Raw genomic sequence first — 51,476 nt, 5'->3', positions numbered from 1 at the left:
CGGGGTATAGCGCAGTCCGGTAGCGCGCCTGCTTTGGGAGCAGGATGTCAGGAGTTCGAATCCCCTTACCCCGACCATATTGAAAATCCTCGTATCGAAAGATACGGGGATTTTTTTTGCCTGCAATAAAGTGGACTGACTTAAGTCATCGTACGACCTGCCGATAACCCAGCGACAGGGGCGTGGCCCCACCTCAGGCCAACAATAAAAAAGGCAGCCTTTATGGTTCTTCGTCAGTTGAATATCGCCCCGCGTGCCGCGTTGGGTTTTGCCTTGATCGCCGTGCTGGTGGCGTTGCTCGGGGTGTTTGCGTTGGGGCAGATGTCGAGCATCCGTGACAGTGAAGTCGCCGTGGAAACCCAATGGCTGCCCAGCATCCGCGGTGGTGATGAAATTCGCGAGTGGATGTTGCGTATCCGCACGATTTCCCTGCGCATGGCCTTGGACCAGGACCCGAAGAATATCCCGGTGTACCGCGGACAAATGGATACCCGCGACAAAGAACTCAGCGAAAAAATCGCGGCTTACGAAAAGCTCGTCGTCACGCCTGAAGGCAAGGCGCTCTATGACCAGTTCAAGCAAACCTTCGCCGCTTACCGCACGGGCATCGCCCAATCCTTCACCTTGGCAGAGCAGGGCCGTCGGGACGAGCTGATCAAGCTGTTGCTGGTGGATATGAAGACCGTGGTGGATGGATCCGGCAAGCAGCTTAACGATTTGGCGGAGTTGTTCTCCAAGCAAGTGTCCATCGAGAGCCAGAAATCCCAGGAGCACTACGCCAATTCCCGGATGATCGTCAGCCTGTTCGTGGTACTCGCGGCCCTGGCCACGGTCGTGCTGGCCATGCTGCTCACCCGCAGTATCGTCAAGCCCTTGGGCGAGGCGCTGAATGCCGCTGAGAACGTGGCCCGAGGCGACTTGACCCGACCGATCGAGACCCATGGCAACGACGAAGTGAGCCGCTTGCTCAAGGCGCTGGCGACTATGCAGCAGAACCTGCGGGAGACCCTGCAGGGCATCAGCGGCTCGGCTGCACAGCTGGCCACCGCCGCTGATGAGCTGAACGCCGTCACGCTCGACAGCACCCACAGCCTGCAACAACAGAATAACGAAATTGAACAAGCGGCCACGGCGGTCACTGAAATGACCACGGCCGTGGAAGAGGTCGCGCGCAATGCGGTTTCCACCTCCGATGCCACGCGTCAGTCCAGTGAGTCGGCGTCCCTGGGGCAGCAGCGGGTCAGCGACACGGTCGATGCCATCGGCGCCCTTGCCAGCGATGTGCAGGTGACGGGTGGGCTGGTGCAATCGTTGGCCAGCCAATCGCAGGATATCGGCAAGGTGCTGGACGTGATCCGCGCCATCGCCGAGCAGACCAACCTGCTGGCCCTGAACGCGGCCATCGAGGCGGCCCGGGCCGGCGAAAGCGGACGTGGGTTTGCGGTGGTGGCGGACGAAGTCCGGGCGCTGGCTTATCGCACGCAGCAATCGACCCAGGAAATCGAACAAATGGTCCAGGGCATGCGCAGCGGTGCCACCCAGGCACTCGATTCCATGCAGGCCAGTTCCTCTCGCGCCGCCAGCACCCTGGCCATGGCGGAGCGGGCGGGGGACGCGCTGCAGACCATCACGGCCTCGGTCAATGAAATCCACGAACGCAACCTGGTCATCGCCAGCGCCGCCGAAGAACAGGCGCAAGTGGCCCGCGAGGTGGATCGCAACCTGGTGAACATTCGTGATTTGTCAGTGCGCTCGGCTTCCGGCGCGGGCCAGACCAGTGCCTCCAGCCATGAGTTGTCGCAACTGGCCAATTCGCTGCGCACGATGGTGCAACGGTTTCAGGTTTGACAGGCGGAAGGTCACGGCGCTCGGTTACTCTTTAGAGGGAGGGCGACTGCACCGCCGTCTTCGCGAGCAAGCCCGCTCCCACAGGAGACCAAGTACCTCATGAGTATGGGATCGACTGTGGGAGCGGGCTTGCTCGCGAAGGCTATGGAACAGGCGACACAGCGCTAAAGTTCATCGTCACCTTAAGCAGCTCATGCTGTGCTTTTTATCTTCAGTGCAACTTGAGCCTAGGCTCGGTCCCGCGCCCGATCTTGCTGCCCAGCATCAGCATGGCCGTGCGGAACAGGCCGTACAGCGCCATCTGGTGCATGCGGTACAGCGAGACGTAGAACATCCGCGCCAGCCAGCCTTCGAGCATTACGCTGCCGGTCAGATTGCCCATCAGGTTGCCCACCGCCGAGAACCGCGACAGTGAAATCAACGAGCCGTAATCGGTGTACTTGTATTCGGGCAGGGTCTTGCCTTCGATTCGCAGCTTCAGGGATTTGGCCAGCAACGAGGCCTGCTGATGCGCGGCCTGGGCACGGGGCGGAACATTGCGATCGCTGCCGGGTTGCGGGCAGGCGGCGCAATCGCCGAAGGCGAAGATGTTCTCGTCGCGGGTGGTCTGCAGCGTCGGCAGCACTTGCAGCTGGTTGATCCGGTTGGTCTCCAGCCCGTCGATGTCCTTGAGGAAGTCAGGAGCGCGAATCCCGGCGGCCCAGACTTTCAGACTCGCGTCGATCACCTGGCCGTCCGCGGTAATCAGGCTGTCGGCGGTCACCTGGCTGACGGAAGCGTTGGTCATGACGTTGACCCCGAGCTTCTCCAGAGTCTTGTGCACCGGTCCGCCGATACGCTCCGGCAGCGCTGGCAAGACCCGTGGACCCGCCTCGATCAGGGTGATGTGCATGTTCTCCGGTTTGATCCGGTCCAGGCCATAGGCGTGCAGTTCGTGAGCGGCATTGTGCAACTCGGCCGCCAGTTCGACACCGGTCGCACCGGCGCCGACGATGGCGACGCTGATGCGCTCGACAATATCGGTCTGTCCGGCGTGGGCACGCAGATAGTGGTGGAGCAATTGCTGATGGAAGCGCTCGGCCTGCTTGCGGGTGTCGAGGAACAGGCAGTGCTGCGCCGCACCTTCGGTTCCGAAGTCATTGGTGGTGCTGCCGACGGCGATCACCAGGCTGTCGTAACCCAATTCCCGAGCCGGCAACAGCTCGACGCCCGCCTCGTCATAGGTGGCGGCCAGCTGGATTCTCTTGCGCTCCCGGTCCAGGCCGCTCATGCGCCCGAGCTGGAACTCGAAATGGTTCCATTTTGCCTGAGCGACGTAGTTGAGTTCATCTTCGGAAGAGTTCAGGGAACCGGCAGCCACCTCATGCAGCAGGGGTTTCCAGATGTGGGTCAGGTTCGCGTCGACCAGCATCACACTGGCCGTGCCACGCTTGCCCAGCGTCTTACCCAGACGGGTAGCCAACTCCAGGCCGCCGGCGCCGCCGCCAACGATGACAATACGATGAGTCATGGGGATATCTCGCAAGGCTAAAGGAATTCGGTGCCGTTACCCGAGCGAGCGCCAAGCGGCTCATAGCGTCAGGTAACTGATCAGTCGGCTCAACAGGCCCAGGCCGATGGTCACGGCCAGTACCACCACCAGGAGCATCCACGGCCGGAAAGGCCGGCGCTCGACTCGGTGCTGGGACAGTTGCAGGTACTCTTCGACATGCTTCTGGTCATCTGGGTTCAGGCGGCTGGTCATAAAGGCCTCGTCAGGTAGACGTTGCGGAAGGTGAAGACGTTACAGCGTCCGGCTAGCCGGCATTGAAAGCTGCGTAGCCGCTCGCCGGCACAGGTTCGACGCTCAGGCTGTCGTCCAGGCGAATGATTCCACTTTTTAACACCCGGGCGGTGATTCCGCCATGGCCGCGTACGGCCTGGAACGTACCTTCGCCGAGGTTTCGCTCCAATCGGGCACAGGGCTGGCACCAGCCGGTGGTTTCAAAGATGGCTTGGCCGATGCGAAAGCGCCGGCCCTTGAGGCTGAACAGATTGATGCCGCTGACCACAATATTGCGTCGCAACTCCTGTGGCAGCACCGGCTGGCCCTCGGGGCGGCCCATCAGCGACCCGATCACGGCCAGGTGCTCCCATTGGATCAGCGTCACTTGTCGCGCATTGCGCACACCGGGACGGGCATGATCGCCGGTCAGTCCGGCTTCCAGGCGGGCCTCCACAGCGTCCAGTTCGATCATTGGCGCGTGACCTTGGGGGCGCACGCCAATCCAGCGTACGCGACCCTGCTGCGGCACGGCGGCGATCAGTTCCTGTAATGGGCTCACAGGCTGATCCCGACATCGAACACGATGCTGCGCCCCAGATTGCCTCGCAAAAAGTCCGGCGCGTCGGGATGGGCGAACAGCACCCGGGCAAACGTCGGTCCCACCAGCGACAGCGAGCGCCAGCCCTGGCGCAGGTATTCGGTCGGCGGTGGGAAGTGACTGTTGAGGTCCAACACTTCGCGCTTGAGGCTGGCGAAGGCGATGATGTCCAGGTCGCCCAGGTCCATGCCGCGTTCGGTGTAGTTGTGGGCTTTCTTGCGCAGGGTCGGGGCCAGGCGCATCAGGAATTCATTGGCCGGGATCCGCCGGGGCTTGGCCTCGCGACGCACCAGTTGGCTCAGGGAAAAGGCGCTGCGGCGACGTTGCAGTTCATCGCGCCATTCGTCATTGAGGCGGCGACCCTCGTCGAGCACGAAAAACACCTCGAAATTGGCATCCCGAAACAGCACGTCCGGCGGCTCTCCGGCGGGGGCGAATTCGTCGGCCCGGTAGGGCACGTTCAGCCCTTGCAGCAGACGCTGGCAGACCCAACGCTCACGCTCCCATTTGCGGGCATTGGAGAGAAAGGCGTTGGCTTGCTCGGCCGCGATGGTCAGCAGGCGTAAATAATCGGAATCATCCATGAGCCCAAGCTTAGCGTTCAATTGCGACAAGCTGAAAGCGTTGCGTGGATTAATGGGCGTTATGGGGGAGGTGTAGACTGCTGGTTTGAAGTAATCCCTGTTTGAGACAAGGGCAAGCGAAAGGAGTAGTCCATGATCGGTGCTGAACTGCTATCGCCGCACACCCTGGCGGTCGGTTGGCTGGTTTATGTGCCGGTGTTGGCTTGGGCCGTGGCGCGGGCACCGTGGGTCGAGTTGTTCACGGATAGCCGTCGCCAGCATCTGCTGTTCGGCACGGTGCTGGCGTTGTTCGTGCTGTGGCTGGTGCGACGGGATTTCGACACGGGTGTCTCGTATCATTTCATCGGCATGACCGCCGTGACGTTGCTGCTGGACTGGCCGCTGGCAATCCTGGGTGGTTTCTGTGCCCAGCTTGCGCTGGTGCTGCTGGGGCGTCAGGACATGGAGGCTGTCGGGGTCAACGGTGTGCTGCTGATTCTGCTGCCGGTAATGATCACCGAATGTAGCGCGATCCTGGTGGAACGCGCACAGCCGCGCAATCTGTTCGTGTACATCTTCTGTTCGGGGTTTCTCGCCGCTGCGTTTTCGGCGTTGGCGTGCCTACTTTTGGGGCTTGGCCTGCTGTGGTACGACGGTATATTCGCCATGCCTTACTGGCTGGAGGATTTCATCGGTTACCTCTGGTTGATCATTTTTCCCGAAGCTTTCATCAACGGCATGGTGATCAGTGCGTTGGTGGTGTTCAGCCCCGAATGGCTGGAAACCTTCAACCGCACGCGCTACCTGTCGGCACCGTGGAACGATGATGACAAGCCTTGATTCACGTCAAGGCTGCCCCACCACACGCGCTGCATGCTCTGGAAAACTTCCAGGAGTACAACCATGAGTGTTTATGAGTGGGCCAGACAAGAGATCAGGCGTAGCCACGATGCCGCAATGGAGATCGGTTTCGACCCGGGCTTGAGCCTGCGTGCCTTGCTCAGTGCGATCGTGCAGCAGAGCAAGACAGTGCGCAGCGCTGAAGACCTGGCCGACGAGTTGAGTTTCCTGGCGGAAAACCTCGACGACGAACAGGACTACGGTTTCATGCGGCCTTAGTGATGTGAGCGAGGCTCGAAATCTTCGCTGAACAGCTCATCCTCGGCGTCGGGACTGACCGGGATCTTGTGTTCTTCCGACGCCCAGGCGCCGAGGTCGATCAGTTTGCAGCGATCAGAACAGAACGGCCGGAATGTGCTCTGCGGGCTCCATTCCACAGGGGCGCCGCAGGTTGGGCAATCAACGGTTGGGGCTTGGCTCATGAGTGGCCTCCACGCAAAGTAAGGTAAAAGTGATGCAGGCGCTCGACCTCGCTGTGCAGCCAGGCGAGGTCGCGATCATTGACCACCACGTCGTCGGCATGGCTCAGGCGATCCTGGCGGCTGGACTGGGCCTTGAGGATCGCCTGGACCTGCTGTTCGCTGGTCTGGTCGCGCTGCAACGTACGTTCGATCTGCAGTTGTTCCGGCGCATCGATCACCAGGATCCGCTGCGTCATAGCGTACTGCCCTGACTCGATCAGCAGCGGCGACACCAGGATCGCGTAGGACGATTGTGCCTGAGCCAGGTGATGGGCGATTTCCTCGGCGATCAGCGGATGCAGCAGTGCTTCGAGCCAGCGGCGTTCATCGGCATGCTCGAAAATCAGCTTGCGCAGCGCCGCCCGGTCCAGGGCGCCGTCGGCCTGCAATACGCCAGGGCCGAAGTGCTCGGCGATTTTCGCCAGCGCCGGGCGCCCGGGTTCGACCACCCAGCGTGCCGCATGATCGGCGTCGATGACGTGCACACCCAGATCGATGAAATGCTGGGCCGCCGCGCTCTTGCCGCTGCCGATGCCACCGGTCAGGCCGAGAATCCAGGGTTTTTCCAGAGGGGTATTCATTAGAAACCGACAGACTGCCAATAGAAGTCGGTTATTTGACCACCCCAGAGCAAGGCAATCCAGCCGGCAATGGCCAGATAAGGTCCGAAGGGGATCTGCGTCGACCCGGGCGCATCACGCAAGCGCAGCACAATGACCCCGATAACGGCGCCCACCAGCGACGACAACAGCAGCGTCAGCGGCAGGACCTGCCAGCCCCCCCAGGCGCCCAGCATCGCCAGCAGCTTGAAATCCCCGTAGCCCATGCCTTCCTTGCCGGTGATCAGCTTGAACACCCAGAACACCGACCACAGCGCCAGGTAGCCGGCCACCGCGCCCCACATCGCCTGGTCCAGGGAAACGAACAGCCCGAAGCTGTTGACGATCAAGCCCAGCCACAACAACGGCAACACCAGGGTATCGGGCAGCAGTTGATGCTCGGCATCGATCAGGCTCATGCCCAGCAGGCCCCAGGTCAACACCATCACCATCGCGGCGTGCCAGCCAAAGCCGAAATGCCAGGCGACGAACGCCGACAATGCGCCGCAGGCCACTTCGGTCAGGGGGTAACGCTTGCCGATGGGCGCGGCGCAGCTCGAACAGCGGCCCCGCAGCATCAGGTAGCTCAACAGCGGAATGTTCTCCCAGGCGCGGATGCGATGGCCGCAGTGCGGGCATTGGGAATGGGGCAGCATGAGGTTGTAGACCGGGCCCGGGGTCTCGGCCGGCAGGCCCAGCAGATCGTGGGCTTGCAGGCGCCATTCGCGGTTGAGCATCTTCGGCAGGCGCCACACCAGCACGTTGAGGAAGCTGCCGATGATCAGGCCGAGCAATGCCGCCACAAGCACGAAAGCCACGGGGTACAGCACGAAAAATTCGCTCAGGGGCATGTCAGATCGCAGAGCCGAGTTGAAAGATGGGCAGGTACATGGCAACCACCAGGCCACCCACGACGACCCCCAGGACCACCATGATGAAGGGTTCCATCAGGCTGGTGAGGTTGTCCACCAGATTGTCCACTTCGGCCTCATAAAAACTCGCCACTTTGTCGAGCATGTCGTCCAGCGCGCCGGATTCCTCGCCGATGGCGGTCATCTGGATGGCCAGGTTCGGGAAGATCCCTGACGCGCGCATGGAAAAATTCAACTGCATGCCGGTGGAAACGTCCTGGCGGATGCGCTGCACGGCGCGCTTGAATACCACGTTGCCGGTGGCACCCGATACTGAATCCAGGGCTTCGACCAGCGGCACGCCGGCGGCGAATGTCGTCGAGAGCGTGCGGGCGTAGCGGGCCACAGCGGACTTGTACATCAAGGAGCCTATCAGCGGTAGTTTGAGTAGCCATTTATCGCGCCAGTCACGAAAGCGCTCGGAACGCCTGAGGGCGTATTTCACGCCAAAAAATGTCCCCACAAACCCGCCAAGCACCACCCACCACCATTCCTGCAAGAATTCCGACAGGCCGATGACCATTACCGTGAAGGCCGGTAGCTGTGCGCCGAACCCTGAAAAGACCGATTCGAACTGCGGCACCACCTTGACCAGCAGGATGCCGGTGACCACCGCAGCGACGAGTATCACCGCCGTCGGGTAGGTCATGGCTTTCTTGATCTTGGCCTTGAGCGCTTCGCTCTTTTCCTTGTAGGTCGCGACCCGGTCCAGCAGCGTATCCAGGGCACCGGCCTGTTCACCGGCATCCACCAGATTGCAGTACAAATCGTCGAAGTACTGCGGGCATTTGCGCAGCGAGGCGGCGAAGCTGTTGCCGGCGGCGACTTCCTGCTTCACCTGGTCCACCAGCTTGCGCATGTTGGCGTTGTCGAAGCCTTCGCCGATGATGTCGAACGCCTGCAACAGCGGCACGCCAGCCTTGAGCATCGTCGCCATCTGGCGGGTGAAGAGGGCGATATCCAGGGGCTTGATGCGCTTGCCCTTGCTGAATATCGAGGTGGATTTCTTGCGCACCTTCTCCGGGTTTATACCTTGTTTGCGCAGCTGTGCCTTGACCAGGGCTGGGCTCTGTCCCGTCAGCTCGCCGGTCATTTTCGCGCCTTTACGGTCTTTGCCTTCCCACGTATAGACGTCGGTTTTTACTGCCTTGACCGCCATGCTCAATCCTTGGTGACCCGGTTGATTTCCTCGAGGCTGGTGACGCCCTGCATCACTTTGAGCAGCCCCGATGTGCGCAGGTCATTGAAGCCGTCCTTGCGCATTTGCAGATCGATTTCCAGCGAGTTGCCCTCGGCCATGATCAACCGTTGCAGCTCGGGCGTGTTCTTGACCACTTCGTAGACCCCCACGCGCCCTTTGTAACCGTGGTTGCACTGTTGGCAACCGACCGGCTCATAGATCGTGAATGTGCCGATGCGTTCCCGGGGGAAACCTTCCTTGAGCAGGGTTTCCTCGGGAATCTCGATGGCTTTCTTGCAGTGGGTGCAGAGCTTGCGCGCCAGCCGCTGGGCGATGATCAGGTGCACGGCGGTGGCGATGTTGAACCCCGGAATGCCCATGTTCTGCAAGCGGATCAGGGTTTCGGCGGCGCTGTTGGTGTGCAGTGTGGAGAGCACCAGGTGCCCGGTCTGGGCGGCCTTGATGGCGATTTCGGCGGTTTCCAGGTCGCGGATCTCGCCGACCATGATCACGTCCGGGTCCTGGCGCAGGAATGAGCGCAGGGCCTGGGCGAAGTCCAGCCCCTGGCGCGGGTTCACGTTCACCTGGTTGATGCCTTCCATGTTGATCTCCACCGGGTCTTCGGCGGTGGAAATATTGATGTCCACGGTATTGAGGATATTCAGCCCGGTGTACAGCGACACGGTCTTGCCCGAGCCGGTCGGGCCGGTGACCAGGATCAGCCCTTGTGGTTGCTTGAGGGCGGCCATGTACAGGTCTTTCTGGTCCGGCTCGTAGCCCAGGGCATCGATGCCCATCTGCGCACTGGAGGGGTCGAGGATCCGGATCACCACTTTTTCGCCCCAGAGCGTCGGCAGGGTGTTGACCCGGAAGTCGATGGACTTGGTTTTCGACAGGCGCATTTTCAGCCGGCCGTCCTGGGGTTTGCGCCGTTCGGAAATATCGAGGCTGGCCATGACCTTCAGGCGGGCGGCGATACGGGTCGCCAGTTGGATCGGCGGCCGGGCCACTTCCCGCAGCATGCCGTCGGTGCGCACCCGCACCCGGTAGATTTTTTCGTAAGGCTCGAAGTGCAGGTCGGAAGAGCCGCCCTTGATCGCATCCAGCAGCATCTTGTTGACGAAACGCACCACGGGCGCGTCGTCGGTGTCCTGGCCGCCGATGGAGTCCTGCTTGGAATCGTCGATCGATTCGATGTCCAGACCGTCCAGGTCGACATCGCCCATGCCTTCCAGGCCCGTGCTACTGGATTCGAAAAACTTTTCGATGGCGTCGCTGAGCTTGTCGTCCTCCACCAGGATGGCTTCGGTGGTCAGGCCGGTACTGAATTGAATGTCATTGATGGCTTGGTGATTGGTGGGGTCGGAGATGCCCACGAACAACTTGTTGCCGCGCCGCCACAGCGGCAGCACGTGATGTTGGCGCACCAGTTTTTCGCTGACCAGGCCCGTGGGCTGGGTGTCCTTGTCCAGGCTGTTGAGGTCCAGCAGGGCGACGCCGAAATGCTCCGAGGCGATCTCCGCGACCTGGCGGCTCTGGACCAGTTTGTTCTGCACCAGGTAGCTGACCAGGGGGATGCGACTGCGTTGGGCCTGTTGATACGCCTGTTGCGCACTTTGCTCGGTGAGCAGTTCAGCCAGCACCAATTGCTTGGTCAGGCCGCTGAGGGCGATGTCATTCATGGGGATTCCGGCGGCAGACAGTTCATGACTTATAGCCTAGTCAAGCATCGACGCCAAACCAGCGAGCCTGGGTGACAAAAAACGTCAGATAGTGCGGTTGTTGCGGTAGGACGTCGCCGTTGTGCGAGTTCAACCCCTTTATTGATGGCGCTTCAGGGTTGGCATGTGCCCTGCAATGGCCATTTCAGGTCATGAGATTTCGACTCATGCATGGGAGATGTCTATGAATAAGCAAAAGGGCTTTACGCTGATCGAGCTGCTGATCGTCGTGGCGATCATTGGCATTCTGGCGACCTTTGCGTTGCCGCAATATTCCAGGTACCAAGCGCGAGCCAAGGCCACGGCCGGGTTGGCCGAAATCACTGCCTTCAAGGTGCCGTACGAGGACAATATGAATCGAGGAGTTGACCCTACGATCGCCAACATGGGCATTACCTCACCTACCAGTAACTGCACAATCTCTATTACAGGCACGGCGGCGGCCGGAGCCGGCACGATTGCATGTGCTCTCCTGAATTCGCCAGCTCTCGTCCAGGGGAGGACGATTACACTCTCGCGTTCGGCTGCAGGTGTCTGGACCTGTGCTTCTACTGCTGCCCAGGAGTTCTTGCCGACTGGCTGTACCGGTGCTGCGAATCCATAACCCATCCCGGTTGACTCGGCCCCGCTTAAACACCGGGGCTTTTTTATGCGCGTTGGAAATGTTCGGCAATTCAGGTGCTTAGCAGCTGAGCGAAACCCGCAACTTGCATGTAGAAAGTCACGAGGTCATGCATTTTGCATGATTTCAAAAATTACCGCTTCGCTTAACCTATTGATTTATAACTAGTTTATAAATGTTTCAAAACTGGCACAGCCTTCGCACTACTCCTGATAACCCTGCCGGGATGCACCTCCGGCAGTTTTTGAGAAAAACAGGAGTTACTCGTATGAAGAAGTTCGCTATCACTGCCGCTGCTGCTACCGCACTGACCCTGACCATGGCTAGCGCATTCGCCGAGACCACTCAAGCAACTCAGGCTCCTATGATGCTGGCCGCAGGCGAGGTGACAGAGGCCAAGGAAGCCACCTCCGATACCTGGATCACCACTAAAGTCAAAGCTGACCTGGTCACCGAAAAAGGCATTCCAGGCACCGACATCAAAGTCGAAACCAACAAAGGCGTTGTGTCCCTGTCGTCCACTGTCGCCGTGACTGACGCCCAGAAAGACACCGCTGTGGCAATCGCGAAGAAAATCAAAGGCGTCAAGGCTGTATCGGCTGACGGCCTGAAAGCCGAGTAAGGCTAAGACTTCTCGCCTGGACTGGGAGAGGGCGCGGCAAGCGGGCTGAGTCATACGCTTGCCGTTGCTTTGGAGTTCATGCGAAGGCCACAGGGACGTGGCCATTACAGGCCCCCGGCATTCGTGTCGGGGGCCTGTTCTATTGTGGGATACAAAGGTACCAGCGACGGTATAGGAGGAACGCCTTAGAAACCGAGTCGCCTGTTTCGCGAGCAAGCCCGCTCCCACATTTGATCGCATTCTTCTTGAACGAACTCGGTCTACTGTGGGAGCGGGCTTGCTCGCGAAGACGCCGGCACGATCAATACAAAAGCCGTTTTTTGTGCAGGGGCCGCTCAGCGCCCCCGCTTGCTGGTAATCTGCACCAGCCGATTCCCCTCGAAACGCAGGTACTGATACATGCCGCTGTTGGGCCCGTAGGTCCATTCTTCCACCGGGTATTCTTCCCGGCGATTGGCACTGCGTTTATAGCCCAGGTCATCCCGCGCCACAGGCTGCCCGCACTTTTGCAGCACTTCGCTGGAGCGATCTCCAACGCTGATCAACTGGCTCCCGCACCGCAGCGTATCGGCCGCCGACGCTTGGCCGGCGGCGAGCAATAGACCCAGGCTGAGCCCGTACACACACTTCATGTCATTCAGCATCCAGGTGTAGAGGAGTGATTACGCGACCGTCGCTTTCGGCCTGGCCGAGGCTGGCGTCGATGAAATACACGCGGTCGTCGGCCAATTGGCCTTTGTCCACCAGGAAGTCCTTGATGCTGCTGGCCCGTTCCTGTCCCAGTTGACGCAATAGCACGTCGCTGCCGCTCCAGAACTTGATCACGCTTTCGCGCAGTTTCTCGATGCGCGCCTTTTTATCCAGCTGCGTCCATTCGGCAGGCGGCTGAGTCTTGAGGCGCGTGCGGTAGATGCCTTCGAGCAGGGGGGGCTTTTCATCCTCGGGGACCTGTATCAGCGAGGCCTGGGCCGGTACTTTGTCGCCCCGACGTTGCAGCATCTTGTAGTAGTTGTACTGGTATTCGCGTTCCAGACGCTGGGCGGCGAGCAATGGACCGTCGCTGCCTTCGGCGGCGGTGCCTTCAATCTCCAGGCGCAGCTCCGGCCGTTTGGCCAGGGCTTCGGAGAGTTTGAGCAGCGTGCTTTCGTTGTCCTTGCTCAGGTCGCTGGAGCCCGGCGCAAACGCCACGCTGCCGAGGTCTTCCGAGCCGCCCCCGGCCACCAGCCCGCCGATGAGCTTGAATGGCGCCTGGGCCGCGCGGACCACCAGGTTGCGCAGGGTCTGCCAGACGATCGGCATGACGCTGAACTGCGGATCGTTGAGGTTGCCACTGACCGGCAGTTCGATGGAAATCTTGCCCTCGGAGTCCTTGAGCAAGGCGATGGCCAGCTTCAACGGCAGGCTCACGGCGTCCGGGCTGTCGACTTTTTCCCCCAACTGCAATTGTTCGACCACCACCTTGTTCTCCGCCTGGAGCTGGCCCTTGGTGATTCGGTAATGCAGGTCGAGATTGAGCCGGCCCTTGCGGATGCGATAGCCGGCGAACTTGCCGGAGTAGGGCGTCAGGGTCGTCAGCTCGACTCGTTTGAAACTGGTGGCGATGTCGAGGCTGGCCATCGGATCGAAGGGGTTGACCGCGCCCTTGATGGTAACCGGCGCGTAACGGTCGACCTTGCCCTTGACGTCTACGCTGGCCGGTTGGGCCTGGCGGCTGTCGATGGTGCCGATTTCGCCGTTGAGCTGCTGCACAGCCGTGGCGAAATTGGGCGTCAGGCTGAAGTCGGCGAAGTTGGCCGAACCGTCGTTGATGGCGATGCCGCCGATGTGGATGCCCAGCGGTTTTTCCTGGGCCTTCGGTTTTGCCGCGGTGCTCTTTGTACCGCTGTCGGCCGGTTGCGGGATCAGCAGGTCATCGACGTTGGTGGTGCGGTCGTCGTTGATCATGAAGCGCGCGTAAGGCTGGAACAGGTTGACCTTGTCGATGGACAGGCTGTCACCGTGCTGATAATTGAGGCCTTCGAGCACCAGACGCTGCCACTTGAGGAAGTCGCGGGTCTTGAGGGTGTCGAGGGTGTGCAACTGCTCGACCTGGGCGCGGCCGGTGACGGCGAATGCCAGCGGCTCGGTGCTCTTGAGGTCGACCGCCAGGTCACTGCCGAGCATCCCGGAGCGCAGCTCCAGGCGAATGAACGGGTTGATGTAGGACTGGGCGACGCGCAGATCGATGTCCTGGGTCTTGACCTTGAGCCTGGCGCTGATCGGGTTCAGGTTGACCTCGCCGTCGGCCAGGATCTTGCCCTGTTTGCCCAGCCCGGTGTCCAGCTTGAGAGTAAAGGGCGAGCCGTTGAGGGTGTCGTAGTTCTGCAGGTCGAGGTTGAGCGGGCCGACCTCCAGGGCCACGGCCGGCTGTGCCTGGCGGTCGGCCAGGTGCACCTGGTAGTTGCGCAGTTGCACGTCCTTCAACAGCACTTGCCACGGTTTGCTGGGCGGTGCCGGTTCAGGTTTTGGCGAGTCGGCCGCCGCTGGGGCGGATGCCGGTTCCGCCTTGACCTGCGGTTTGGCTGGCTGGCTGGCGAAGAGCTTCTGCCAGTCCAGTAGCCCGTCCGCCTCGCGAGCGGCCCAGGTTTCCAGCTTCTGGCTGCGGATCTTGCCGACCACCACTTGCTGCTTGGCCAGGTCCACCGTGGTTTCGCTCACGTCCAGGCGTTCGAGTTTCACCAGTGGACGGCCATCGGGGGCCTTGATGGCCAAGGGCGCGACGCTGACCGCGACGTTGTTGAGCAGCAGTTCGGTGCCCTTGGCCAGGTTGAGCTTGTAGTCGGTGCTGAGGTTCAGGACACCGTTCTCCAGCACTAGCGGTACGGCGTCGCGCACATAGGGCCACCAGGCTTTCATCTGGCCGCCAGTGACTTTGAGCGTGCCTTGGGAGGCAATCGGTGTGAGGCTGAAATTACCGGTCCAGTCGATCTGTCCGCCTTCGGGGCCGGCGGCCACCAGGGTCATGTCGGCATTGTCGTCGGGCAGGGTGCTGAGGTTCTTCAACTCGAAATCGAGGGTGTCGTAGAGAAACTCGATGGGCTCGCTAGGACGCAGGTCCTGGAAATGCACGTAACCGCCGGCCAACTTGATTCGATCAACCCGCAGGGGAAACGGCTTGGCCTCGGGATCGGCGGGCGTCGGTTCGCTGGCGGGCAGCTTGAACAGGCCCAGCAGGTTCAACTGACCGTCCTTGGCAAATACCACTTCGGTCTTGGGCTTGTCCATCTCGATGTCGACCAGGTGCAGGGCGCCGGACCACAAGCTGTCGAGTTGCAAATTGGCGTACAGCCGTTCGAAGCCGACCTGCTCCTTGCCTGGCTCGCCGATATTCAGGCCCCAGAGGGTGACTTCAAGGCTGAAAGGATTGAGTTCCATACGCTGGATCTGCGCCGGCACTGTCGCATGGGCGGCCAATTGCTGGTTGGCGATACGCAAGGCGATGCCTGGCAAGATCAGAAAACCCAACAGGCTGTAGAGGGCCAGTGCGGTCAACAGGGCGCCGAAAGCGCGAATCAATCCTTTGGGCATGTGCGGCTTCATCTAGTGTGAATTCGGAGTGCCTTGGAGTATGGCATGCGTTTACGGTTCCGAAGCCACTGTGATTTAAGAGATTTGTCCGTTTTTTGCGTGAGAATTCTGAGCCAGGCCTAGAGCTGGAGGACCAGAGTCTTGAGTGGCGGTTGCTGGTCCAGGGAGGGGAAATCGCTGCCGGGCGTCAGCACGCTCCACTCGCGCACCGGGCGACCGGCTTTTTCCGCGCAACGCAACACCTGATCGCGCCAGTCGTCCATGGACACTTTTGCCAGGTTGTTGCAGCAGATCAGCACGCCATTTTCGGCGGTGGTGAGCAATGCCGGCTTCAGCAGGCTTTGGTAGTCGCGCAACAGGTCGACGGTGCCGAACGCACTTTTGGCCCAGGCCGGTGGATCGAGCAGCACCAGGTCGTACTGGCGTTGTTCCAGGCGCACGTAGCCGGGCAGTTTTTGCCCGCGACGCTGGCTGATGGGCAGGCCGGCCAGTTGACGAATCGCTGGGAAGTAATCCGACTGCACGAACGCCATCGGCGGCAAATCGGGGTTGAGCAGGCCGTTTTCACGACCCACCGCCAGGTTGCCTTCGGCGAAGTCCAGGTTGCACACCTCCCGCGCGCCACCGGCCGCTGCGCTCAGGCCGACGCCGCAGGTATAGGCGAACAGGTTCAACACGCTTTTGCCGCGGCTGTGGGCCTTGACCCAGCCCCGGGCGTTGCGCAGGTCGAGAAACAGCAGTGGATCCTGCCCGGCATGGCGGCCGCGAACGCGATAATTCAAGCCCCATTCATGCCCGACCAGGTCTTGCAGGGCGGCCTCGTCAGCCTGATAAACCGTGTCCTGGCGGTCGACGCGCGAATTGCCCCGGGCGCGGTCGTTGTAGACCAACAGGGTTTCCAGGCCCAGCCGTTCGTTGACGGTGCCGTGCAGTTGCAGCAGGTCGTCCCGCTCCAGCGACTGATGGAAGCTCTGCACCAGCAGTTGCGGGCCGTAGCGGTCGATGGTCAGGCCAGGCGCGCCTTCCTGGCTGCCGTGGAACAGGCGATAGCAGTCGGTGCCTTGCTGATGCAGTTGGCCGAGCAGCTCCTGACGCTGGTCGAGGGCGGCGCGCAGCGCCTGATTCAAGGAAGACATGCCGGGCGCGCCTTAGAGAAATGAGGCGCGGGAGTTTAGCAGTTATGCAAACCCAGGTTGGGGGATTGCATACGGATCTGAAGCCGGGCACCGATCTGTGGCGAGGGAGCTTGCTCCCGCTGGGCTGCGCAGCGGCCCTATCATTTTTGGGAGCGCTACGCACTCCAGCGGGAGCAAGCTCCCTCGCCACAAAGGCACGGTGCTTCTGGGAAGCCAAGTCGTCAGGCTCAGCGATTCAGGCGCTTGTCGATCAGCCCCTCCACCACGCTCGGATCGGCCAGGGTCGAGGTGTCGCCGAGGCTGTCGAGTTCGTTGCAGGCGATCTTGCGCAGGATGCGCCGCATGATCTTGCCCGAACGGGTCTTGGGCAGCGCTGGCGCCCACTGGATCAGTTCCGGCTTGGCGAAGCTGCCGATTTCCTTGCTGACGTGGGCCAGCAATTCCTTCTTCAGCTCGTCATTGGCCTCCACACCGTTCATCGGCGTGACAAAGGCATAGATGCCCTGGCCCTTGAGGTCGTGGGGATAGCCGACAACGGCCGCTTCGGCGATGTTGTCGTGCAGCACCAGGGCGCTCTCCACCTCGGCGGTGCCGATGCGATGCCCGGAGACGTTGATTACATCGTCGATGCGCCCGGTGATCCAGTAATCGCCGTCTTCGTCGCGGCGCGCGCCGTCGCCGGTGAAGTAATAGCCGGGATAGGGCTTGAAGTACGTGTCTACCATGCGTTGGTGGTCGCCATAGACACTGCGAATCTGCCCTGGCCAGCTGGATTTGATCGCCAGTACACCGCTGCCGGCGCCGCTGATTTCCTTGCCCACCTCATCCAGCAAGACCGGTTGTACACCGAACATCGGTCGGGTGGCGCAGCCCGGTTTGAGCCGTGGGGCGCTGACCAACGGGCTGAGCATGATGCCGCCGGTTTCGGTCTGCCACCAGGTATCGACAATCGGGCAGCGCTGTTCGCCTACCACGTTGAAATACCATTCCCACGCCTCCGGGTTGATCGGCTCACCAACGCTGCCGAGCAATCGCAGGCTTTTTCGGGACGTTTCCTGCAACGGTCCGGCCCCTTCGCGCATCAACGCGCGCAGGGCGGTCGGTGCGGTGTAGAAGATGTTGACCTGATGCTTGTCGATCACCTGCCAGAAGCGCGAACTGCTGGGGTGGCTCGGCACGCCCTCGAAGATCAGCGTGGTGGCGCCGTTGGCCAGCGGGCCGTAGACGATGTAGCTATGGCCGGTGACCCAACCGACGTCGGCGGTACACCAGAACACTTCGTTGTCGCGGTAGTCCAGCACGTACTTGAACGTCATCGCCGCTTGTAGCAGGTAACCGCCCGTGGTGTGCAGCACGCCCTTGGGTTTGCCGGTACTGCCGGAGGTGTAGAGGATGAACAGCGGGTCTTCGGCGTCCATCGGTTCGGGTGGACAGTCGTCGCTCATGTCGTGCATGGCCTGGTGATACCAGAGATCACGGCCTTCAACCCAGCCCACCTCGCCCTGGGTGCGCTCGACCACCAGCACGGTGCTGACGTTCGGGCAGCTTTCCAGGGCCTTGTCGACGTTGCGCTTGAGCGGTATGAAGCGCCCGCCACGCACGCCTTCGTCAGCCGTGATCACGGTGCGGCAATCGGCATCGAGAATCCTGTCGCGCAGGGAGTCCGGCGAGAAGCCGCCGAACACCACCGAATGCACCGCGCCGATGCGGGTGCAGGCGAGCATGGCGTAGGCGGCCTCGGGAATCATCGGCATGTAGATGCAGACCCGGTCGCCTTTCTTCACGCCGCGGCTTTTCAGCACGTTAGCCAGGCGGCACACATGGTTGTGCAGTTTCTTGTAGGTGATTTGCGCCGATTCGGCGGGGTTGTCGCCTTCCCAGATGAGCGCGACCTGTTCGCCACGAGTGTCCAGGTGACGGTCGATGCAATTGGCGCTGACGTTCAGCTTGCCGCCGGCGAACCAGGTCGCGTCGCCGTTCTTGAGGTCATAGCGCTGGACGGTTTGCCAGGGCGTCATCCAGTCGAGAAAGCGTGTGGCCTGCTCGGCCCAGAAGGCGCTGGGGTGTTCGATGGATTCCTTGTAGAGCCGCTTGTACTCGTCCTGACTCAGTTGCGCAGCCCGGCGGACGGCATCGGCTTGGGGGTACTGGCTGATATCGAACATGACGGTTCCTTATTCTTGTTTTTGCGACAAGTCATAAAGATGCGCCCTGCGAATATCGAGTTCAAGTTGTACATGGAGTCATTGTGGGAGCGGGCTTGCTCGCGAAAGCGGTGTGTCAGACACATTAATGGTAACTGACACACCGTCTTCGCGAGCAAGCTCGCTCCCACAAGGGCAGTGCAACCCCAAGATCAGCCGCGGTGACGCCCGCGGAAGTAGTTGATCAAGCCCTGGGTCGAGGCGTCTTCGGCCGGGTTTTCTTCGCTGCCCACCAGGCGGTTGTAGACGCCCTTGCCCAGTTCCTTGCCCAGTTCCACGCCCCATTGGTCGAAGGCGTTGATGCCCCAGACCACGCTCTGCACGAACACTTTGTGTTCATACAACGCCACCAGTGCGCCGAGGCGCCGTGGGCTGATGCGTTCGACCACCAGGGTGTTGCTCGGACGGTTGCCCGGAATCACCTTGTGGGAGGCCAGTTTCTGCACCTCTTCTTCGCTGGCGCCCTTGTCCCGCAGCTCGGCTTCGGCCTCGGCGCGGGTCTTGCCCAGCATCAGCGCCTGGCTCTGGGACAGGCAGTTGGCGTACAGCCACTGGTGATGGTCGGAAACCGGGTTGAAGCTGACGATCGGCACGATGAAGTCGGCCGGGATCAACTGGGTGCCCTGGTGCAGCAACTGGTGGTAGGCGTGCTGGCCGTTGCAACCGACGCCGCCCCAGATCACCGGGCCCGTGTCGGTCGACACCGGGGTCCCGTCCTGGCGCACGCTCTTGCCGTTGGATTCCATGTCCAATTGCTGCAAATGCTTGGTGATGTTACGCAGGTAGTGGTCGTACGGCAGGATCGCATGGCTCTGCGCACCCCAGAAGTTGCCGTACCACACGCCCAGCAGCGCCAGCAGCACCGGCATGTTCTGCTCGAACGGGGCGCTCTGGAAGTGCTGGTCCATGGAATAGGCGCCGGAGAGCAATTCCTTGAAGTTCGACATGCCGATGGCCAGGGCGATCGGCAGGCCGATGGCCGACCACAGCGAGTAACGCCCGCCCACCCAGTCCCACATCGGGAAGATGTTCTCTTCACGGATGCCGAAGGCCACGGCGGCGGCGTTGTTGCTCGACACGGCGATGAAGTGGCGATACAGCTCGGCTTCGGAACCACCCTGGGCCAGGTACCAGGCGCGAGCGGCCTGGGCGTTCTTCAAGGTTTCGAGGGTGTTGAAGGATTTCGACGAGACGATGAACAGCGTGGTCTCGGCGCGCAGCTTCATGGTCAGTTCGTGGAACTCGCTGCCGTCGATGTTCGCCAGGTAGTGACAGCGAACGCCTTTTTGCGCGTAGGACAACAGCGCTTCGGAGACCAGTTCCGGGCCGAGGAAAGAACCACCGATGCCGATGTTCACCACGTCGGTGATCGGCTTCTCGGTGTAGCCGCGCCACAGGCCGTCGTGAATGCGGCCGACCAGGTCAGTGATCTGGTTCAGCACTTTATGCACGTCTGGCATCACGTTGACGCCGTTGACCAGCAATTTGTCGCCCACCGGCCGACGCAGGGCGGTGTGCAGGGCCGGGCGGTTTTCCGAGGCGTTGACGATTTCGCCCTCGAACAGCGACTTGATCGCGCCCTTGAGGTCGACTTCGTTGGCCAGGCCCACCAGCAGGTCGCGGGTCTGGGCGTTGATCAGGTTTTTCGAGTAGTCGAGAAACAGGCCGCAGCTCGACAGGGTGAATTGAGTGAAACGCTGCGGATCGGCATTGAACGCTTCGCGCATGCTGAAATCCTGCATGGCTTTGCGGTGGTCATTCAGCGCTTGCCAGGCTGGCAGAGCGGTCACGTCATGAGGGGTTCGGTAATACGCCATCGCTGCGGGTTTCCTTTTTACTTGAACGACCTTTTGTACACTAAAAATTCCGGCGCGGCTCGAGGTGGGCATCCGGACACTGCATCGACATGATCGCCAGACGCAGGGCGACTACAGTAAACCTCGCGTTGCAATCTGTCTTGACTTTGTCTGACCGGCTCCCGGTACTTTTTTATACAACGGGGGCGGGAAAGGTCCGACAGACGGAGCGCAGATGACTCTCTGTGGGAGCGAGCTTGCTCGCGATGGCGTCAGGTCAGCCGAAATCGATGTCGACTGATGCATCGCTATCGCGAGCAAGCCCGCTCCCACAGGTTTTTGTGATGTTTCAGGCGGGGGTGTCGAGGTCCAGATGCAGGTTGTCGATCAGGCGCGTGGTGCCGAGGAAGGCGGCCACCAGGATCACCAGGTCGCGGTCCTCGCTCGACGCCGGGCGCAGGGTCTTGGCGTGACGGATTTCCAGGTAATCGGGCCGCAGGCCGGCAGCTTCCAGTTGCTTGAGCTGTTCGCCGATCAGCGCCGGGAAATCCCGCTGGCCCTGCTTGATTGACTCGGCGATCTGGCTCAGGACGCGATAGACCACGGGCGCGACGGCACGCTGATCCGGACTGAGGAAGCCGTTGCGTGACGACAACGCCAGGCCATCCTCGGCGCGCACGGTCGGCTCGCCGATGATCTGGATAGGCATGTTCAAGTCATGGACCAGGGCGCGGATTACCGCCAGTTGCTGAAAGTCTTTCTGGCCAAACACCGCGATGTCAGGCTGGACCATGTTGAACAGCTTGCTGACCACCGTCGCTACGCCCTCGAAATGCCCTGGACGGCTGGCGCCGCACAAGCCTTCGGACAGTTGCGGGACGCTGACCCGGGTCTGTCCGGCCATGCCGTCGGGGTACATTTCTTCGACGCTGGGGGCAAATAGCAGATGGCAGCCGGCCTGGAGCAGTTTTTCCTGGTCGGCCGCCAGGGTGCGGGGGTATTTGTCCAGGTCTTCGCCGGCGCCGAATTGCAGCGGATTGACGAAAATGCTCGCCACCACGAAGTCGGCCCGCTGTGCGGCCTTGGTGACCAGCGCCACATGACCGCTGTGCAGGTTGCCCATGGTCGGCACGAAGGCGATGCGTTTGCCTTCGCCGCGGGCGCGAGCCACGGCAGCGCGCAGTTCGCGTACGGTTTTGACGGTGTTCATGCGGAAAATCCGTGTTCGGCGCCCGGAAAAGTCGCGGCCTTGACTTCAGCGACGTAGGTACTCAAGGCGCCCTGAATGGAGGTTTGCCCGGCCATGAAGTTCTTCACGAACTTGGGCACGCGACCGGTGATCGACAGTCCGAGCATGTCGTGCAACACCAGCACCTGGCCATCGGTGGCGTTGCCGGCGCCGATCCCAATCACCGGGATCTTCACCGCCTGGGTGATTTCTTCAGCCAGTTCGCTGGGTACGCATTCGAGCAGCAGCATCGCCGCGCCCGCCTGCTCCAGCGCAATCGCATCGGCGCGCATCTGCCGCGCCTGGTTCTCATTGCGGCCCTGGACCTTGTAGCCACCGAGGATATTTACCGCTTGGGGGGTCAGGCCCAAGTGCGCGCACACCGGAATGCCCCGCTCGGCCAGCAGCCGAATCGAATCGGCCAGCCACAACGCGCCTTCGACCTTGACCATGTGGGCACCGGCCTGCATCAGCATGGCGCTGTTGGTCATGGTTTGTTCAAGGGTGGCGTAGGCCATGAACGGCAGGTCGGCGAGGATCAGCGCATCGGTGTTACCGCGCTTGACGGCGGCCACATGGTAGGCCATCTCGGCGGTGGTCACCGGCAGCGTGCTGTCGTGACCTTGCAGCACCATGCCGAGGGAATCGCCCACCAGCAGCACTTCGACACCGGCCTCATTGCAGGCATGGGCGAAGGTTGCGTCATAGCAGGTCAGCATGGTGATTTTTTCACCTTTTTGCTTGAGACCTTGCAGCGTGGTCAGGGTAATAGCTGGCATGAAAAAGTCCTCATTAGGCGCTCGTGAATGACTGCGAGTAACGCGCATGATTCGTTATCTATACAGGCGCACCTTCTATGCGTGGTGCTTGTAAGGCCTGGATTGCGCCCTTTAGTGCCGCGTTGGCGGCAGCGGGACGCCTATAGTCGTGAGGAGCAATCGGGAAGTCAATTGGATGTGTTACCGGCGGGTGTTACCGGGGTTACTGATGCGTTTCAGCGTGGAGGCGTGTTTCGGATATGACTGCCGGGTCCCGAAACCTGTGGGAGTGAGCTTGCTCGCGATGGCGGTGTGTCAGTCACCCAGGATGCTGGATGTGCCGACGCTATCGCGAGCAAGCTCGCTCCCACAGGGGATGTCTTCGTCAGTGGGAGGACAGGCGTTCCAGGCCGACGAATGGGCACGCGGCAAGCAGGTCCTTGAGCAAGCGTCCGTCGGCCAGGCGCAGGTCGGCGGGGGCCAGTTCGGCCAGTGGGTACAGGACAAAGGCCCGGGCCTGCATGTGGTAGTGGGGAACCTTGAGGCGGGGCTCGTCGATCAGGCGATCGCCGAACAGCAGGATGTCCAGATCCAGGGTGCGCGGCCCCCAGCGTTCGAGGCGTTCGCGACCCTGTCCGGTTTCGATGGCTTGCAGCGCATCGAGCAGGTCCAGTGGTGCCAGGTGGCTGTCCAGCGCCGTCACTGCATTGGTGTAGCGCGGCTGGCCGGGTAGCAGGGAGTCGCTTTGATAGAATGCCGAGACCCCCACCAGTCGGGTATCGGGCAATTGCGCCAGCGCCTGGACGGCACTGCGCAATTGTTCGGCGGGTTCGGCCAGGTTGCTGCCCATGCCGATGTAGATGCGTTCCATCGATTACTCGCCCGATGCGCTCGGTACACCGGCACGCTTGCGCTTGGCACCGCTGCTGCGGCGGCGCTTGCGTGGGCCGCTGGCGCCGTCATCCTTGCCGCTGAGCTCTCGAATCATATCGCGGCGCTCGCTGTCGTTGGCGTCCTGGTAATCGGTCCACCATTCGCCCAGGCCATCGGTCTGCTCGCCCGCGCTTTCACGCAACAGCAGGAAGTCGTAGCCGGCGCGGAAACGCGGGTTGTCCAACAACAAGTCGGCACGTTTGCCGCTGCGCCGTGGCAGGCGCTCCTGCATGTCCCAGATCTCGCGGATCGGCATCGTGAAGCGTTTTGGAATGGCGATGCGCTGGCACTGTTCGGCGATCAGCTCGTGGGCGGCTTCCTGCATCGCCGGGATCGGCGGCATGCCACGCTCTTGCAGGCGCAGCACCCGGGCCGGCAGGGCAGGCCAGAGCAAGGCGGCGAACAGGAACGCCGGCGTCACCGGTTTGTTCTGCTTGATGCGCAGGTCGGTGTTGATCAGCGCTTCGCTGATCAAGGTGTGGGTGTAGGTTGGGTTGTGCTCCAGGGCCTCGGCGCTGGCGGGGAACAGCGGATCGAACAGCTGCAGGTCCACCAGCATCTCGAAGGTGTCTGCCGCGTTGCCTGACAGGAACAGTTTGAGCACTTCCTCGAACAGGCGCGCCGAGGGAATTTCCCGCAGCATGGGCGCCAGTTCGCGAATCGGCACGGCGCTGTGCTTTTCGATGCCGAAATCCAGCTTGGCGGCGAAACGCACGGCCCGCAGCATCCGCACCGGGTCTTCTTGGTAGCGCTGCTTCGGATCGCCGATCAGGCGGATCAGACGATTGCGAATATCGTGTACGCCGTTGGCGTAATCGAGGATGCGTTCGCTGACCGGATCGTAGTACAGGGCGTTGATGGTGAAGTCGCGGCGTTGTGCGTCTTCTTCCAACGTGCCGTAGACGTTATCGCGCAAGATGCGTCCGCTCTCGTTGCGGGAAGACTGGTTGCTGTCTTCCTCTTCATCGTTTTGCGGATGATTGGCGCGGAAGGTGGCCACTTCGATGATCTCGCGGCCGAAGTGGATATGAACCAGCTTGAAGCGCCGGCCAATGATCCGCGCATTGCGAAACTCTGCCCGTATCTGTTCCGGCGTGGCGCTGGTGGCGACGTCGAAATCCTTGGGAGTGATGTTGAGCAGCATGTCGCGCACGCAGCCACCGACCAGGTAAGCCTGGTAGCCGGCGTTCTGCAAACGTTCGACGATGTTCACCGCATAACGGCTGAACTGGGCCTTTTGCAGCGAATGCTGGCCGCTGTTGAGCACTTCAGGCGTGCTGCGAATGTGTTGCGTACGACGCAAGGGAGAACGGAATGACTGGAACAGCTTCTTCAGCATGGGATGCACTGTTTGAAGGAATATTCGGCCAAAAACGAAGAATGACCGCATGATGGGCGGGGATTCTAGCATTTAGTCGAGGGATGGTGTAGGACGCAGCAGTTTTGAGCTGCAAGCTGCAAGCGACAAGCTTTGTAGGCTTCAGGGAGGGGGAACTTCAGAAACCACAAGGGGAGCCGAAGCTCCCCCAGAATTAGTTGCGTGCTCTGTTTTTATTATTGGTTTCGGGCTTCTTGTTTTTGTTGAGTGCCCGCGCCACGAGGTTTTCCCTTCGTGGCCCTCCCAATCGGGAGCCAAGAGCAAACGGATTGCTTTGGTCGCTGTGTCGCAGTGATCAATCGATCCAACCAGTTCAGGCACCTGTCTTGAGACAGTTTTTATTGTTCTCGGCCTGGTTGTGGGGCAAGCCCCAAATACAACGCCTCTCCAAAAGAATCAGTTAGCTGCGCCTCTCGCCGTCTTGTTTTTATTGTGCGTGAGTCGATTCGTCTTATTTTTATTGTCTTGTGCATTGCTTGTTATTGTTCTTGTACCAAAGCTATAGCAGGGTGCGTGCCAACTTTTGCGAAACCCAGAGAAACCGGGGGTTCTATGGTTATAGCCATTTTTCCGAGGCGAAAAAAAGCCGGGGTTTCGTTACCGTAAACCCCGGCTTCTGTTACGTGAAAAAGACTTGGGTAACAGTTTTTTCACATCCCCTGTGTACGCAGCGGGTTTCCCTTGTGGGAGCGGGCTTGCTCGCGAATGCGGTGTGTCAGTTGAATTTACGCTACCTGACACGCCGCATTCGCGAGCAAGCCCGCTCCCACACTTCCTCAGCTTTCGCTGGTCGCCCCGGTCTTGCGCCGTGGAATCCCCAGGCGCTGGCGCCGTTCCCACAGGCACTTGCGGCTGACGCCCAGCTTGCGTGCCAGTTCGGTCTCGGTCATGTGGTCCTGGTGCTCGAGGACGAAATGCTGGAAGTAGTCTTCCAGGGAGAGGTCTTCGGTGGGTTCGTGGCTGGTGTTGTTGGCAGCGCCGCCCTGTTGCGGGGCCAGGCCGATGAATTCTTCGTCGTCCAGATCGCTCAGTTCGATGTCGATGCCCAGCAGGTCGGCAGAGATTTCCGGGCTCTCGCACAGGATCACCGCTCGCTCGACCGCGTTTTCCAGCTCCCGGACGTTACCCGGCCAAGCGTAATGACGAATGGCCTGTTCGGCGTCCGGGGCGAACTTGAGGTCGGTGCGGTTGACCCGCGCGCTCTGGCGGGCCAAAAACGCCTGGGCGATTTCATTGACGTCCGCGCCACGCTCGCGCAGGGCAGGGAGCTTCAAGGCGATCACGTGCAAGCGGTAATACAAGTCTTCGCGAAACTGGCCGATTTTCGCCAGGCTCTTGAGATCACGGTGGGTGGCCGCGATTAGGCGGACATCGACCTTTTGCGATTGCACCGAGCCGACCCGGCGGATTTCGCCTTCCTGAAGCACCCGCAGCAACCGTGCCTGGGCCTCCAGTGGCAGCTCGCCGATTTCATCGAGGAACAACGTGCCGCCGTCCGCCGCTTCCACCAGCCCGGCCCGCCCGGCGCTGGCGCCAGTGAACGCACCTTTCTCGTGACCGAACAGTTCGGACTCGATCAGGCTCTCCGGAATCGCCGCGCAGTTCACCGAGATCATCGGTGCCTTGGCTCGGCGCGACAGGTTGTGCAGGGCACGGGCCACCAGCTCCTTGCCGGTGCCGGACTCGCCCTGGACCAGGACATTGGAGTCGGTCGGCGCCACTTTGCGGATCTTGCTGTACAGGTCCTGCATGGGCGGGCAGGAGCCGATGATGCCGATTTCGCCATTATGGTTGCTGGTGCCGGCTTTCGCCGCGGCGCTGGCCTTGCCGACAGGTTCCGCCGGGTTGCTGGTCGCCGCCTGCCGGTCGCGCAGGATGCGGGCTACGGCCTGGAGCATCTCGTCGTGGTCGAACGGTTTGGCGATGTAGTCCACCGCGCCCATTTTCATGGAGTCGACCGCCGAGCGCAGGCTGGCGTAGCTGGTCATGATCAGCACCGGCGTGCCCTGGCCGAGCTTGATCAGCTCGGTACCCGGGGCGCCAGGCAGGCGCAGGTCGCTGACAATCAGGTCAAACGTGGGGATGCTGAAACGCTCTTGTGCTTCCTGCACTGAACCGGCTTCGCTGACCTGGTACTGGTTGCGTTCCAGCAGGCGGCGCAAGGCGGAGCGGATAATTGTTTCGTCTTCGACGATCAAAATGTGCGGCATTGATTCGATTCTCTCGACGGTCTCAGTTCACAGCGGACGTCGCTTCGACATGACGCGGTAAGGTCACCCGAATACGGGTGCCGCGTTGGCTCTGAACATCGGCCGGGCTGTCGATGGTGATTTGTCCATAATGCTCTTCAACGATGGAATAGACCAGTGCGAGGCCCAGACCGGTGCCTTCGCCAGGATCCTTGGTGGTGAAGAAAGGTTCGAACAATCGGTCCATGATGTTCTGTGGGATACCGCTGCCTTCGTCTTCGACGATCAGGTCGATCGTGTGTTCGAAGGCTTCGCTCTTGACCCGCACCGCGCTGCCGGCCGGTGAGGCGTCCCGCGCGTTGGAGAGCAGGTTGATCAACACCTGGGCGAGCCGCTGGGGGTCGCCATCGACCCAATGGTCCGGGTCGCACAGGTTGAAGAATTGCACCTCGAAATTGCGCCGGTTGAGGGCCAGCAGACCAATGGCATCCTGGGCCACTTCGGCCAGACAGACGGGCTCGTCATTGTGCTGGTGACCGCCGGCATGGGCGAAGCTCATCAGCGACTGGACAATGCGTGACACGCGCTTGGTCTGTTCGAGGATCTGGCCGCTGATTTCCGTCAACTCGCCGTCGTCCTCGCGCTCTTCGCGCAGGTTCTGCGCCAGGCAGGCGATGCCGGTGATCGGGTTGCCGATTTCGTGGGCCACCCCGGCGGCCAGCCGGCCAATGCTTGCCAGTCGTTCGGAGTGGACCAGCTTGTCTTCGAGCATCTGGGTGTCGGTCAGGTCTTCCACTAGCAGCACCAGGCCGCTGTTGCCCGGTGCCAACGGCTCGTCGATCGCCGCTTTGTGCAGGTTCAGCCAACGGGTCTGGCCGTCGAGGGCCAGGTGTTGTTTGTGCAGGTGCTCGTCAGGCAGGTCGATGAAGCCTTGCAGCAAGCCTTTCCATGGCTCGCCCAGGGTGCTCAGGCGTGAACCGACCACGCGCTGGGCGGCGATCCCGGTCAGTTCCTCCATGGCCTTGTTCCACATCAGGATCTCCTGGTCCTTGGCCAGGGAACACACGCCCATCGGCAGCTCCTGCAGGGTCTGGCGGTGGTAACGGCGCAAGGCGTCCAGTTCGGCAGCCAGGCCGGTGAGGCGCGAGTGGTAATCCTCGAGGCGGCTTTCGATGAAGTGGATGTCTTCGGTGACATAGTTCTCGCCGCCGGCCTTGTAGGGCAGGAACGTCTCCACCATGTCCTGGGCCACGCTGGGGCCCATCAGGCCGGACAGGTTGGCCTCGATCCGGTCCCGCAGGCGACGCAAGGCATACGGGCGGCGTTCATCGAAGGGCAGGTAAAGGTCGCGCAGGGCCTGTTCGACTTCCTTTTGCGCGGCTTTGGCGCCCAGGGGCTTGGCCAGTTGCGTGGCGAACTCCTGGGGCGAGGCGGCGTGCAGCTCGCGGCGTTGCGGACGACGAACATTGTCTACCGCACAGGCTTCGGCGGCGCTGGCCTCTTCGCTGCTGGCGTTGGTGAACAGTGAGATCAGGGTGAACATCAGCACGTTCGCTGCCAGGGAAGCGATGGCCGCCATATGCCAACTGGTGTCGTCGAGCACGTAGATCATGTTCAGCAGCGGAATATAGAAACCCTGCAAGTTACCCATCAGCGGCAGCAGCATTGCCACCAGCCATACCAGGATCCCCGCCAGCAGGCCGGCGATGAAGCCGCGGCGGTTGGCGGTTGGCCAATACAGCACCGACAACACGCCGGGCAGGAACTGCAAGGTGGCGACAAAGGCGACGATGCCCAGGTTGGCCAGGTCCTGCCCGTCGCCCAGCATCAGGTAGAAACCGTAGCCGGCCATGATGATCGCGACGATCAGCGCCCGTCGGGTCCATTTCAGCCAGCGGTAGATGTTGCCTTCGGCCGGTGGCTGGTAGAGCGGCAGCACCAGATGGTTGAGGGCCATCCCCGACAAGGCCAGCGTGGTGACGATGATCAAGCCGCTGGCCGCCGACAGGCCGCCGACGTAGGCCAGCAAGGCCAGGGCCTTGCTGTTGGCGGCGATGCCAATGCCCAGGGTGAAATATTCCGGGTTGGTGCTGGCGCCCAGCTTCAAGCCGGCCCAGAGAATCAGCGGCACCGCCAGGCTCATCAGCAGCAGGAACAGCGGCAGGCCCCAACTGGCGCTCACCAGCGAGCGCGGGTTGAGGTTTTCGGTAAAGGTCATGTGGTACATGTGCGGCATCACGATGGCCGAGGCGAAGAACACCAGCAACAGCGTGCGCCACGGGCCTTCCTGCAAGGGCGTGTGCAAGGCGGCGAGGGCGGTCTGGTTCTGCAGCAGCCACACTTCCAGCTGTTGCGGGCCGTCGAACACGCCATACAGGGCATAAAGACCGACGCCGCCGATGGCGATCAGCTTGATCACCGACTCGAAGGCGATCGCGAATACCAGACCTTCGTGTTTCTCCCGCGTGGCGATGTGCCGGGAACCGAAGAAAATCGTGAACAGGATGATCAGCACGCAGAAACTCAACGCTACTCGGTGCTGGACCGGCTCGCGGGTCAGGATGCTGATGGAGTCGGCCACGGCCTGCATTTGCAGGGCCAGCAACGGTAACACCCCGACCAGCATGAAGATCGTGGTCAGGGCGCCGGCCCAGGTGCTGCGAAAGCGAAAGGCGAACAGGTCGGCCAGGGAGGACAGTTGATAAGTGCGGGTGATTTTCAGGATCGGGTAGAGCAATACCGGCGCCAGCAGGAACGCGCCCGATACACCGAGGTAACTGGAGAGGAAACCATAGCCGTACTGATAGGCCAGCCCGACCGTGCCGTAGAACGCCCACGCGCTGGCATAGACACCCAGCGACAGGGTGTAGGTTAGCGGGTGGCGGATGATCGCCCGGGGAATCATGCCCCGTTCGCTGATCCAGGCCACGCCGAACAGCACCGCCAGGTAGGCGGCACTGATCAGGATCATCTGGGTCAGGCTAAAGCTCATCGGCATCTTTTTGGCTCTGCAGGATGAAGGTCACGACAATCAGGATCAGCCAGAGCAGATACGGCCGATACCAGGCACCCGTGGCATCGATCCACCAATCCATGATGGCCGGGGAGAACAAGTAAATCCCCACTACCAGGAGCAGGACCAAGCGATAGATATACATCCCGGCCTCTCTAATTTATGCGCGTGCCCGAAAACGTGCGGCGATGGTAACGGATGGGCGCCAAGCTGCAAGGGCCGTCAACGTATTTGCGCTTCGGGCAGGCTCAGTGTGCGCGGGATCTTGCCCGCGTCCCAGTGGCGAATGCCCCAGGCCAGCAGTTCCCGTGGGCTGGCGTCGACCAGTTCAAGGCCCGGTTGCTGGCCCAGCGCGCGCAACGCCCGTAGCAACAGTGGCGTGGCCTGGTCGGCCGCCAGTGGCGGTGAACGGTAGGATTTGCCGAGTTTGTGCCCGTCGGGCTGGGTGATCAACGGCACGTGCAGGTAACGCGGTTGTGGCAACCCGAGCAGTTCTTGCAGGTAGAGCTGGCGCGGCGTGGAATCCAGCAGGTCGGCGCCGCGCACGATATCGGTCACCCCTTGCCAGGCGTCGTCCAGGACCACGGCCAATTGATAGGCGTAGAGTCCGTCGCGGCGGCGGATCACGAAATCACCGACTTCACGGCCCAGGTGCTGGCGGAATTCGCCCTGGACCCGGTCGATGAAGTGGTACTCGAGCTCGGGGACGCGCAGGCGGATGGCGGCGTCCTTGGTGTCGTGCCCGGCATTGCGGCACAGGCCCGGATAAATGCCCCGGTACGCCTCCAGTTGCTTGCGCGAACAGGTGCAGGCATAGGCCAGGCCCTGGCTGAACAGCCGGTTGATGACTTGGTCGTAGGTGTCATGGCGCTCGCTTTGGCGAACCATTTCGCCGTCCCATTCAAACCCGTAGCTTTCCAGCGCCTTGAGAATCGCCGCTTGCGCGCCCGGTTCTTCCCGGGGCGGGTCGAGGTCTTCCATGCGCAGCAACCAGCGCCCGTCCACGGCCCGGGCATCCAGGTACGATGCCAGGGCGGCGACCAGCGAACCGAAATGCAGGTGGCCGCTGGGGGTGGGGGCGAAGCGTCCGATGTAGGCAGTCATAGGGCGAAGGTTACTGGGTCCGGGCGGTAGGCATGCAATCTCTTCAACAAAGCATATCCCCTTGTGGGAGCGAGCTTGCTCGCGATAGCGATCTGTCAGTCACATCACTGTTGGCTGACCCACCGCTATCGCGAGCAAGCTCGCTCCCACAGGGGCATCGAAGCTTGGGAAAATATCGGAAACAAAAAACGGAGCGTATGAACGCTCCGTTTCGATAACAGCCCCGGCGACTACTTGCCGACCTGTTTTTCCTTGATTTCCGCCAGGGTCTTGCAGTCGATGCACAGGTCGGCGGTCGGTCGGGCTTCCAGGCGACGAATGCCGATCTCGATGCCGCAGGACTCGCACCAACCGTATTCTTCGTCTTCGATCAGTTGCAGGGTCTTGTCGATTTTCTTGATGAGCTTGCGCTCACGGTCACGGGCGCGCAGTTCGAGGCTGAACTCTTCTTCCTGACTGGCACGGTCGGCCGGGTCGGGGAAGTTGGCCGCTTCGTCTTTCATGTGATCCACGGTGCGGTCGACTTCCTGCATCAAGTCCTGTTTCCACTTGTTCAGGATCTTGGTGAAGTGCGCGCGCATGGGGGCGCCCATATACTCTTCGCCAGCTTGCGGGACGTAAGGCTCAAACCCGCTGAGCGACTGATTTTGATTTTGCTTTGCTTGGGTGGGCATGAATGGACCGCCTCTACTCTTGTAATCCACTACGCAGGATTGCTCCATCACCGACACCTGCCGGCCCTGCGGCTGCAAGCGGGCGAACTTACCAGATCAAATCGGGCCGCGCTACTCCCGGTTGTCGAGCCTGCGGCGGCCGGGGTCTGTAAAACGTGGCCGGGTTCGCTTCGGTGGGGATGTAAACCTGCTCAATGCTTGATTCTAGTCAAGCCTGGGCCAATCGCGGGAGTCATTTCCGGCAATTCGAGGGCTCAGACCGCTTTGGCCTCGCGCGCGTTCCCGCAGTTGTTCCCGAGTTGGGTAGAATCGGTTCTTTTTCCCCTGAAGGAAGGCCAATGGCTCAGCCCTACAGTGCGCGCAGCCGCGCCATCGAACCTTTCCATGTGATGGCGCTGTTGGCTCGCGCCAACGAACTGCAAGCCGCCGGGCATGACGTCATCCACTTGGAGATCGGCGAGCCGGACTTCACCACCGCCGAACCGATCATCCAGGCCGGCCAGGCCGCGCTGGCGGCGGGCAAGACCCGTTACACCGCGGCCCGTGGCATTCCCGAGTTGCGCGAGGCTATCTCGGATTTCTATGGGCAGCGCTACGGGGTAGACATCGACCCTCGACGCATCATGATCACGCCGGGCGGCTCCGGCGCGTTGCTGCTGACCAGCGCCTTGCTGGTGGACCCGGGCAAGCATTGGCTGTTGGCCGACCCCGGCTATCCGTGCAATCGTCATTTCCTGCGCCTGGTGGAAGGCGCAGCGCAATTGGTGCCCGTGGGGCCGGATGTGCGCTATCAATTGACGCCGGACCTGGTGAACCGTCATTGGGACCAGGACAGCGTCGGTGCGTTGGTGGCCTCGCCAGCCAACCCGACCGGGACGATTCTCACCCGGGACGAGCTGGCAGGCTTGTCCAAGGCCATCAAGGGCCACAACGGCCATCTGGTGGTGGACGAGATCTATCACGGCCTGACCTATGGCACCGACGCCGCCAGTGTGCTGGAAGTCGACGACGACGCTTTTGTCCTTAATAGTTTTTCCAAGTATTTCGGCATGACCGGCTGGCGGCTGGGCTGGTTGGTGGCCCCTTCGGCGGCCATCGGCGAGCTGGAAAAACTTGCGCAGAACCTCTACATCAGTGCGCCAAGCATGGCCCAGTACGCCGCCCTGGCCTGTTTCGAGCCCGCCACCATCGAAATCTTCGAGCAGCGGCGGGCCGAGTTCGCGCTGCGTCGCGACTTTCTGCTGCCGGCCTTGCGGGAATTGGGCTTCGGTATCGCGGTGGAGCCGCAAGGGGCGTTTTACCTCTATGCCGATATCAGCACCTTCGGCGGCGATGCCTTTGCGTTCTGCCAGCATTTCCTGGAAACCGAACATGTGGCCTTCACCCCGGGTCTGGATTTCGGCCGTCATCAGGCCAGCCACCATGTGCGGTTCGCCTACACACAGAGCTTGCCGCGGCTACAGGAAGCGGTGGCACGAATCGAACGTGGACTGCAGAGCTGGCAAGGCTGATGCGTTTTTCCCCTGCGTTGGAAGAAGGTCGTCTGATTCGACGTTATAAGCGTTTTCTCGCTGATATCGAGACCGTTCACGGCGAACTCCTCACTATTCACTGCCCCAACACCGGCTCGATGCTCAACTGCATGGCTGAAGGCGCGCGCGTCTGGTTCAGTCGCTCCAGCGACCCCAAGCGCAAGTTGCCCGGCACCTGGGAAATCGGCGAAACCCCTCAAGGGCGGCTGGCCTGCATCAATACCGCCCGGGCCAACGCCTTGGTCGAAGAAGCCTTGCGCGCCGGGGTCATCAGTGAGCTGAACGGGTTCACCGGGCTCAAGCGTGAAGTGGCTTATGGTGTGGAAAACAGTCGCATCGATTTTCGCCTGGACTACGCTCAAGGCTCGGCCTGGGTCGAAGTCAAAAGTGTCACGTTGGGTTTCGATGGCACCCAGGTGGCGGCGTTTCCCGATGCGGTCACGCTGCGCGGAGCCAAGCACCTGAGGGAACTCGCCTGCCTGGCCCGGGAAGGTGTGCGGGCGGTGCAGCTGTATTGCGTGAACCTGAGTGGCATCGAGGCCGTGCGCCCGGCACACGAGATCGACCCGGTATACGCCGCAGCCCTGCGTGATGCGGTGGCGGCGGGGGTGGAAGTGTTGGCCTACGGAGTTACGTTGACGCCCGAGCAGATGTGGGTGGACCGTGCGTTGCCAGTGTTGCTCGAACCGCTACCGTTCGACCCAGATGCCTTGCTCGTCCTCCCGGCTGTCTAGCGCGACCAGGAACTGACCGGCGCAGGGGCCGGCCACGCATTCACCGTTCTCGATCAGGAACAGCGCGCCGTGAGTGGCGCACTGGATCAGGCTGGCGCTGGGGTCGAGGAATTGGTCGGGTTGCCATTCCAGCGGCACGCCCCGGTGCGGGCAGCGGTTGAGATAGGCATACACCTGGCCGGCGCGTCGCACGGCCAGCACCTTGCGCCCATCGAGGTCGAAACCGCGACTGCCGTTGTCGGGCAGTTCAGCGGCGGTACAAAGAAACTTCATGTGTGTCTCTATATATCTGTCGGAGTGAGCCTCTGTGGGAGCGAGCTTGCTCGCGATGACGGCGGCACATTCAACCTCTCAGTGACTGATAGGCCGCTATCGCGAGCAAGCTCGCTCCCACAGGTTTCGTGTGGCAAAAGATCCACCCTTGACGGTCAAATGAAAACAATTATCAAATGGCGCCTCCTTCGCAGGTGGTTGAGGATACTTGGCCCGGCCCGGTCCTGCGAAAAACTTCTATGAGGAAGCTGCCCGATGCGCCTGAATACCCGCGTTGTTGCGCTCTGTGTCGCACTGTTGGTCAACCAGGGGGCCAGCGCGGCTGAATCGCCGCAGCGTTGGGTCAGCGCCGGTGGCGCCTTGTCAGAGTGGGTCAGCGTGCTGGGGGGTGAGTCGAAACTGGTGGGCGTGGACACCACCAGCCAGCATCCTGAATCCTTGCGGGCCCTGCCCAGCATTGGCTATCAGCGACAACTGTCCGCAGAGGGCGTATTGAGCCTGCGTCCGCAGATCCTGGTGGGTACCGAGGAAATGGGGCCGCCACCGGTGCTGGCGCAAATCCGCAGCGCCGGCGTAAAGGTCGAATTGTTCTCGGCCACGCCAGACCTGCCGACCCTGCAGGGCAACTTGCAGCACCTGGGGCAATTGTTGGGGGCGCAGGCCGAGGCGACACGGTTGTTCGACCGTTATCAGGAACAGCTCACCCAGCAGCATGCCCGGGTGACCGAGGCCCAGCGCAAGCAAAAGGCGCCCGGCGTATTGCTGTTGGTCGGCAGTTCCGGTGGCAAGCCGCTGGTCGCTGGCAAGGGCACGGCTGCCGATTGGCTGTTGCAGGAGGCCGGCGGTCACAACCTGGCGACCCACAGCGGTTACAAGTCTTTTTCTGTGGAAACCCTGGCCGGCCTGAATCCTGAAGTGCTGGTCTTCGCCGACCGTGCCTTGAGTGGGGAAGAGGCCCGTGCGGCGCTGTTCAGGGAAAATCCGATCCTTTCCTCGACCCGGGCCGCCAGGGACGGGCGCATCATGGAGCTTGACCCGACGCTGTTGGTGGGCGGATTGGGCCCGCGGTTGCCGCAAAGCCTGGTGAAACTGACGGCAGGCTTTTATCCGGCTGAGCCGGCCTCGGCGCCATGACTTCGTTGGTCAAGCCGCGCACTTTATTTATCGGCCTGGGTCTGCTGTGTTTGCTGGCGACCTGGCTGTCCCTGGCCCTGGGGCCAGTGAGCCTGCCGCTGCTGGACACCTTGCGCGCCGCTTTGCGCCTGTTGGGCTTGCCGGTGGCCGCCGATGGCCTGGAGCAGGCCGAACTGATCCTCGGCCAGATCCGTTTGCCGCGCACCCTGCTGGGCTTGGCGGTGGGCGGGGTGTTGGCGTTGTCCGGCGTGGCGATGCAGGGGCTGTTCCGTAACCCGCTGGCAGACCCGGGATTGGTGGGCGTGTCCAGCGGTGCGGCGTTGGGTGCAGCCTTCGCCATTGTCGGTGGCTCGGGGCTGGGTGGGTTGCCCGAAGCCTTTGGCCCTTACGTGTTGTCGTTGTGTGCGTTTCTTGGCGGGCTCGGCGTTACGGCACTGGTCTATCGCCTCGGTCGCCGCAATGACCAGACCCATGTCGCGACCATGCTCCTGGCCGGCATTGCCCTGACCGCGCTGTCCGGTTCCGCCGTCGGCCTATTCACCTACCTGGCGGACGACGCGACCTTGCGCACCCTGACGTTCTGGAATCTGGGCAGTCTCAACGGCGCCAGTTACGCGAGGTTATGGCCGCTGTTGCTGGTCAGCGCCGGCGTGGCGCTCTGGCTGCCACGCCGGGCCCGGGCGCTCAATGCGCTGTTGCTGGGCGAGTCCGAGGCAGCCCATTTGGGCGTCAACGTCGAAGCCCTCAAGCGTGAACTGGTTTTTTGCACGGCCCTGGGGGTTGGCGCGGCGGTGGCGGCGGCGGGCATGATCGGTTTCGTCGGGCTGGTGGTGCCGCATCTGGTGCGCCTGGTGGCCGGCCCCGACCACCGTGTGTTGCTGCCCGCTTCAGTGTTGGCGGGGGCAAGCCTGTTGTTGCTCGCCGACTTGGTGGCACGCTTGGCGCTGGCCCCCGCGGAATTGCCGATCGGCATCGTCACGGCCTTCATCGGCGCGCCGTTTTTCCTCTATCTATTGGTACGAGGGCGCGCCTGATGTTGCGAGCACAAGACCTGCACATTCAGCGTGGCCGCAAAACCGTGCTGGCGGACATCGATCTGCTGCTCAACCCCGGCGAAGTGCTCGGCGTGCTAGGGCCCAACGGTGCGGGCAAAAGTACCTTGCTGGCGGGCCTGTGTGGCCAATTGCGGCCGAGCCAGGGGCAGGTCTGGCTCGAAGACCGTCCACTGGCCCAATGGCAGGGTGCCGAGCGCGCCCGTCGCCTGGCGGTCTTGCCGCAGTCCTCGACCCTGGATTTTGCCTTTCGCGTCGAGGAAGTCGTTGGCATGGGGCGCCTGCCGCATCAGAGTGGCCGGTTGCGCGACGAGCAAATCGTCGCCGCGGCGCTGCAAGCGGCAGACGCCGCGCATCTGCACGGCCGCAGTTACCTGGCGTTGTCCGGCGGCGAACGCCAGCGGGTGCATCTGGCACGGGTGTTGGCGCAGTTGTGGCCGGGGGAAGCGGGGCAGACCCTGCTGCTGGACGAGCCGACCTCGATGCTCGATCCGTTGCATCAGCACACCATTCTCCAGGCGGTGCGTGAATTCGCCGGTCGCGGTGCTGCCGTGCTGGTGATCCTGCATGACCTGAACCTGGCGGCGCGTTACTGTGATCGCCTGTTGCTGCTCGCGTCCGGTCGGCCGGTGGCCCTGGACACGCCCCGGCACGTACTGCGCCCGGAACCGCTCAAGGCGGTGTTTGGCCTGGATGTGCTGGTGCAAGACCATCCAGAGCGCGGGCATCCATTGATCATTGCCCGCTGAGGGCGTCCTGGAGGATACGGACGTGCGCCTGCTCCTGATTCTGGCATTGAGTGTACTGACGGCGTGCCAGAGCATCGCTCCGCCCCCGCTCGACGGACGGATCCGTGATTTGCACAACGGCCAGGCCGTGACGCCCCGGGCACTGGTCGAACGCCTGGCGAAGGCGCCTCGGGTGGTGGTGGGGGAGCGGCACGACAATCCTGACCACCACGCGCTGCAGCTATGGCTGCTCCAGGCCTTGGCCGGACAGCGGGCCCAGGGCAGCCTGTTGCTGGAAATGCTCACCCCCTCCCAACAGCCGCGCGTCGATTCGCTCCGCCAACTGCCCGCCTTGCCCAAGGACCTGCCCGACGCGCTGGCCTGGTCCCCCGGCTGGGATTGGAGCCTGTACGGGCCCGTCGTCGAGTTTGCCCTGGCGCAACGCTATCCGTTGCTGGCCGCCAATCTGGACGCCGCCGAGATCCAGCGTTTCTATCGGCATGCGCCCAGCTTGATGGGCGCTCGCGCCAATGCCGCCACGGTGAAGGACGCGTTGTTGGGACAGATCCGTGAATCTCACTGCGGTTTGCTGCCGGAATCGCAAATGCCGCCGATGCTGGCCGTGCAGCAACAGCGTGACCGGCGCATGGCCGAACGCCTGCTGCAAGCGCCGACACCGGCATTGTTGTTCGCAGGCGCCTGGCATGGGCGAAAAGATGTCGGCGTGCCGCTGCACGCGTTGGACCTTGGCGCCAGCGAGGCACCGATCGTCCTGATGTTGGCCGAGGAGGGTAGTGACGTGACGTCGGCCATGGCGGACTACGTGTGGTATACCCCGGCCATGCCGCCCCAGGATTATTGTGCGCAGATGCGCGAACACGTCGGTAAGTGATATCGCAGGCAAAAAAAGACCCGGCAAGAGCCGGGTCAAATAACCGTGATTAGCCTGATGAGGAGATATCTGAGAGTCCGAACCAAGGGCTGTTCAAATATCGACCAGTCTCGCGACTGGATGTGGTAATCATAGCGATTCTCATTACCATGTCAAACATTGTTTTTGCGATTCGTCGAAATAACCTCGCGGCCAGGGTTCGCACTGGAAACGAAAGGGGTATCAGACTTTGTGACGCGTCGAAATGGCGTCCAGTTGTTTATTCAGGGCTTCCTTGCGTTCAGCGGGAATGTCGTTCCAATGCACATCCATCAACGCCCCCTCGATGGCGTACAGCAACACTTTGGACGCCCGGAAGCCGCGCGTGCGCACGGCGCGATAGGCGTCCACCGCCCCGAGCCGGCGTAGATCAGAAGCGCTGTGGATACCCACGGCGTGCAGCCACTGGGCCGATGTCTTGCCCAGATTCTTCAGGTGTTGCAGTTCATCATTCATCGAGCCTCCTTGCGACGGCCGACTGGTGCGGTGGGCAAGCTTCTGAGCAGTGTAGCGGTCAGTAGGAAAAGCGTGATTCTTTGGTGGGATTAGATGCAAAAGCTTCTAATGCATTACGCACGATGAGGAGGGAAAAAGGCTGCATTCTCCAGCGCAAGCGGGGGCGCTGGAGGTCTGTTCGGTCGTGGCAGGTCCGCGCGTTGGCCGGCGCGGTTCAGGCACCGTCAGCGGGTGCGGTAGCGCAGCCGGGTGCCGAAGTTCATCGACATCAAGATTTCATCCGCAGACAGCTCGGGCGGAAAGTAGGCGCCGGATATCTGCGCATGGGCCAGGCTCGCGCCCTCTAGTGACGACTTGCGAAAATCGATGCCGCGTAAATCGGCGGAGCGGAAGTAGGCGTCGCTGAAGTCAACGTCGTCCGCGTTCAGTTCCCGCAGATCAAGCCCTCGAAAATCGCCGCCGCGCATGTCGACCGGACCTTGTGGGCGTTCGCTGTTGAATCCGGCGATATCATCTTTGCGCAGCAAGGCATAAAGCGGGGTAGTGAGAAGTTTGGGAAGGCTCATTTCATATCACCTGTTGGTTTTATGACGCCAGTATAGTGCCACTATTTGACGGCCGTGAAGCCGGGCATCGCTTCACGGCCGAAATAGTGATCTACAGGCCTGGCAGGCGCTGGCGGATCTGCGCGACCACGACGTCGAGCGTACCGCTTTCGTTGGTTTGGACCCGTTTGCTGCAGAGAATTTCCGCCGGGGTGAGGGCTTCACGGCTGGACTGTTGTGCGGCGATGACTGCCAGATTCGCATCGGAGGGGTCTTGTTGGTCGGCTTGGCGCTGTGCCAGCCGGCTTTCGATGACCGCTTGCGGCGCGTCGCAGTCGAGGATCAGGAACGGAGCGCCGGTGGCCTCGGCAACTTTTGCCGCAGCGTCGCGCTGATCGTATTTGAGGTAGGTGGCATCGATCACTACTGGGAATCCGGCGCGCAGGATCGCCGCGGCGACTTCATGCAGGCGGGCGTAGGTGGCGCTGCTGGCGTCGCTGCCATAGATGCCGGCTTGTGGATCGTTGGGCACCTGTTGCTGGCCGAACAGGCGTTTGCGCTCCACGTCCGAGCGCAGGCGAATGGCGCCCAGTGCCTCTACCAGGCGCATCGCGACATGGCTTTTGCCAACGGCCGAAACACCGTGGGTGATGGCCAGGAAAGGCGAAGGAATGGTGCTGTAGCTTTCGGCCAGGTTGGCGTAGTTGCGGTACTGGCGCAGGGTGGTGGCGCGCTGCACCGGATCGGCTTCGGCCGGCATGCTGAACAGCGCGACTTTTGCCCGGACGAGGGCGCGGTAGGCTTTATAGAAGTTCAGCAGCTCCAGGCCCTGGTAGTCGCCGGTCAGTTCCAGGTACTGGCTGACGAAGCGCCGCGCCAGGGACTTGAGACCACGGTCCTCAAGGTCCATCGCCAGGAAGCCGGTGTCGGCGTAGACGTCGGTGAAACGGAACGGTTCGTTGAATTCGATGCAGTCGAAAATCACCACCTTGCCGTCGATCAAGGTAGCGTTGCCCAGGTGGATATCACCGTGGCATTCGCGGATGAAGCCTTCGGTCTTGCGCTGGGCGAGCAGCGGCTTGAGTCGTTCGAAACTGCTTTCGGCCCAGGCTTGCAACGCTTCGAGTTGCAGCAGGTCGGCCTTGTCGTTGAGGAACGGACGGATCTGCTCGAAGTTCTGCAGCACCGGCGCCATCACGCTTTGCGGAGTGCCGGCGGCGTTTTCGGCTGGCACCTTGGGCGTGGAGAGGTGGAACCGGGCGATCTGGGCGGCCATCTCGTCGATGTGCGCGGTGGTCAGTTCGCCGTTGGCTTGCAAAGTGCTGAGCAATTGGCTTTGTGGGAACTGACGCATCTTCAGGGCGTATTCGATGGCCGGACCGTCGCCACCCAGTTGTGGCGCTTCGACGCTACCGGTAATCGGCAGGACGTCCAGGTACAGGTCTTGGGTCAGGCGCTGGTTCAAGCGCAACTCTTCGCCGCAGAAATGCTGGCGCGCCTCAAGGCTCGTGAAGTCGAGGAAACCGAAGTTGACCGGCTTTTTGAATTTGTAGGCGTATGGCCCGGTGAGCAATACCCAGGAAATGTGGGTTTCGATGACCTGGAACGCTTCGACGGGATGCGGGTAGAGGGCCGGGTTTTGCAGGGCGGCGATCAGGGATTGGCTCACGGGCGGTCCTTCAGAGTCTGGGAGAATTCAAGGCCGTCATTATGGCGGCAAGCCGCGCTAACGCAAACCGCGTGGCGGGCTCATGTTGAACCGCGGCAAAGTGCGTATAATCCGCCGCCATGACTCGTACCCGATCCCCCCGTACCCCCAAGAAACCACCCGCCAGCCGCCTGCGGCCCTGGCTGGGCTGGGCCCTTAAACTCAGCCTGGTGGGCCTCGTCGTGCTCGCCGGTTTTGCGGTCTATCTCGATGCCGTGGTCCAGGAGAAATTCTCCGGCAAGCGTTGGACCATCCCGGCCAAGGTCTATGCCCGGCCGTTGGAGCTGTTCGTCGGACAAAAGCTGAGCAAGGACGACTTCCTGACCGAACTCGATGCCTTGGGTTATCGCCGTGAAAGCGTGGCCAATGGTCCGGGTGCGGCCTCGGTCAATGGCAATACCATCGACCTCAACACCCGTGGTTTCCAGTTCTATGAAGGCATGGAACAGGCGCAACCGGTGCGGGTGCGTTTTTCCGGTGACTATGTGGCCGCGCTGACCGGCGCCAACAATGCCAGCTTGTCGGTAGTGCGTCTTGAGCCGCTGCTCATTGGTGGCCTGTATCCCAAGAACCTTGAGGATCGGATTCTGATCAAGATCGATCAGGTGCCGCCGTTCCTGCTTGATACGCTGATCGCCGTTGAAGACCGCGACTTCTATCATCACTTTGGCGTCTCGCCCAAGTCGATTGCTCGGGCTGTCTGGGTCAACACGTCCTCGGGTCATATGCGCCAGGGCGGCAGTACCCTGACCCAACAGTTGGTCAAGAACTTCTACCTGACCAACGAGCGCAGCCTGACTCGCAAGCTCACCGAAGCCATGATGGCGCTGTTGCTAGAGCTGCACTACGACAAGCAGGAGATTCTGGAGGCGTACCTCAACGAGGTCTTCGTCGGCCAGGACGGTCAACGGGCGGTGCACGGTTTCGGCCTTGCCAGCCAGTTTTTCTTCAGCCAGCCGCTGTCCGAGCTCAAGCTGCATCAGGTGGCGTTGCTGGTGGGCATGGTCAAGGGACCGTCTTCCTACAACCCGCGTCGCAATCCGGAACGTGCCCTCGAGCGGCGCAACCTGGTGCTCGACCTGCTGCAACAACAAGGTGTGGCGACGGCCGAGCAAGTTGAAGCCGCGAAAAAGATGCCGTTGGGCGTGACCAAGCGTGGCAGCCTGGCGGACAGTTCGTTCCCCGGCTTCATGGACCTGGTCAAGCGTCAGCTACGGGAAGACTACCGCGACGAAGACTTGACCGAAGAAGGCCTGCGCATCTTTACCAGTTTCGACCCGATCCTGCAGATGAAGGCCGAAGCCTCGGTCGAGGACACCTTCAAACGGCTGGGCGGACGCAAGGGCGCCGACGAAGTCGAAGCGGCCATGGTGGTGACCAACCCGGAAACCGGCGAGGTCCAAGCCATGATCGGCAGCCGCCAGGCCAGTTTCGCCGGCTTCAACCGAGCCCTGGATGCGGTGCGTCCGATTGGCTCGCTGATCAAGCCGGCGGTGTACCTCACTGCCTTGGAGAAACCGAGCCAGTACACGCTGACCAGTTGGCTATCGGACGAGACGTTCTCGGTCAAGGGCGCGGATGGCCAGGTCTGGAAACCGCAGAACTATGATCGTCGTTCCCACGGCACGGTGTTCCTGTATCAGGGGTTGGCGCATTCCTACAACCTGTCGACGGCTCGCCTCGGGCTGGAAGTCGGCGTGCCGAATGTCCTCAAGACCCTGGCACGGCTTGGGGTGAGCCGCGAGTTCCCGGCCTTCCCATCGATGTTGCTGGGGGCTGGCGGCCTGACGCCGATCGAGGTGGCCGCCATGTACCAGACGCTGGCCAACGGCGGCTTCAATACGCCGATGCGCGGAATCCGCAGCGTGCTGACGGCTGATGGCGAGCCGCTCAAGCGTTATCCGTTCCAGATCCAGCAGCGCTTCGATCCGGCTTCCATTTATCTGATCCAGAGCGCGATGCAACGGGTCATGCGTGAAGGTACCGGCAGTTCGGTTTATAACGTGTTGCCCAGGACCCTGACCCTGGCGGGCAAGACCGGTACCAGTAACGACTCGCGCGACAGCTGGTTCGCCGGTTTCAGCCAGGACTTGTTGGCAGTGGTCTGGCTCGGACGCGATGACAACGGCAAGACCCCGTTCACCGGCGCCACTGGCGCGTTGCAGGTCTGGACCAGTTTCATGCGCAAGGCCGACCCCCTGCCGTTGGACATGCCGCAACCGGACAACATCGTCCAGGCCTGGGTCGATTCGCGTACTGGCCAAGGCTCCGACGCCAATTGCCCGGGCGCCGTACAGATGCCGTATATTCGCGGCAGCGAACCGCCACCCGGTGCAGCCTGTGGCGGCACGAATCCCGCCGAATCGGTGATGGATTGGGTCAAGGACTGGATGAATTAAGCAAAGAGGGTTTCAAGTGAACAAGTGGTTGATTCCAGCGATAACGGCCGTGGCTTTGCTCAGTGGTTGCTCTACTGTACAACGCGGTTCGATTCCGGTCGTTGACTCTGGCACGGCTGTGTCCAACAGCGAGCGGGTTTCGGCCAGCGGCGGTTTCCGTCAAACGACGGTGAAGCGGCCGACGCAGGGCCAGGTCCAGGCCATCCCGCAGGGTGACACCGGTGTCGTCGTGATGGTGCCCGGCGGTGGTGCGACAACCTCGGCTCCGATCAGCAGCACGCCGATCACGCCGGGCCCGATCACGCCAGGGCCTATCGAAACTTCGCCGATCGATCAGGGCAGCTACAGCATGCCTTCGACGCCGAGCAGCGTCCCCTCGGCAAGTTCCGGTGGTTTGTCCGCCGATGAACAACTGGACGGCCCGGTGCTGGCCCTGCTGACCACGGCGCAACAGCAACAGGCCGGCGGTGACCTCAACGGTGCGTCTTCCAGCTTGGAGCGCGCCCAGCGTGTAGCGCCGCGCGAACCCCAGGTGCTTTATCGCCTGGCCCAGGTGCGCATGGCCCAAGGCGATGCGCCGCAAGCCGAGCAACTGGCCCGCCGTGGCCTGACATTCTCCAATGGTCGCCCGGCACTTCAGGCCAGCCTGTGGGAATTGATCGCCCAGGCCCGTGAGAAACAAGGCGACTCCGCTGGCGCGGCGTTGGCCCGTCAAAAGGCCAAGGTTTCGCTCTGATGGATACGCGCTTTCCCCAAATCGCCGATCAGTTGCTGCTGATCGAGCGGGAGCTGCGGGTCCAGGGCTGGTGGAGCGAGGTATCGCCTTCGGCCGAGGCGCTGGCCAGTGTGGAGCCGTTCGCGGTCGATACCCTGGATTTCGAGCAGTGGCTGCAATGGATTTTCCTGCCCAGAATGAAAGCCATCCTGGAAAACGACCTGCCGCTGCCCAACGCCTCGGGCATCCTGGCCATGGCCGAGATGGTCTATGCCCAGCGACCCGGGCAGGGCGTGGGATTGCAGCGGCTGTTGGCGCAGTTCGATCAGATGATCAGCAACGTCGGCTGACCGACGTTACTGGCAGTGCTCATCGATCTGCTTGCGGGTTTCCTCGATGCGCTGGCGCCGCTCTTCGTCATTGAGGCGGCGCATTTCCCCTTCTACGTCTTCACGTACCCGCGGATTGTTCTGCAACTGCGCCAGGTTGGTCCTGGCCTGCTCGCAAAATGCCTTGAGCTGGGCTTCCTGCTCGGCAATCTGTTTCTTGACCTCTTTATCGATCGCCTTCTGGTCGCCAATGACGCCGCCGGAAGGAGGTGCGGGCGGCTTGGCGACAGATGGCGAGGACTTGATCACGGTCGTGGCCTCTGCGTCCTGGGGTGGCTGGGATCCGAAGTGGGTGACACCTTGGGCATCCACCCATCTGTAGACCTGAGCGGCCATGCCTATCGGGCTCAGGCCAACCAGCAGGCTGGCCGTCAAGAAGATCATTCGCATGCTGTTTCCTTGTCTTGGGTTGCGCAATTGAAGCTAACACAGTTGCCGTTTAAGGGTTTTTTCTTGCGTTCTCATGCGCTTACTTCGAATAAAGCACATAGACGACTTGACTTGAAGGAGGCGAAACAGAAGAATCCAAAGTCCGCTGTAGAGGGACTGCCAGAAGCAGACCCACTCGGCAGATCATGAGGCGCACATCCGCGCCGACCTGTTACACCCGCAACGCGTTACCTCGCGCTGGGTGGGAAAGGCCCGCAACACTTGGGACGATCCCAATACTTGCTCAGTCAGTGCTGACGTAGTCGGCGACCACCGTCGCTCATGCTCTGCCGAGAAGTAAACCTATTAAGACCCGTCCCCTTTTCGTGGGTCGGTATTCTGGCGTTTTAGAGGTGAACAACGTGGAGCTTTTATCTGGCGGTGAGATGCTCGTCCGCTTTTTGCGTGACGAAGGCGTCAAATATATCTACGGGTACCCCGGTGGTGCTCTTCTTCATGTCTACGATGCCCTGTTCAAAGAACCGGAAGTGACCCACATCCTGGTTCGTCACGAACAGGCGGCCACCCATATGGCTGATGGTTATGCCCGTGCTACCGGCAAGGCCGGCGTGGTCCTGGTGACTTCCGGCCCTGGCGCCACGAACGCCATCACCGGTATCGCCACCGCGTACATGGACTCCATCCCGATGGTGATCATCTCCGGCCAGGTGCCCAGCACCATGGTGGGCACCGATGCGTTCCAGGAAACCGACATGATCGGTATCTCCCGGCCGATCGTGAAGCACAGCTTCATGATCAAGCACGCGTCGGAAATCCCGGAAGTCATGAAGAAGGCTTTCTACCTGGCTGAATCCGGTCGTCCAGGCCCGGTCGTGGTCGATGTCCCGAAAGACATGACCAACCCGGCCGAGAAGTTCGAATACATCTTCCCGAAAAAAGCCAAGCTGCGTTCCTACAGCCCGGCGGTCCGTGGTCACTCCGGGCAGATCCGCAAGGCAGCCGAAATGCTGCTGGCGGCCAAGCGCCCTGTGTTGTACTCCGGTGGCGGCGTGATCCTCGGCGGTGGCTCGGCGCCGCTGACCGAACTGGCAAAAATGCTCAACCTGCCGGTCACCAATACGCTGATGGGCCTGGGCGCGTTCCCTGGCACGGACCGTCAGTTCATCGGCATGCTCGGCATGCACGGCAGCTACACCGCCAACCTGGCGATGCACCACGCCGATGTGATCCTGGCGGTCGGCGCGCGTTTCGACGACCGTGTGATCAACGGCCCGGCGAAGTTCTGCCCGAACGCCAAGATCATCCATATCGACATCGACCCGGCGTCCATCTCCAAGACCATCAAGGCAGACGTGCCAATTGTCGGTCCTGTCGAGAGCGTGCTGACCGAAATGGTCGCCATTCTCAAGGAAATCGGCGAGGTTCCGAACAAGGAGTCCGTGGCCAGCTGGTGGAAGCAGGTCGATGAATGGCGCGGCGATCGCGGCCTGTTCCCTTATGACAAGGGCGACGGCAGTGTGATCAAGCCGCAGACCGTGATCGAAACCCTGTGCGAAGTGACCAAGGGCGATGCCTTTGTGACCTCCGACGTGGGGCAGCACCAGATGTTCGCCGCGCAGTACTACAAGTTCGACAAACCCAACCGCTGGATCAACTCCGGTGGCCTGGGCACCATGGGCTTCGGTTTCCCGGCGGCCATGGGTATCAAGTTGAGCTTCCCGGATGCCGACGTCGCCTGCGTCACTGGCGAGGGCAGCATCCAGATGAACATCCAGGAGCTGTCCACCTGCCTGCAGTACGGTTTGCCGGTGAAGATCGTGATCCTGAACAACGGTGTGTTGGGGATGGTTCGCCAGTGGCAGGACATGAGCTACGGCAGCCGTCACTCGCACTCCTACATGGAATCGCTGCCTGATTTCGTCAAGCTGGCGGAGGCCTACGGTCACGTTGGCGTGCGCATCACCGAATCGAAGGATTTGAAGTCGAAGATGGAGGAAGCGTTCGCCATGAAGGATCGCCTGGTGGTGATCGATATTGCGGTCGACACCAGCGAGCACGTCTACCCGATGCAGATCAAAGACGGCTCCATGCGCGATATGTGGCTGAGCAAGACGGAGCGTACCTAATCATGCGACACATTATTTCCTTGCTTCTGGAAAACGAACCGGGTGCGCTGTCTCGTGTTGTAGGCCTGTTCTCGCAGCGCAACTACAACATTGAAAGCCTGACCGTGGCGCCAACCGAAGACCCGACCCTGTCGCGTCTGACGCTGACCACCGTGGGGCACGATGAAATCATCGAGCAGATCACCAAGAACCTGAACAAGCTGATCGAGGTGGTCAAGCTGGTGGACCTGTCGGAAAGCGCTCACATCGAGCGTGAACTGATGCTGGTCAAGGTCAAGGCCACCGGTGCCCAGCGCGCCGAGATCAAACGTACTACCGATATTTATCGGGGGCAGATCGTCGATGTCAGCGCCAGCGTCTATACCGTTCAGTTGACCGGTACCAGCGACAAGCTCGACAGCTTCATCCAATCGATCGGCACTGCCTCGATTCTGGAAACCGTACGCAGTGGCGTCACCGGGATTGCCCGTGGCGACAAAGTACTGAGCATCTAAACCAAATTAGCGAATGGCCTGAATGGCCGGATATAGGGGAAATTCATGAAAGTTTTCTACGATAAAGACTGCGACCTGTCGATCATCCAGGGCAAGAAAGTCGCCATCATCGGCTACGGCTCCCAAGGTCACGCCCAGGCGTGCAACCTGAAAGATTCCGGCGTTGACGTGACCGTCGGCCTGCGTAAAGGCTCGGCCACCGTTGCCAAGGCCGAGGCCCACGGCCTGAAAGTGACCGACGTGGCTTCTGCCGTTGCCGCAGCCGACCTGGTCATGATCCTGACCCCGGACGAGTTCCAATCGGCGCTGTACAAGAACGAAATCGAGCCGAACATCAAGAAAGGCGCCACCCTGGCCTTCTCCCACGGCTTCGCGATCCACTACAACCAGGTTGTGCCACGCGCCGACCTCGACGTGATCATGATCGCGCCGAAGGCCCCGGGTCACACCGTGCGTTCCGAGTTCGTGAAGGGCGGCGGTATCCCTGACCTGATCGCGATCTACCAGGATGCGTCCGGCAACGCCAAGAACGTGGCCCTGTCCTACGCTGCTGGCGTGGGTGGCGGTCGTACCGGCATTATCGAAACCACTTTCAAGGACGAGACCGAAACCGACCTGTTCGGCGAGCAGGCCGTTCTGTGTGGCGGTACCGTCGAGCTGGTCAAGGCCGGTTTCGAAACTCTGGTTGAAGCCGGCTACGCGCCAGAAATGGCCTATTTCGAGTGCCTGCACGAACTGAAGCTGATCGTTGACCTCATGTACGAAGGCGGTATCGCCAACATGAACTACTCGATCTCCAACAACGCCGAATACGGCGAGTACGTGACCGGTCCGGAAGTCATCAACGCCGAGTCCCGCCAGGCCATGCGCAACGCCCTGAAACGTATTCAGGACGGCGAGTACGCCAAGATGTTCATCAGCGAAGGCGCCACCGGCTATCCTTCGATGACCGCCAAGCGTCGCAACAACGCCGCCCACGGTATCGAAATCATCGGCGAGCAACTGCGTTCGATGATGCCGTGGATCGGTGCCAACAAGATCGTCGACAAAGCGAAGAACTAAGTCGCGAACTTGAGTCGAAAAACGCGGCCTTGGCCGCGTTTTTTCGTTTGGGCGATGGCTTCTGGTATAAAGCTGCATCGTTTGCGGCCGAACCGTCGTCCCAGACACCTGTCGAATTTTTTCACACCGTTGCAAGGTATTGCCCATGAACGAACGTCCCGACGAGCCAAACCAGGCTCCTGACGCCGAAAGCCTGTTGCCCATCGATGAGCACGTCGAAGAAGGCCATGACGCTGAAGGCCGTAAGGTCCGGCATCGTGGCATCTATCTGCTGCCGAATCTGTTCACCACCGCGAACCTGTTCGCCGGTTTCTATTCCATTATCAACTCCATGAGTGCCCAGGCTGCCTTGAGTGCCGGTGATAGCGCAGGGGCGAGCCGTTACTTCGCCTTCGCCGCCATTGCCATCTTCGTCGCCATGGTGCTCGATGGCCTGGACGGGCGCGTCGCCCGCATGACCAATACCCAGAGCGCGTTCGGCGCCGAGTACGATTCACTGTCCGACATGGTCGCCTTTGGCGTGGCTCCCGCCTTGCTGGCGTTCGGTTGGGCGCTGGGGGACATGGGCAAGGTCGGCTGGATGGTTGCCTTCATCTATGTGGCGGGAGCGGCGTTGCGCCTGGCTCGTTTCAATACCCAGGTCGGCAAGGCTGACAAGCGTTACTTCATCGGCCTGGCCAGTCCGGCCGCGGCGGGTGTCGTGGCCGGTGTGGTCTGGGCATTCAGCGACTACGGCATCCAGGGTTCAAAAATGTCGTTCCTGGTGGCGCTGCTGGTTGCCGCGGCCGGGATGCTGATGGTCAGCAACATCAAGTACAACAGCTTCAAGGAACTGGATCTGAAGGGGCGTGTGCCATTCGTTGCGATTTTGGCAGTGGTGCTGGTATTCGCGGTGGTGTTCAGTGATCCGCCGCGTATCCTGCTGCTGGTATTCCTCGCCTATGCCGCTTCCGGCCCGGTGCAATATTTGTTGCGTCTTCGCCGACGCTAAACGTTGCCTTAATGTAATTTCCCCCATACTCCGCAGTCTATTGGTGCATCTGCCCTCCAATACTGCGGAGTTGTCATGCTGATCAAGATCCCCAAGTCGTCCGAATGCCGTGAATCGGACGTCACGCCCGAATCCCTCTATCTATCCCGTCGTCAAATGCTCGGTGCAACCATGGCGGGTCTCGCCGTGAGCAGCTTGCCGCGATGGGCCGGCGCTGCCGAAGCGGCGCGTTATGCCGAGGTCGAGCCGGGCAAGGCGCCGTCCTGGTTTGCCGAGAAATTGCCCTCCATCCAGTGGGAGGCGGTCACGGTCAAGAACGAGCCCATCACACCGTTCAAAGATGCGACCCATTACAACAACTTCTATGAGTTCGGGACCGATAAGGGGGATCCGGCAGCCAATGCCGGCTCCTTGAAGACGGAACCCTGGAGCGTGGTGGTGGACGGGGAGGTGGGTAAGCCGGGGCGCTATGGGTTGGAAGACTTCATGAAGCCTTATCAGCTGGAGGAGCGGATTTATCGACTGCGCTGTGTCGAGGCCTGGTCGATGGTCATTCCGTGGATCGGTTTTCCCATCTCGGCATTGCTCAAGCAGGTCGAACCGACCTCCAAGGCCAAGTACATCCGCTTCGAAACCTTGCAGGACCCCAAGGTCATGCCGGGGCAGCGTTCTGGCTTCGCCTTGATCGACTGGCCGTATGTGGAAGGCTTGCGATTGGATGAGGCGATGAACCCGTTGGCCATCCTCGCGGTTGGGATGTACGGGCGGGAGTTGCCGAATCAGAACGGCGCGCCGCTGCGCTTGGTGGTCCCGTGGAAGTACGGTTTCAAAAGTGTGAAGTCCATCGTGCGCATCAGCTTGGTGAGCGAGCAGCCAAAGACCACCTGGCAGAGCATTGCGTCTGACGAGTACGGCTTTTATGCCAACGTCAATCCAACGGTCGATCATCCGCGCTGGACCCAGGCACGTGAACGTCGTTTGCCGAGCGGGCTGTTCAGTCCCAATGTACGGGATACGCTGATGTTCAACGGCTATCAGGATGAAGTTGCTTCTTTATATGCAGGGATGGACCTGAGGAAGGACTACTGATGCGTTTTCCAGTCTGGCGAATGAGCGTCTTCATCGCCGCGGCAGTCTGGCCGTTGCTCTGGCTTTACGAGGCCTTGATGAATGCGTTGGGCCCTGACCCGGGCAAAGTGCTGGTGGATCGGCTCGGGTTGGGGACGCTGATTTTGCTGTTGATCACCTTGAGCATGACGCCGTTGCAAAAAATGACGGGGTGGGCGGGGTGGATTGCGGTCCGGCGCCAGTTGGGGTTGTGGTGCTTTGCTTATGTGGTGCTGCATTTAAGCGGGTATGCGGCGTTCATACTGGGGTTCGACTGGTCGCAGTTGGGCGTCGAGTTGAGCAAGCGGCCTTACATTATTGTTGGGGCGCTTGGGTTTCTCGGCTTGTTGGCGCTGGCCGTCACTTCCAATCGCTACAGCCAGCGGCGGCTTGGCGTGCGCTGGAAGAAATTGCATCGCTTGGTGTATCTGATTCTGGGGCTTGGGCTGCTGCATATGTTGTGGATCGTGCGGGCTGATTTGAAGGAGTGGTCGATATACGCCTTTACTGGGGCCGTACTGTTGATGCTGAGAGTCCCGCCGGTTATGCGTCGGATCCCGCGTTTGCTGGGTAGGAAGGTCTCTTCTGCAACAAAAGCGTAATTAAGGGTTGACGGCAGATTCTGGAAGTCTATAATTCGCCCCACTTCCGGCGCAGTCGAAACGGAAAACTCCTTGAGATTCAACGAGTTAAGTAGGTTTCGAAGGTGCAGGGCTTCAGTTCATCGAAGTCCGGAAGGAGCAGGTAGAGCGGTGTTGTTTGGCTTTATCGGCGGTTCGATCTTCTCGGTCGAAAGCGGTGAAAAAGAGGTGTTGACAGCAGCGAGTAACGCTGTAGAATTCGCCTCCCGCTAACGAGAGATCGGAAGCGCAAGTGGTTGAAGTTGTTAAGGTTTCCGAAGCGAAGCTTTGAAAATTTCTGAAAATAACCGCTTGACAGA

General features: G+C 61.3%; 48 protein-coding genes, 1 tRNA gene and 2 pseudogenes. 22 read left to right on the top strand and 29 right to left on the bottom strand.

The window, feature by feature from the left end; translation table 11 throughout:
- The 3 genes and pseudogenes from BT125_RS26080 (at position 1) to BT125_RS30130 (ending at position 1,848) form a co-directional block, all read left to right on the top strand.
- A tRNA-Pro gene (locus BT125_RS26080) sits at positions 1-77 on the top strand.
- A 145-nt stretch (positions 78-222) separates the two neighbouring features.
- Positions 223-993 (top strand): annotated as a pseudogene (locus tag BT125_RS30135) (MCP four helix bundle domain-containing protein); the annotation flags it as partial.
- Positions 985-1,848: a methyl-accepting chemotaxis protein gene (locus tag BT125_RS30130; RefSeq protein WP_371857830.1), complete on the top strand. Its 864-nt coding sequence runs from the start codon at positions 985-987 to the stop codon at positions 1,846-1,848. The pseudogene BT125_RS30135 and the gene BT125_RS30130, both read left to right, overlap by 9 nt.
- 211 nt (positions 1,849-2,059) lie before the next feature.
- Here the strand turns inward: BT125_RS30130 and BT125_RS26070 are convergent, their stop codons facing one another.
- Genes BT125_RS26070 through BT125_RS26055 form a run of 4 tightly spaced genes read right to left on the bottom strand, consistent with a single transcriptional unit; the run spans position 2,060 to position 4,795 of the window.
- Positions 2,060-3,358, bottom strand: coding sequence for an NAD(P)/FAD-dependent oxidoreductase (locus BT125_RS26070; RefSeq protein ID WP_072411781.1), 1,299 nt, complete (start codon positions 3,356-3,358; stop codon positions 2,060-2,062).
- A gap of 60 nt (positions 3,359-3,418) precedes the next feature.
- A complete protein-coding gene (locus tag BT125_RS26065; RefSeq protein WP_003185543.1) occupies positions 3,419-3,592 on the bottom strand; it encodes a DUF3094 domain-containing protein in 174 nt (57 codons plus the stop codon).
- A gap of 52 nt (positions 3,593-3,644) precedes the next feature.
- Positions 3,645-4,172 carry an MOSC domain-containing protein gene (locus tag BT125_RS26060; RefSeq protein WP_072411779.1) on the bottom strand — a complete coding sequence of 176 codons (528 nt, stop codon included), beginning with the start codon at positions 4,170-4,172 and terminating at the stop codon, positions 3,645-3,647.
- The gene (locus BT125_RS26055) at positions 4,169-4,795 is read right to left on the bottom strand and encodes a DUF1780 domain-containing protein (RefSeq protein WP_025215531.1); all 627 of its coding nucleotides are present in this window, start codon (positions 4,793-4,795) and stop codon (positions 4,169-4,171) included. Before BT125_RS26055 ends, BT125_RS26060 begins: the two co-directional genes overlap by 4 nt.
- Before the next feature lie 132 nt (positions 4,796-4,927).
- Between BT125_RS26055 and BT125_RS26050 the strand changes: the two genes are divergently transcribed.
- Positions 4,928-5,614, top strand: coding sequence for an energy-coupling factor ABC transporter permease (locus BT125_RS26050; RefSeq protein ID WP_072411777.1), 687 nt, complete (start codon positions 4,928-4,930; stop codon positions 5,612-5,614).
- Between the two features lie 63 nt (positions 5,615-5,677).
- On the top strand, positions 5,678-5,893 hold the full coding sequence (locus tag BT125_RS26045) for a hypothetical protein (protein ID WP_053125334.1): 216 nt from the start codon (positions 5,678-5,680) through the stop codon (positions 5,891-5,893).
- Here the strand turns inward: BT125_RS26045 and yacG are convergent.
- The 5 genes from yacG to pilB are packed head-to-tail and all read right to left on the bottom strand — an operon-like array spanning position 5,890 to position 10,507.
- The gene (yacG, locus tag BT125_RS26040; RefSeq protein WP_072411775.1) at positions 5,890-6,096 is read right to left on the bottom strand and encodes a DNA gyrase inhibitor YacG; all 207 of its coding nucleotides are present in this window, start codon (positions 6,094-6,096) and stop codon (positions 5,890-5,892) included. The genes BT125_RS26045 and yacG overlap by 4 nt on opposite strands.
- Positions 6,093-6,716 carry a dephospho-CoA kinase gene (gene coaE / locus BT125_RS26035; RefSeq protein WP_072411773.1) on the bottom strand — a complete coding sequence of 208 codons (624 nt, stop codon included), beginning with the start codon at positions 6,714-6,716 and terminating at the stop codon, positions 6,093-6,095. The genes yacG and coaE overlap by 4 nt, the downstream gene beginning before the upstream one ends.
- Positions 6,716-7,585: a prepilin peptidase gene (locus tag BT125_RS26030; protein WP_072411771.1), complete on the bottom strand. Its 870-nt coding sequence runs from the start codon at positions 7,583-7,585 to the stop codon at positions 6,716-6,718. The genes coaE and BT125_RS26030 overlap by 1 nt, the downstream gene beginning before the upstream one ends.
- 1 nt (position 7,586) lies before the next feature.
- Positions 7,587-8,804 carry a type II secretion system F family protein gene (locus BT125_RS26025; protein ID WP_072411769.1) on the bottom strand — a complete coding sequence of 406 codons (1,218 nt, stop codon included), beginning with the start codon at positions 8,802-8,804 and terminating at the stop codon, positions 7,587-7,589.
- A 2-nt stretch (positions 8,805-8,806) separates the two neighbouring features.
- Entirely contained in the window at positions 8,807-10,507 is a 1,701-nt protein-coding gene (gene pilB, locus BT125_RS26020; RefSeq protein ID WP_072411767.1) for a type IV-A pilus assembly ATPase PilB, read from the bottom strand.
- Positions 10,508-10,730: 223 nt separating this feature from the next.
- On the opposite strand from pilB, the gene BT125_RS26015 reads away from it, so the two are divergent.
- Both BT125_RS26015 and BT125_RS26010 read left to right on the top strand, forming a co-directional pair.
- Positions 10,731-11,150, top strand: a complete 420-nt coding sequence (locus BT125_RS26015; RefSeq protein WP_072411785.1) for a pilin — start codon at positions 10,731-10,733, stop codon at positions 11,148-11,150.
- A gap of 286 nt (positions 11,151-11,436) precedes the next feature.
- Positions 11,437-11,790, top strand: coding sequence for a BON domain-containing protein (locus tag BT125_RS26010; RefSeq protein WP_053125323.1), 354 nt, complete (start codon positions 11,437-11,439; stop codon positions 11,788-11,790).
- A 335-nt stretch (positions 11,791-12,125) separates the two neighbouring features.
- Here the strand turns inward: BT125_RS26010 and BT125_RS26005 are convergent, their stop codons facing one another.
- From BT125_RS26005 to dksA, 14 genes are all read right to left on the bottom strand, one after another.
- Positions 12,126-12,422, bottom strand: coding sequence for a DUF2845 domain-containing protein (locus BT125_RS26005; protein ID WP_072411765.1), 297 nt, complete (start codon positions 12,420-12,422; stop codon positions 12,126-12,128).
- Position 12,423: 1 nt separating this feature from the next.
- Positions 12,424-15,357, bottom strand: a complete 2,934-nt coding sequence (locus BT125_RS26000; RefSeq protein WP_170866876.1) for a DUF748 domain-containing protein — start codon at positions 15,355-15,357, stop codon at positions 12,424-12,426.
- A gap of 119 nt (positions 15,358-15,476) precedes the next feature.
- Positions 15,477-16,493, bottom strand: coding sequence for a class I SAM-dependent rRNA methyltransferase (locus BT125_RS25995; RefSeq protein WP_072411759.1), 1,017 nt, complete (start codon positions 16,491-16,493; stop codon positions 15,477-15,479).
- Between the two features lie 227 nt (positions 16,494-16,720).
- Entirely contained in the window at positions 16,721-18,658 is a 1,938-nt protein-coding gene (acs, locus tag BT125_RS25990; protein WP_072411757.1) for an acetate--CoA ligase, read from the bottom strand.
- A gap of 191 nt (positions 18,659-18,849) precedes the next feature.
- Positions 18,850-20,514 (bottom strand): glucose-6-phosphate isomerase, encoded by a 1,665-nt coding sequence (gene pgi, locus BT125_RS25985; RefSeq protein WP_060740585.1) that lies wholly within the window; start codon positions 20,512-20,514, stop codon positions 18,850-18,852.
- A 328-nt stretch (positions 20,515-20,842) separates the two neighbouring features.
- A complete protein-coding gene (panC, locus tag BT125_RS25980) occupies positions 20,843-21,703 on the bottom strand; it encodes a pantoate--beta-alanine ligase (protein WP_072411755.1) in 861 nt (286 codons plus the stop codon).
- Positions 21,700-22,500: a 3-methyl-2-oxobutanoate hydroxymethyltransferase gene (panB, locus tag BT125_RS25975; RefSeq protein WP_072411753.1), complete on the bottom strand. Its 801-nt coding sequence runs from the start codon at positions 22,498-22,500 to the stop codon at positions 21,700-21,702. Before panB ends, panC begins: the two co-directional genes overlap by 4 nt.
- Positions 22,501-22,864: 364 nt before the next feature.
- Positions 22,865-23,350 carry a 2-amino-4-hydroxy-6-hydroxymethyldihydropteridine diphosphokinase gene (gene folK / locus BT125_RS25965; protein ID WP_072411749.1) on the bottom strand — a complete coding sequence of 162 codons (486 nt, stop codon included), beginning with the start codon at positions 23,348-23,350 and terminating at the stop codon, positions 22,865-22,867.
- 3 nt (positions 23,351-23,353) lie between these two features.
- Positions 23,354-24,751: a polynucleotide adenylyltransferase PcnB gene (locus BT125_RS25960; protein ID WP_018609287.1), complete on the bottom strand. Its 1,398-nt coding sequence runs from the start codon at positions 24,749-24,751 to the stop codon at positions 23,354-23,356.
- Between the two features lie 815 nt (positions 24,752-25,566).
- Positions 25,567-27,000 carry a sigma-54-dependent transcriptional regulator gene (locus BT125_RS25955; RefSeq protein WP_072411747.1) on the bottom strand — a complete coding sequence of 478 codons (1,434 nt, stop codon included), beginning with the start codon at positions 26,998-27,000 and terminating at the stop codon, positions 25,567-25,569.
- Positions 27,001-27,022: 22 nt separating this feature from the next.
- The gene (locus BT125_RS25950; RefSeq protein WP_170866875.1) at positions 27,023-29,977 is read right to left on the bottom strand and encodes a sensor histidine kinase; all 2,955 of its coding nucleotides are present in this window, start codon (positions 29,975-29,977) and stop codon (positions 27,023-27,025) included.
- The gene (locus BT125_RS29235) at positions 29,961-30,137 is read right to left on the bottom strand and encodes a hypothetical protein (protein WP_003176118.1); all 177 of its coding nucleotides are present in this window, start codon (positions 30,135-30,137) and stop codon (positions 29,961-29,963) included. Before BT125_RS29235 ends, BT125_RS25950 begins: the two co-directional genes overlap by 17 nt.
- Before the next feature lie 77 nt (positions 30,138-30,214).
- Positions 30,215-31,096: a tRNA glutamyl-Q(34) synthetase GluQRS gene (gene gluQRS / locus BT125_RS25945; RefSeq protein ID WP_072411743.1), complete on the bottom strand. Its 882-nt coding sequence runs from the start codon at positions 31,094-31,096 to the stop codon at positions 30,215-30,217.
- 230 nt (positions 31,097-31,326) lie between these two features.
- Positions 31,327-31,770 (bottom strand): RNA polymerase-binding protein DksA, encoded by a 444-nt coding sequence (gene dksA, locus BT125_RS25940; protein WP_003205639.1) that lies wholly within the window; start codon positions 31,768-31,770, stop codon positions 31,327-31,329.
- 338 nt (positions 31,771-32,108) lie between these two features.
- Here dksA and BT125_RS25935 point away from each other — a divergent pair, with 338 nt between their 5' ends.
- Entirely contained in the window at positions 32,109-33,281 is a 1,173-nt protein-coding gene (locus tag BT125_RS25935; RefSeq protein WP_072411742.1) for a pyridoxal phosphate-dependent aminotransferase, read from the top strand.
- A complete protein-coding gene (gene sfsA, locus BT125_RS25930) occupies positions 33,281-34,036 on the top strand; it encodes a DNA/RNA nuclease SfsA (RefSeq protein ID WP_072411740.1) in 756 nt (251 codons plus the stop codon). The genes BT125_RS25935 and sfsA overlap by 1 nt, the downstream gene beginning before the upstream one ends.
- On the opposite strand, the gene BT125_RS25925 is transcribed toward sfsA, so the two are convergent.
- Entirely contained in the window at positions 33,992-34,309 is a 318-nt protein-coding gene (locus BT125_RS25925; protein WP_072411738.1) for a Rieske (2Fe-2S) protein, read from the bottom strand. The genes sfsA and BT125_RS25925 overlap by 45 nt on opposite strands.
- 255 nt (positions 34,310-34,564) lie before the next feature.
- On the opposite strand from BT125_RS25925, the gene BT125_RS25920 reads away from it, so the two are divergent.
- The 4 genes from BT125_RS25920 to BT125_RS25905 are packed head-to-tail and all read left to right on the top strand — an operon-like array spanning position 34,565 to position 38,115.
- The gene (locus tag BT125_RS25920) at positions 34,565-35,443 is read left to right on the top strand and encodes a heme/hemin ABC transporter substrate-binding protein (RefSeq protein WP_072411736.1); all 879 of its coding nucleotides are present in this window, start codon (positions 34,565-34,567) and stop codon (positions 35,441-35,443) included.
- Between the two features lie 50 nt (positions 35,444-35,493).
- Positions 35,494-36,477 carry a FecCD family ABC transporter permease gene (locus BT125_RS25915; RefSeq protein ID WP_170866877.1) on the top strand — a complete coding sequence of 328 codons (984 nt, stop codon included), beginning with the start codon at positions 35,494-35,496 and terminating at the stop codon, positions 36,475-36,477.
- A complete protein-coding gene (locus tag BT125_RS25910; RefSeq protein WP_072411731.1) occupies positions 36,477-37,244 on the top strand; it encodes a heme ABC transporter ATP-binding protein in 768 nt (255 codons plus the stop codon). The genes BT125_RS25915 and BT125_RS25910 overlap by 1 nt, the downstream gene beginning before the upstream one ends.
- 22 nt (positions 37,245-37,266) lie before the next feature.
- The gene (locus BT125_RS25905) at positions 37,267-38,115 is read left to right on the top strand and encodes a ChaN family lipoprotein (RefSeq protein ID WP_072411729.1); all 849 of its coding nucleotides are present in this window, start codon (positions 37,267-37,269) and stop codon (positions 38,113-38,115) included.
- Between the two features lie 222 nt (positions 38,116-38,337).
- Here the strand turns inward: BT125_RS25905 and BT125_RS25900 are convergent, their stop codons facing one another.
- From BT125_RS25900 to BT125_RS25890, 3 genes are all read right to left on the bottom strand, one after another.
- Positions 38,338-38,610, bottom strand: a complete 273-nt coding sequence (locus tag BT125_RS25900; RefSeq protein WP_072411727.1) for a TfoX/Sxy family protein — start codon at positions 38,608-38,610, stop codon at positions 38,338-38,340.
- A gap of 224 nt (positions 38,611-38,834) precedes the next feature.
- Positions 38,835-39,176, bottom strand: a complete 342-nt coding sequence (locus BT125_RS25895; RefSeq protein WP_072411725.1) for a pentapeptide repeat-containing protein — start codon at positions 39,174-39,176, stop codon at positions 38,835-38,837.
- Positions 39,177-39,267: 91 nt separating this feature from the next.
- Positions 39,268-40,824 (bottom strand): bifunctional aminoglycoside phosphotransferase/ATP-binding protein, encoded by a 1,557-nt coding sequence (locus BT125_RS25890; protein WP_072411723.1) that lies wholly within the window; start codon positions 40,822-40,824, stop codon positions 39,268-39,270.
- Positions 40,825-40,943: 119 nt separating this feature from the next.
- Here BT125_RS25890 and mrcB point away from each other — a divergent pair, with 119 nt between their 5' ends.
- Genes mrcB through BT125_RS25875 form a run of 3 tightly spaced genes read left to right on the top strand, consistent with a single transcriptional unit; the run spans position 40,944 to position 44,327 of the window.
- The gene (gene mrcB / locus BT125_RS25885; RefSeq protein ID WP_072411710.1) at positions 40,944-43,262 is read left to right on the top strand and encodes a penicillin-binding protein 1B; all 2,319 of its coding nucleotides are present in this window, start codon (positions 40,944-40,946) and stop codon (positions 43,260-43,262) included.
- A gap of 16 nt (positions 43,263-43,278) precedes the next feature.
- A complete protein-coding gene (locus BT125_RS25880; RefSeq protein ID WP_072411709.1) occupies positions 43,279-43,998 on the top strand; it encodes a tetratricopeptide repeat protein in 720 nt (239 codons plus the stop codon).
- On the top strand, positions 43,998-44,327 hold the full coding sequence (locus BT125_RS25875; RefSeq protein ID WP_060740604.1) for a YqcC family protein: 330 nt from the start codon (positions 43,998-44,000) through the stop codon (positions 44,325-44,327). Before BT125_RS25880 ends, BT125_RS25875 begins: the two co-directional genes overlap by 1 nt.
- 6 nt (positions 44,328-44,333) lie before the next feature.
- Here the strand turns inward: BT125_RS25875 and BT125_RS25870 are convergent, their stop codons facing one another.
- Positions 44,334-44,756 carry a DUF4124 domain-containing protein gene (locus BT125_RS25870; RefSeq protein WP_072411706.1) on the bottom strand — a complete coding sequence of 141 codons (423 nt, stop codon included), beginning with the start codon at positions 44,754-44,756 and terminating at the stop codon, positions 44,334-44,336.
- A 401-nt stretch (positions 44,757-45,157) separates the two neighbouring features.
- Between BT125_RS25870 and BT125_RS25865 the strand changes: the two genes are divergently transcribed.
- From BT125_RS25865 to msrQ, 6 genes are all read left to right on the top strand, one after another.
- The gene (locus tag BT125_RS25865; RefSeq protein ID WP_060743130.1) at positions 45,158-46,882 is read left to right on the top strand and encodes an acetolactate synthase 3 large subunit; all 1,725 of its coding nucleotides are present in this window, start codon (positions 45,158-45,160) and stop codon (positions 46,880-46,882) included.
- A gap of 2 nt (positions 46,883-46,884) precedes the next feature.
- Entirely contained in the window at positions 46,885-47,376 is a 492-nt protein-coding gene (ilvN, locus tag BT125_RS25860; protein WP_003205610.1) for an acetolactate synthase small subunit, read from the top strand.
- A 45-nt stretch (positions 47,377-47,421) separates the two neighbouring features.
- Positions 47,422-48,438 carry a ketol-acid reductoisomerase gene (ilvC, locus tag BT125_RS25855; RefSeq protein WP_003185459.1) on the top strand — a complete coding sequence of 339 codons (1,017 nt, stop codon included), beginning with the start codon at positions 47,422-47,424 and terminating at the stop codon, positions 48,436-48,438.
- A gap of 145 nt (positions 48,439-48,583) precedes the next feature.
- A complete protein-coding gene (pssA, locus tag BT125_RS25850) occupies positions 48,584-49,429 on the top strand; it encodes a CDP-diacylglycerol--serine O-phosphatidyltransferase (protein WP_072411704.1) in 846 nt (281 codons plus the stop codon).
- Between the two features lie 75 nt (positions 49,430-49,504).
- A complete protein-coding gene (gene msrP / locus BT125_RS25845) occupies positions 49,505-50,518 on the top strand; it encodes a protein-methionine-sulfoxide reductase catalytic subunit MsrP (protein WP_072411702.1) in 1,014 nt (337 codons plus the stop codon).
- Positions 50,518-51,138: a protein-methionine-sulfoxide reductase heme-binding subunit MsrQ gene (gene msrQ, locus BT125_RS25840; protein WP_072411700.1), complete on the top strand. Its 621-nt coding sequence runs from the start codon at positions 50,518-50,520 to the stop codon at positions 51,136-51,138. Before msrP ends, msrQ begins: the two co-directional genes overlap by 1 nt.
- Before the next feature lie 114 nt (positions 51,139-51,252).
- Here msrQ and BT125_RS29575 read toward each other — a convergent pair.
- Positions 51,253-51,476, bottom strand: a pseudogene (locus tag BT125_RS29575) (hypothetical protein); the annotation flags it as partial.

Source organism: Pseudomonas sp. NFACC04-2 (assembly GCF_900119265.1).
GTDB classification, from domain to species: Bacteria; Pseudomonadota; Gammaproteobacteria; order Pseudomonadales; family Pseudomonadaceae; genus Aquipseudomonas; species Aquipseudomonas fluorescens_AA.
The sequence above is the reverse complement of the archived record's forward strand: the minus strand, read 5'-3'. Positions and strand labels throughout refer to the sequence as shown.

What these genes read in the sequence shown, in the direction of transcription:
- BT125_RS25910 (WP_072411731.1), top strand. Translation starts at nt 36,477, where the DNA reads ATGTTGCGAGCACAAGACCTGCACATTCAGCGTGGCCGCAAAACCGTG.
- coaE (WP_072411773.1), bottom strand. Translation starts at nt 6,716, where the DNA reads ATGAATACCCCTCTGGAAAAACCCTGGATTCTCGGCCTGACCGGTGGC.
- BT125_RS26005 (WP_072411765.1), bottom strand. Translation starts at nt 12,422, where the DNA reads ATGAAGTGTGTGTACGGGCTCAGCCTGGGTCTATTGCTCGCCGCCGGC.
- BT125_RS25875 (WP_060740604.1), top strand. Translation starts at nt 43,998, where the DNA reads ATGGATACGCGCTTTCCCCAAATCGCCGATCAGTTGCTGCTGATCGAG.
- BT125_RS26015 (WP_072411785.1), top strand. Translation starts at nt 10,731, where the DNA reads ATGAATAAGCAAAAGGGCTTTACGCTGATCGAGCTGCTGATCGTCGTG.
- pilB (WP_072411767.1), bottom strand. Translation starts at nt 10,507, where the DNA reads ATGAATGACATCGCCCTCAGCGGCCTGACCAAGCAATTGGTGCTGGCT.
- gluQRS (WP_072411743.1), bottom strand. Translation starts at nt 31,096, where the DNA reads ATGACTGCCTACATCGGACGCTTCGCCCCCACCCCCAGCGGCCACCTG.
- msrQ (WP_072411700.1), top strand. Translation starts at nt 50,518, where the DNA reads ATGCGTTTTCCAGTCTGGCGAATGAGCGTCTTCATCGCCGCGGCAGTC.
- BT125_RS25960 (WP_018609287.1), bottom strand. Translation starts at nt 24,751, where the DNA reads ATGCTGAAGAAGCTGTTCCAGTCATTCCGTTCTCCCTTGCGTCGTACG.
- BT125_RS26010 (WP_053125323.1), top strand. Translation starts at nt 11,437, where the DNA reads ATGAAGAAGTTCGCTATCACTGCCGCTGCTGCTACCGCACTGACCCTG.
- folK (WP_072411749.1), bottom strand. Translation starts at nt 23,350, where the DNA reads ATGGAACGCATCTACATCGGCATGGGCAGCAACCTGGCCGAACCCGCC.
- panB (WP_072411753.1), bottom strand. Translation starts at nt 22,500, where the DNA reads ATGCCAGCTATTACCCTGACCACGCTGCAAGGTCTCAAGCAAAAAGGT.
- BT125_RS26055 (WP_025215531.1), bottom strand. Translation starts at nt 4,795, where the DNA reads ATGGATGATTCCGATTATTTACGCCTGCTGACCATCGCGGCCGAGCAA.
- BT125_RS26070 (WP_072411781.1), bottom strand. Translation starts at nt 3,358, where the DNA reads ATGACTCATCGTATTGTCATCGTTGGCGGCGGCGCCGGCGGCCTGGAG.
- BT125_RS25955 (WP_072411747.1), bottom strand. Translation starts at nt 27,000, where the DNA reads ATGCCGCACATTTTGATCGTCGAAGACGAAACAATTATCCGCTCCGCC.
- panC (WP_072411755.1), bottom strand. Translation starts at nt 21,703, where the DNA reads ATGAACACCGTCAAAACCGTACGCGAACTGCGCGCTGCCGTGGCTCGC.
- acs (WP_072411757.1), bottom strand. Translation starts at nt 18,658, where the DNA reads ATGTTCGATATCAGCCAGTACCCCCAAGCCGATGCCGTCCGCCGGGCT.
- BT125_RS25920 (WP_072411736.1), top strand. Translation starts at nt 34,565, where the DNA reads ATGCGCCTGAATACCCGCGTTGTTGCGCTCTGTGTCGCACTGTTGGTC.
- BT125_RS25935 (WP_072411742.1), top strand. Translation starts at nt 32,109, where the DNA reads ATGGCTCAGCCCTACAGTGCGCGCAGCCGCGCCATCGAACCTTTCCAT.
- BT125_RS25870 (WP_072411706.1), bottom strand. Translation starts at nt 44,756, where the DNA reads ATGCGAATGATCTTCTTGACGGCCAGCCTGCTGGTTGGCCTGAGCCCG.
- mrcB (WP_072411710.1), top strand. Translation starts at nt 40,944, where the DNA reads ATGACTCGTACCCGATCCCCCCGTACCCCCAAGAAACCACCCGCCAGC.
- yacG (WP_072411775.1), bottom strand. Translation starts at nt 6,096, where the DNA reads ATGAGCCAAGCCCCAACCGTTGATTGCCCAACCTGCGGCGCCCCTGTG.
- BT125_RS25925 (WP_072411738.1), bottom strand. Translation starts at nt 34,309, where the DNA reads ATGAAGTTTCTTTGTACCGCCGCTGAACTGCCCGACAACGGCAGTCGC.
- BT125_RS26065 (WP_003185543.1), bottom strand. Translation starts at nt 3,592, where the DNA reads ATGACCAGCCGCCTGAACCCAGATGACCAGAAGCATGTCGAAGAGTAC.
- BT125_RS29235 (WP_003176118.1), bottom strand. Translation starts at nt 30,137, where the DNA reads ATGTATATCTATCGCTTGGTCCTGCTCCTGGTAGTGGGGATTTACTTG.
- BT125_RS26000 (WP_170866876.1), bottom strand. Translation starts at nt 15,357, where the DNA reads ATGCCCAAAGGATTGATTCGCGCTTTCGGCGCCCTGTTGACCGCACTG.
- BT125_RS25900 (WP_072411727.1), bottom strand. Translation starts at nt 38,610, where the DNA reads ATGAATGATGAACTGCAACACCTGAAGAATCTGGGCAAGACATCGGCC.
- ilvC (WP_003185459.1), top strand. Translation starts at nt 47,422, where the DNA reads ATGAAAGTTTTCTACGATAAAGACTGCGACCTGTCGATCATCCAGGGC.
- msrP (WP_072411702.1), top strand. Translation starts at nt 49,505, where the DNA reads ATGCTGATCAAGATCCCCAAGTCGTCCGAATGCCGTGAATCGGACGTC.
- BT125_RS30130 (WP_371857830.1), top strand. Translation starts at nt 985, where the DNA reads ATGCAGCAGAACCTGCGGGAGACCCTGCAGGGCATCAGCGGCTCGGCT.
- pgi (WP_060740585.1), bottom strand. Translation starts at nt 20,514, where the DNA reads ATGGCGTATTACCGAACCCCTCATGACGTGACCGCTCTGCCAGCCTGG.
- BT125_RS26030 (WP_072411771.1), bottom strand. Translation starts at nt 7,585, where the DNA reads ATGCCCCTGAGCGAATTTTTCGTGCTGTACCCCGTGGCTTTCGTGCTT.
- BT125_RS25895 (WP_072411725.1), bottom strand. Translation starts at nt 39,176, where the DNA reads ATGAGCCTTCCCAAACTTCTCACTACCCCGCTTTATGCCTTGCTGCGC.
- BT125_RS26050 (WP_072411777.1), top strand. Translation starts at nt 4,928, where the DNA reads ATGATCGGTGCTGAACTGCTATCGCCGCACACCCTGGCGGTCGGTTGG.
- sfsA (WP_072411740.1), top strand. Translation starts at nt 33,281, where the DNA reads ATGCGTTTTTCCCCTGCGTTGGAAGAAGGTCGTCTGATTCGACGTTAT.
- BT125_RS25950 (WP_170866875.1), bottom strand. Translation starts at nt 29,977, where the DNA reads ATGCCGATGAGCTTTAGCCTGACCCAGATGATCCTGATCAGTGCCGCC.
- pssA (WP_072411704.1), top strand. Translation starts at nt 48,584, where the DNA reads ATGAACGAACGTCCCGACGAGCCAAACCAGGCTCCTGACGCCGAAAGC.
- dksA (WP_003205639.1), bottom strand. Translation starts at nt 31,770, where the DNA reads ATGCCCACCCAAGCAAAGCAAAATCAAAATCAGTCGCTCAGCGGGTTT.
- ilvN (WP_003205610.1), top strand. Translation starts at nt 46,885, where the DNA reads ATGCGACACATTATTTCCTTGCTTCTGGAAAACGAACCGGGTGCGCTG.
- BT125_RS26025 (WP_072411769.1), bottom strand. Translation starts at nt 8,804, where the DNA reads ATGGCGGTCAAGGCAGTAAAAACCGACGTCTATACGTGGGAAGGCAAA.
- BT125_RS25995 (WP_072411759.1), bottom strand. Translation starts at nt 16,493, where the DNA reads ATGTCTTCCTTGAATCAGGCGCTGCGCGCCGCCCTCGACCAGCGTCAG.
- BT125_RS26045 (WP_053125334.1), top strand. Translation starts at nt 5,678, where the DNA reads ATGAGTGTTTATGAGTGGGCCAGACAAGAGATCAGGCGTAGCCACGAT.